The organism is Nostoc sp. FACHB-152, assembly GCF_014697475.1.
Taxonomy (GTDB): Bacteria; Cyanobacteriota; Cyanobacteriia; order Cyanobacteriales; family Nostocaceae; genus Nostoc_B.
Genome location: NZ_JACJRV010000003.1, coordinates 57,672 through 115,342 on the forward strand (window position 1 = coordinate 57,672; position 57,671 = coordinate 115,342).

At 40.5% G+C, this 57,671-nt stretch carries 52 protein-coding genes, 2 tRNA genes and 2 pseudogenes (1 of these 56 only partly in view); 17 read left to right on the forward strand and 39 right to left on the reverse strand.

The genetic code is table 11. The features are described 5' to 3' along the window. Positions 1 to 402: 402 nt before the first annotated feature. From H6G76_RS04060 to gcvT, 12 genes and pseudogenes are all read right to left on the reverse strand, one after another. Complete coding sequence (locus H6G76_RS04060) at positions 403 to 3,207, reverse strand: CHAT domain-containing protein (RefSeq protein WP_190695712.1); 2,805 nt, start codon at positions 3,205 to 3,207, stop codon at positions 403 to 405. Between the two features lie 181 nt (positions 3,208 to 3,388). Further along, complete coding sequence (locus H6G76_RS04065) at positions 3,389 to 5,182, reverse strand: ShlB/FhaC/HecB family hemolysin secretion/activation protein (RefSeq protein WP_242056307.1); 1,794 nt, start codon at positions 5,180 to 5,182, stop codon at positions 3,389 to 3,391. Continuing rightward, complete coding sequence (locus tag H6G76_RS04070; RefSeq protein ID WP_190695717.1) at positions 5,109 to 5,417, reverse strand: hypothetical protein; 309 nt, start codon at positions 5,415 to 5,417, stop codon at positions 5,109 to 5,111. Before H6G76_RS04070 ends, H6G76_RS04065 begins: the two co-directional genes overlap by 74 nt. 330 nt (positions 5,418 to 5,747) lie before the next feature. Beyond that, positions 5,748 to 6,452, reverse strand: coding sequence for a tetratricopeptide repeat protein (locus tag H6G76_RS04075; protein WP_190695720.1), 705 nt, complete (start codon positions 6,450 to 6,452; stop codon positions 5,748 to 5,750). A 402-nt stretch (positions 6,453 to 6,854) separates the two neighbouring features. Further along, on the reverse strand, positions 6,855 to 8,975 hold the full coding sequence (locus H6G76_RS04080; RefSeq protein ID WP_190695722.1) for a CHASE2 domain-containing serine/threonine-protein kinase: 2,121 nt from the start codon (positions 8,973 to 8,975) through the stop codon (positions 6,855 to 6,857). Between the two features lie 213 nt (positions 8,976 to 9,188). Beyond that, complete coding sequence (locus tag H6G76_RS04085; RefSeq protein ID WP_190695725.1) at positions 9,189 to 10,148, reverse strand: DUF928 domain-containing protein; 960 nt, start codon at positions 10,146 to 10,148, stop codon at positions 9,189 to 9,191. A 401-nt stretch (positions 10,149 to 10,549) separates the two neighbouring features. Further along, on the reverse strand, positions 10,550 to 11,281 hold the full coding sequence (locus H6G76_RS04090; RefSeq protein WP_190695727.1) for a DUF928 domain-containing protein: 732 nt from the start codon (positions 11,279 to 11,281) through the stop codon (positions 10,550 to 10,552). A 6-nt stretch (positions 11,282 to 11,287) separates the two neighbouring features. Then, a pseudogene (locus H6G76_RS04095) lies at positions 11,288 to 11,824 on the reverse strand (DUF928 domain-containing protein); the annotation flags it as partial. Between the two features lie 312 nt (positions 11,825 to 12,136). After that, positions 12,137 to 12,616: a DM13 domain-containing protein gene (locus H6G76_RS04105; protein WP_190695740.1), complete on the reverse strand. Its 480-nt coding sequence runs from the start codon at positions 12,614 to 12,616 to the stop codon at positions 12,137 to 12,139. A 283-nt stretch (positions 12,617 to 12,899) separates the two neighbouring features. Beyond that, the gene (gcvP, locus tag H6G76_RS04110; protein ID WP_190695742.1) at positions 12,900 to 15,797 is read right to left on the reverse strand and encodes an aminomethyl-transferring glycine dehydrogenase; all 2,898 of its coding nucleotides are present in this window, start codon (positions 15,795 to 15,797) and stop codon (positions 12,900 to 12,902) included. A gap of 145 nt (positions 15,798 to 15,942) precedes the next feature. Further along, the gene (gene gcvH / locus H6G76_RS04115; RefSeq protein WP_190695744.1) at positions 15,943 to 16,329 is read right to left on the reverse strand and encodes a glycine cleavage system protein GcvH; all 387 of its coding nucleotides are present in this window, start codon (positions 16,327 to 16,329) and stop codon (positions 15,943 to 15,945) included. A 279-nt stretch (positions 16,330 to 16,608) separates the two neighbouring features. Continuing rightward, entirely contained in the window at positions 16,609 to 17,739 is a 1,131-nt protein-coding gene (gene gcvT, locus H6G76_RS04120) for a glycine cleavage system aminomethyltransferase GcvT (protein WP_190695747.1), read from the reverse strand. Between the two features lie 281 nt (positions 17,740 to 18,020). Between gcvT and H6G76_RS04125 the strand changes: the two genes are divergently transcribed. After that, positions 18,021 to 18,515, forward strand: coding sequence for a pentapeptide repeat-containing protein (locus tag H6G76_RS04125; RefSeq protein ID WP_190695749.1), 495 nt, complete (start codon positions 18,021 to 18,023; stop codon positions 18,513 to 18,515). A gap of 102 nt (positions 18,516 to 18,617) precedes the next feature. Here the strand turns inward: H6G76_RS04125 and H6G76_RS04130 are convergent, their stop codons facing one another. The 3 genes from H6G76_RS04130 to H6G76_RS04140 form a co-directional block, all read right to left on the reverse strand. Then, on the reverse strand, positions 18,618 to 18,968 hold the full coding sequence (locus H6G76_RS04130) for a DUF760 domain-containing protein (RefSeq protein ID WP_190695751.1): 351 nt from the start codon (positions 18,966 to 18,968) through the stop codon (positions 18,618 to 18,620). A 24-nt stretch (positions 18,969 to 18,992) separates the two neighbouring features. Next, positions 18,993 to 19,148 (reverse strand): hypothetical protein, encoded by a 156-nt coding sequence (locus H6G76_RS04135; protein ID WP_190695753.1) that lies wholly within the window; start codon positions 19,146 to 19,148, stop codon positions 18,993 to 18,995. A gap of 136 nt (positions 19,149 to 19,284) precedes the next feature. Beyond that, entirely contained in the window at positions 19,285 to 20,184 is a 900-nt protein-coding gene (locus H6G76_RS04140; protein WP_190695756.1) for a DUF3365 domain-containing protein, read from the reverse strand. Between the two features lie 102 nt (positions 20,185 to 20,286). Between H6G76_RS04140 and H6G76_RS04145 the strand changes: the two genes are divergently transcribed. From H6G76_RS04145 to ahcY, 4 genes are all read left to right on the forward strand, one after another. Next, a complete protein-coding gene (locus H6G76_RS04145; protein ID WP_190695759.1) occupies positions 20,287 to 21,153 on the forward strand; it encodes a phosphate/phosphite/phosphonate ABC transporter substrate-binding protein in 867 nt (288 codons plus the stop codon). A 221-nt stretch (positions 21,154 to 21,374) separates the two neighbouring features. Continuing rightward, entirely contained in the window at positions 21,375 to 21,947 is a 573-nt protein-coding gene (locus H6G76_RS04150) for an HMA2 domain-containing protein (RefSeq protein WP_190695762.1), read from the forward strand. Between the two features lie 205 nt (positions 21,948 to 22,152). Further along, positions 22,153 to 22,335, forward strand: coding sequence for a hypothetical protein (locus H6G76_RS04155; protein ID WP_190695764.1), 183 nt, complete (start codon positions 22,153 to 22,155; stop codon positions 22,333 to 22,335). A gap of 525 nt (positions 22,336 to 22,860) precedes the next feature. Then, entirely contained in the window at positions 22,861 to 24,138 is a 1,278-nt protein-coding gene (gene ahcY, locus H6G76_RS04160) for an adenosylhomocysteinase (protein WP_190695767.1), read from the forward strand. Positions 24,139 to 24,215: 77 nt separating this feature from the next. Here ahcY and H6G76_RS04165 read toward each other — a convergent pair whose 3' ends face one another. Continuing rightward, the gene (locus tag H6G76_RS04165) at positions 24,216 to 24,587 is read right to left on the reverse strand and encodes a Crp/Fnr family transcriptional regulator (RefSeq protein WP_190695771.1); all 372 of its coding nucleotides are present in this window, start codon (positions 24,585 to 24,587) and stop codon (positions 24,216 to 24,218) included. Positions 24,588 to 24,987: 400 nt separating this feature from the next. On the opposite strand from H6G76_RS04165, the gene H6G76_RS04170 reads away from it, so the two are divergent. Then, a complete protein-coding gene (locus tag H6G76_RS04170; protein WP_190695774.1) occupies positions 24,988 to 25,251 on the forward strand; it encodes a hypothetical protein in 264 nt (87 codons plus the stop codon). A gap of 117 nt (positions 25,252 to 25,368) precedes the next feature. Here the strand turns inward: H6G76_RS04170 and H6G76_RS37620 are convergent, their stop codons facing one another. Next, positions 25,369 to 25,500: a hypothetical protein gene (locus H6G76_RS37620; protein ID WP_277883073.1), complete on the reverse strand. Its 132-nt coding sequence runs from the start codon at positions 25,498 to 25,500 to the stop codon at positions 25,369 to 25,371. A gap of 87 nt (positions 25,501 to 25,587) precedes the next feature. Here H6G76_RS37620 and H6G76_RS04175 point away from each other — a divergent pair, with 87 nt between their 5' ends. Beyond that, a complete protein-coding gene (locus H6G76_RS04175; RefSeq protein ID WP_190695777.1) occupies positions 25,588 to 26,181 on the forward strand; it encodes a restriction endonuclease in 594 nt (197 codons plus the stop codon). A 3-nt stretch (positions 26,182 to 26,184) separates the two neighbouring features. Here H6G76_RS04175 and H6G76_RS04180 read toward each other — a convergent pair whose 3' ends face one another. Further along, positions 26,185 to 27,171 (reverse strand): site-specific DNA-methyltransferase, encoded by a 987-nt coding sequence (locus H6G76_RS04180; protein ID WP_190695781.1) that lies wholly within the window; start codon positions 27,169 to 27,171, stop codon positions 26,185 to 26,187. A 278-nt stretch (positions 27,172 to 27,449) separates the two neighbouring features. Between H6G76_RS04180 and H6G76_RS04185 the strand changes: the two genes are divergently transcribed. Beyond that, entirely contained in the window at positions 27,450 to 30,137 is a 2,688-nt protein-coding gene (locus H6G76_RS04185) for an AAA family ATPase (RefSeq protein WP_190695784.1), read from the forward strand. A gap of 122 nt (positions 30,138 to 30,259) precedes the next feature. Here the strand turns inward: H6G76_RS04185 and H6G76_RS04190 are convergent, their stop codons facing one another. Further along, positions 30,260 to 30,550: a 2Fe-2S iron-sulfur cluster-binding protein gene (locus H6G76_RS04190; protein WP_190695788.1), complete on the reverse strand. Its 291-nt coding sequence runs from the start codon at positions 30,548 to 30,550 to the stop codon at positions 30,260 to 30,262. A gap of 5 nt (positions 30,551 to 30,555) precedes the next feature. Continuing rightward, positions 30,556 to 31,776 carry a P-aminobenzoate N-oxygenase AurF gene (locus tag H6G76_RS04195; protein ID WP_190695793.1) on the reverse strand — a complete coding sequence of 407 codons (1,221 nt, stop codon included), beginning with the start codon at positions 31,774 to 31,776 and terminating at the stop codon, positions 30,556 to 30,558. Positions 31,777 to 31,858: 82 nt separating this feature from the next. On the opposite strand from H6G76_RS04195, the gene H6G76_RS04200 reads away from it, so the two are divergent. Continuing rightward, positions 31,859 to 32,599, forward strand: coding sequence for an alpha/beta fold hydrolase (locus H6G76_RS04200; RefSeq protein ID WP_190695796.1), 741 nt, complete (start codon positions 31,859 to 31,861; stop codon positions 32,597 to 32,599). On the opposite strand, the gene H6G76_RS04205 is transcribed toward H6G76_RS04200, so the two are convergent. Further along, entirely contained in the window at positions 32,596 to 33,510 is a 915-nt protein-coding gene (locus H6G76_RS04205) for a ferritin-like domain-containing protein (RefSeq protein WP_190695799.1), read from the reverse strand. The two genes, H6G76_RS04200 and H6G76_RS04205, sit on opposite strands and share 4 nt — an antisense overlap. A gap of 80 nt (positions 33,511 to 33,590) precedes the next feature. Here H6G76_RS04205 and H6G76_RS04210 point away from each other — a divergent pair, with 80 nt between their 5' ends. Further along, positions 33,591 to 34,061, forward strand: coding sequence for a GNAT family N-acetyltransferase (locus H6G76_RS04210; RefSeq protein ID WP_190695804.1), 471 nt, complete (start codon positions 33,591 to 33,593; stop codon positions 34,059 to 34,061). 98 nt (positions 34,062 to 34,159) lie between these two features. Here H6G76_RS04210 and H6G76_RS04215 read toward each other — a convergent pair whose 3' ends face one another. From H6G76_RS04215 to H6G76_RS04235, 5 genes are all read right to left on the reverse strand, one after another. Further along, positions 34,160 to 35,200: an aromatic ring-hydroxylating dioxygenase subunit alpha gene (locus tag H6G76_RS04215; protein ID WP_190695807.1), complete on the reverse strand. Its 1,041-nt coding sequence runs from the start codon at positions 35,198 to 35,200 to the stop codon at positions 34,160 to 34,162. A 5-nt stretch (positions 35,201 to 35,205) separates the two neighbouring features. Beyond that, on the reverse strand, positions 35,206 to 35,946 hold the full coding sequence (locus H6G76_RS04220; RefSeq protein WP_190695810.1) for a hypothetical protein: 741 nt from the start codon (positions 35,944 to 35,946) through the stop codon (positions 35,206 to 35,208). A 182-nt stretch (positions 35,947 to 36,128) separates the two neighbouring features. Continuing rightward, complete coding sequence (locus tag H6G76_RS04225) at positions 36,129 to 37,142, reverse strand: aromatic ring-hydroxylating dioxygenase subunit alpha (protein ID WP_190695814.1); 1,014 nt, start codon at positions 37,140 to 37,142, stop codon at positions 36,129 to 36,131. Next, the gene (locus tag H6G76_RS04230; RefSeq protein ID WP_190695818.1) at positions 37,129 to 37,536 is read right to left on the reverse strand and encodes an Mpo1-like protein; all 408 of its coding nucleotides are present in this window, start codon (positions 37,534 to 37,536) and stop codon (positions 37,129 to 37,131) included. The genes H6G76_RS04225 and H6G76_RS04230 overlap by 14 nt, the downstream gene beginning before the upstream one ends. Further along, complete coding sequence (locus H6G76_RS04235; protein ID WP_199337251.1) at positions 37,533 to 38,162, reverse strand: HNH endonuclease; 630 nt, start codon at positions 38,160 to 38,162, stop codon at positions 37,533 to 37,535. Before H6G76_RS04235 ends, H6G76_RS04230 begins: the two co-directional genes overlap by 4 nt. Before the next feature lie 220 nt (positions 38,163 to 38,382). Between H6G76_RS04235 and H6G76_RS04240 the strand changes: the two are divergent. Beyond that, positions 38,383 to 38,607: pseudogene (locus H6G76_RS04240) on the forward strand (addiction module protein); the annotation flags it as partial. Between the two features lie 388 nt (positions 38,608 to 38,995). Here the strand turns inward: H6G76_RS04240 and H6G76_RS04245 are convergent. The 7 genes from H6G76_RS04245 to murA all read right to left on the reverse strand — a co-directional run bounded on the left by H6G76_RS04245 (position 38,996) and on the right by murA (position 45,929). Then, positions 38,996 to 39,079 (reverse strand) — tRNA-Leu (locus H6G76_RS04245). Between the two features lie 107 nt (positions 39,080 to 39,186). Continuing rightward, positions 39,187 to 40,287 (reverse strand): alpha-hydroxy acid oxidase, encoded by a 1,101-nt coding sequence (locus H6G76_RS04250; protein WP_190695828.1) that lies wholly within the window; start codon positions 40,285 to 40,287, stop codon positions 39,187 to 39,189. 65 nt (positions 40,288 to 40,352) lie between these two features. Continuing rightward, positions 40,353 to 41,054: a DJ-1/PfpI family protein gene (locus H6G76_RS04255; protein ID WP_190695831.1), complete on the reverse strand. Its 702-nt coding sequence runs from the start codon at positions 41,052 to 41,054 to the stop codon at positions 40,353 to 40,355. 216 nt (positions 41,055 to 41,270) lie between these two features. After that, complete coding sequence (locus H6G76_RS37995) at positions 41,271 to 42,137, reverse strand: helix-turn-helix transcriptional regulator (protein WP_190695834.1); 867 nt, start codon at positions 42,135 to 42,137, stop codon at positions 41,271 to 41,273. Positions 42,138 to 42,210: 73 nt separating this feature from the next. Beyond that, positions 42,211 to 43,119, reverse strand: a complete 909-nt coding sequence (locus H6G76_RS04265; protein ID WP_190695837.1) for a hypothetical protein — start codon at positions 43,117 to 43,119, stop codon at positions 42,211 to 42,213. Positions 43,120 to 43,315: 196 nt separating this feature from the next. Continuing rightward, complete coding sequence (locus H6G76_RS04270) at positions 43,316 to 44,191, reverse strand: M48 family metallopeptidase (RefSeq protein WP_190695839.1); 876 nt, start codon at positions 44,189 to 44,191, stop codon at positions 43,316 to 43,318. A 364-nt stretch (positions 44,192 to 44,555) separates the two neighbouring features. After that, positions 44,556 to 45,929, reverse strand: coding sequence for a UDP-N-acetylglucosamine 1-carboxyvinyltransferase (murA, locus tag H6G76_RS04275; RefSeq protein ID WP_190696428.1), 1,374 nt, complete (start codon positions 45,927 to 45,929; stop codon positions 44,556 to 44,558). 351 nt (positions 45,930 to 46,280) lie between these two features. On the opposite strand from murA, the gene H6G76_RS04280 reads away from it, so the two are divergent. Then, positions 46,281 to 46,362, forward strand: a tRNA-Leu gene (locus H6G76_RS04280). 77 nt (positions 46,363 to 46,439) lie between these two features. Further along, entirely contained in the window at positions 46,440 to 47,222 is a 783-nt protein-coding gene (locus tag H6G76_RS04285; RefSeq protein WP_190696431.1) for an RNA methyltransferase, read from the forward strand. Positions 47,223 to 47,229: 7 nt separating this feature from the next. Here the strand turns inward: H6G76_RS04285 and H6G76_RS04290 are convergent, their stop codons facing one another. Then, positions 47,230 to 47,457, reverse strand: coding sequence for a hypothetical protein (locus tag H6G76_RS04290; protein ID WP_190696434.1), 228 nt, complete (start codon positions 47,455 to 47,457; stop codon positions 47,230 to 47,232). Between the two features lie 327 nt (positions 47,458 to 47,784). On the opposite strand from H6G76_RS04290, the gene H6G76_RS04295 reads away from it, so the two are divergent. From H6G76_RS04295 to H6G76_RS04310, 4 genes are all read left to right on the forward strand, one after another. After that, a complete protein-coding gene (locus H6G76_RS04295; RefSeq protein ID WP_190695852.1) occupies positions 47,785 to 48,954 on the forward strand; it encodes an alpha/beta hydrolase in 1,170 nt (389 codons plus the stop codon). A gap of 154 nt (positions 48,955 to 49,108) precedes the next feature. Beyond that, the gene (locus tag H6G76_RS04300; RefSeq protein WP_190695854.1) at positions 49,109 to 50,557 is read left to right on the forward strand and encodes a caspase family protein; all 1,449 of its coding nucleotides are present in this window, start codon (positions 49,109 to 49,111) and stop codon (positions 50,555 to 50,557) included. After that, entirely contained in the window at positions 50,551 to 52,098 is a 1,548-nt protein-coding gene (locus H6G76_RS04305; RefSeq protein WP_190695856.1) for a tetratricopeptide repeat protein, read from the forward strand. Before H6G76_RS04300 ends, H6G76_RS04305 begins: the two co-directional genes overlap by 7 nt. A 63-nt stretch (positions 52,099 to 52,161) precedes the next feature. After that, positions 52,162 to 52,452, forward strand: coding sequence for a hypothetical protein (locus H6G76_RS04310; protein WP_190695858.1), 291 nt, complete (start codon positions 52,162 to 52,164; stop codon positions 52,450 to 52,452). A 193-nt stretch (positions 52,453 to 52,645) separates the two neighbouring features. Here the strand turns inward: H6G76_RS04310 and H6G76_RS04315 are convergent, their stop codons facing one another. The 5 genes from H6G76_RS04315 to H6G76_RS04335 form a co-directional block, all read right to left on the reverse strand. After that, positions 52,646 to 53,839, reverse strand: a complete 1,194-nt coding sequence (locus H6G76_RS04315) for a 4-hydroxy-3-methylbut-2-enyl diphosphate reductase (RefSeq protein WP_190695860.1) — start codon at positions 53,837 to 53,839, stop codon at positions 52,646 to 52,648. 138 nt (positions 53,840 to 53,977) lie between these two features. Continuing rightward, positions 53,978 to 54,790, reverse strand: a complete 813-nt coding sequence (locus tag H6G76_RS04320) for a GDSL-type esterase/lipase family protein (RefSeq protein ID WP_190695861.1) — start codon at positions 54,788 to 54,790, stop codon at positions 53,978 to 53,980. A gap of 220 nt (positions 54,791 to 55,010) precedes the next feature. Beyond that, complete coding sequence (locus H6G76_RS04325; protein ID WP_190695863.1) at positions 55,011 to 56,447, reverse strand: ammonium transporter; 1,437 nt, start codon at positions 56,445 to 56,447, stop codon at positions 55,011 to 55,013. 309 nt (positions 56,448 to 56,756) lie between these two features. Further along, positions 56,757 to 57,080 carry a YnfA family protein gene (locus H6G76_RS04330; protein WP_190695865.1) on the reverse strand — a complete coding sequence of 108 codons (324 nt, stop codon included), beginning with the start codon at positions 57,078 to 57,080 and terminating at the stop codon, positions 56,757 to 56,759. 139 nt (positions 57,081 to 57,219) lie between these two features. Next, positions 57,220 to 57,671, reverse strand: the 3' end of a protein-coding gene (locus H6G76_RS04335; RefSeq protein WP_190695867.1) for an ammonium transporter. It continues 1,141 nt past the right edge of the window; only the last 452 of its 1,593 coding nucleotides appear in the window; the start codon falls outside the window, past its right edge; the stop codon is at positions 57,220 to 57,222.

Genomic DNA, 57,671 nt, shown 5'->3' on the forward strand with positions numbered 1-57,671 from the left:
GAGTAGGGAGGCAGGGGAGGAATTATTTGGTGAAATGGTATAAGCACAAAAGCAAATGAGTTCGCCGAAATAACAAATGCGTTCGCCGAAATAACAAATGCGTTCGCTGAAATAACAAATGCGTTCGCTGAAATAACAAATGCGTTCGCTGAAATAACAAATGCGTTCGCCGAAATAACAAATGCGTTCGCCGAAATAACAAATGCGTTCGCCGAAATAACAAATGCGTTCGCTGAAATAACAAATGCGTTCGCTGAAATAACAAATGCGTTCGCCGAAATAACAAATGCGTTCGCTGAAATAACAATTGCGTTGAGGGGAGCGAAATGAAAAATCTAGTTATACCATTTCACCAAATAATTCCTCCCCTGCCCCTCTGTTCCCCTGCCCCCTAAACTTGTATTACAACCAGTTACCTACCAAAACATAAGGCGCCCAATAGTAAGGATGCTTGTACAAGTCCTTATATGCAGGGTCTTTCAATAGCAGAAGTTGAGCTTGCTTCAAGGCTTCAGCTTTACTAACTTTAGAATTGGCAAACTGTTTATAAAATTCACCCATAACGGTGGCGGTTGCTTCGTCGTCTACGTTCCATAATGTTGCTAGGGTACTGCGCGCCCCAGAACGCAGAGCAAATCCGGCAATCCCTAAGCCAGCGCGTTTATCACCAGCAGCAGTTTGACAAGCACTCAAAACTAGTAGCTCGATGGCACCTCTTTGGTTTGTTTCTCTGGTTTGTAACAAGGAACTCAATTCGTTGACGTTGACGCGATCGCTATCTAAGGATGACTTATTTTCTCCAGGTGCTTTCCAAGTCAAAATAAATGTGTCTTCGGCTTTGGAAGCAAACTGGCCGTGAGTTGCTAAGTGAACTACTGGTGCAGCAAATGACTCTACTGTTTCTTCTAAGGCTGCTTTGGTAAATTGAGCGTTTAGCAGTACTTTTGCTGGCAGTTCTGCTTTAATTTTGTAGAGTTCCTCTTTAACGCTGGGTAATTCCTCAAAGTTTCCTAGTGCTTCTGTAATTCCTGCCGCAATGGTGCGCGGTCTGCTTTTGGCTAAAGAACGGGGAGGTAGTAGGTGTAACCCTGGTGTCAGGGCAATGTTATAGCCTTTCTCAATTAAATATTGTTTGCGATCGCTATCATAGAGTGCTGCCATTGGCACACTTCGTAAAGCACCGTCTAAAACAAAAACTAAATTTTTGATTTTGTATTCTTCTAACTTAGGTTCAATATCTCTAATTAGCCAGTTATAAACTTCTTCCGCAATTGGCAAAAATTCCCGTGTTGAGCGTGTTACTAGTTTTGCCCGTAGTTGCTCGATGGTATTCTCTACTTTCTCTTGGCTTAACTTAATGGGTTTTGGCCGCAGTAACAAGTTCTTTTGTTCGCCACTCGATTTATTAGGTAGAGAAACAATGACTTCTAAGCGATCGCTTAGAATGATCGGATAAATAACTGCGGCGGTACGATCAATTTGATCAATTTGCACAGGTTTGGCATCTAAACAAGCTTTGCGGAAAAAGTTGTCTAACTCAGCTAATTGGAGTGATTCAATCACATCTCTAGCAGTTTTGAGTTTTTCTTGTTCTTGAGCGGTGGGAGAATTTTGGGGATTGGGTGGTTCTTGTAGCAGTAGACTTACCAGTTCTCGATAGACAGGCTCAACTCCTTCTTGAAAGGAAAACTGGACTTCGCGGTTAATAGCCACCAAATCACTTCGCAAAGATTTGAGGTTATTTACAGCTTTGGTGTAAGATGCGATCGCCGCTTGTTGGTTGCGTTGCGGATTGTTGTCAGCTTTGAGAATTCGGCCTAATTGCCATTGCCAACGATATGCAATATCACCAGCATTAAGACCTTCAGCTAGTTTGATGGCTTGTTCGGTAAGTTGCTGGGCTTCTGGCCATTGTTGAGTTTGTTCATACAAGCCGCCCAATGTTCCTAAAGCATAAGCTTCTGCACGCGTGTCTTTGAGGGCTTTAGCTTGATTAACAGCAGTGGCAATATTTTGGGCGATCGCTTTCCATTCTGGATTAGCTGCGGCTAATTGAGCAGTTGCCAAATTTTTGACCTCGGCACTGCGAGCATCGCTCACAATCTCATCTCTGGAACAATTAATATTCGTAGTGCTGCTGAATGTCTCAGTTAGCTGTTTGAAGCAAATGAGATTTTGGGCAAAGTTAATTTGGGCATAGATGGTTTTGCGGCTGGCTGGTGCGGCATTGAGTTGTTGCTGAATCTCTGGCCACAGACTTTGTGCTTGGCTCAATTGTTGCTTATCCATTAACAGGCGCATCTGATTAAGTTGTGCCTGAATTTTGGTTAATGGTGATTTGGAGATCGCCGCTTTTTTGTAATAATCTAAGGCTGTGTCTTTGTTGTTCTGCGCTTGGGCAGTATTACCTAAACTCAAGTAGATTTCCGGAACTAATTGCGGGTATACTTGCTCGGCGATCGCTAAACTTTGCTTTAATATCTGCTCAGAACCAAGTTGGTCTATTTCTTTAACGTCGCTAACTTCTTGATTTAAATCGCCCACCACTCGCAAGGTATTGCCTAGGGTGAGCAGTCCTGTGGCTTTGAGAGGAGACGCTGGTTGTTTTTGTAGTGCTTGATTTACTTGAATTAAGGTGATTCTGGCGCGGCGATAAAGTCCTAGTGCTTGTAATGCCTGAGTTTGATTTAATTGGCTACCAATCTTACCAGCATGATCGCCAATTTTGTTGTAGGTAGCTGTTGCTTGCTCCCAACTTGCCAGTGCTTCTTGAGAATGCCCTGATGCTAATTGTATTTGTCCTTGAGCGTTGAAAGCTTGAGCAAGTATCGATAAATACTCTTGAGAATTACTTTGACCAGCGATTTTCAACAGTGCCAAACTATCAGTGATCGCTTGCTGTGCCTTTGGTAATTGCCCAATTTGCTGCTCTGCCAAGGCTAAGTAGTTCAGTGCTAACGCTTGATTGAAGCGATCGCCTTGAGTCTGAAAGCTTCCAGCCGCCTGTTGAAATAGCTTTGCCGCATCTACGAACTTTTGAGATTGGTAAAGTTGAATACCTTGTTCTAAAATTTGTTGCGGGTTTGCCGATAGCTGAGTAGCTGCTACAGGTGCGGTGTTTTGAATTGCAACTTGATAAGAGTTAGGTGTTAAGGCAACTGGATGAGAAATTTGAGATAGTGTCGCTAAAAAAATAAGTGCAGACATAATATTAACAGTTCCCACTGGCAAAGGCTGATGGATTTATCATGCAAGCCCTAATTAGGGCTAAAAAAAATAGGTTTGATAAAAGCTATATAAGATACGTTGTTTTATGTGGTGATTTCAGAAATCCTGTTTATTATTCTGAATTCTGAAAACAGACTTCAGACTGCAAACTTCAGACTTCTTAAAACGGTTGGCTATAAACTACAGAAAAATACAAACCCTCTTCTTGTAAAGTGTTATCGCGGGAATTCACATCAATTAAAGGTATACCCCAATCTAATCGGGCATTGATTCTGTTACTTTGCCATAGTAAGCCCAAACCAACAGAGGCGAGACTATTAGGGTCAGGATCAGCGCGGTTGGAACTGTTATACGCAGTCCCAAAGTCAACAAATGGTGTGATTTGTAATATTCCTCCGCCCAATTGGGGAGCGCGGAGGATAGGATAGCGCAACTCAGCAGAGGCAAAAAAGGCATTATCTGTCAAGAGCAAATCTTGGCGATAACCCCGCACGGTTTGTTGCCCACCTAAACCAAACTGTTCTAAGGGTACTAGCGCCCTGTCTGCTAACTGAGCATCGGCACGTACTAGAAATAATGTATCTGGAGCTAACAGGCGTACCCATTGCGCTTGTCCACGCCAAGAGAAAAATGTGCTATCTGGTGGCCCGACGGTGTCGCTGTGAGTTGCATTAAAGGCATCTATGCCAAAACTAAACTGCGATCGCGCAGCTATTACCTGCCTACTATTGCGTTGTGTCCAATCTTGAAAAAATCGCAGTACCGACAAACGTGTTTCCCCATTCTCAGATCCCGGTGAAGGAAAAGGCTCACGTCTACCAACCAAAGGTTCTAAATAGCCAATATCACTTTCTCGACGGTTAGCAGTAATCCCAACAGCAAATTCTGTAGTTGGAGTTTGGACTATTGGTTGGCGAAATGTCAGGGCAAAATCTTGAGATCTACCTTCAATATCTAAAATATCGAAGGGTTTTTCAATCACATTGCTAGTGGTGTAGTTATATTGAAACTGCAATGTCCCATTGTAGGGATTCACTGGCAATGTATAGCTGACATCAAAATCATTGCTGCCATCGGTATTGGCATAACCAATAGAAATTCCATCACCTAGTCCTAATAAGTTGGCTTGGGTAAGTTGAATTTGCCGTTGAAAGCTGCCAATACTAGGAACTCGGTTGTTGTTTAAGCTAACTTGGAGATTAAAAGTTTTGGCTTCTGCTGCCCTAACATCAATCACGCTAGTTCCAGGGCGAGAACCAGCCGCCAACTCCGCTGAGATATTTTGAATTAAAGGATCAAGCTGGAGTAGTTGCAGTGCTTGGAGTAATTTATTAACGTTCAGGGGTTTGCCTGTGGCGACAGCGATGCGGCTGCGAACATAATCTGGGTTAAGTCGTTTGAGTCCCCTAACTTCTATACTTTCGACACTACCTTCAATTACTTGAACTTGAACAATACTACCCCGTGCTTTAAAGGTTTGATTGGCGGGAATAAATGCCCCAGAAGAAATGTAACCTTTGTCTGTGTAGAGTTTTGTGACTGCATCACTCACTCTTAATAGTTCTGCAAAGGTAATTGGTTTTCCTGTAAATTCCTTGGTAACAGCTGCTAATTGTTCACGGCTGAATACAGTGCTACCAACTACGTCAAAGCGATCAACTCGGATTGTCTCTGGCACAGCACTAGGGCTAGTTTCAGGGCTGGGAGTAGTTTCGCTGGGAGTTTGGAATAGGTCTTCTGGTGGAGGTAGAGTAGGGGTTTCTTGTTCTGGTAGAGGTGGTTGCGGCGTTTGTGGCCGAGGTAATCTCTCTGGCGGTGGGAGGGGACTAGTTTGAGCCTGAGTTGGCATCCCTGTATTCCCTGTCTGGGCTGTGACTGGGCTAGGAGATAAACTGCTGAAAAACAAGGGTGTGAGAATTAACAGCAGCGATCGCCTGTGCAATTTCAGACTCAAAAAGTTTGCAGGGGACATGGCAGGTAGATTTAAACCAGGATGTGTTATTGTTTGCAGTGGCAACATAGGCTGTCAATGTAACTTCGCCCTTGTTGTATATCCAGCCAATAGCAGGAACCTTGAATATAGTACCAGCAGCCTTGGGTAATTGTGTAAAGCCTGTGCTGAATGGACGCTGTTGTACTGTCGTGTTGGGTGTACTTACAGCAGGAAACAGGCAATAGGCAATAGGCAATAGGGGTGAAAGCCTGTTGGTATATGGCTTTGTTCTTAAAATCTGTATCTCATTTACCTGCAATGTGCTGTATATCTAGCCAAAGTCCTTCACTAGTTAATGAATCATTTGGACTATCGGATTCATATTTGATTTCTGAAAAAAACTCAGTATCCTTTTATTCCTTCTTTCCTGTTCCCTATTGCCTATTGCCTATTGCCTAGACTAGAAGAATGTACCTCATAGGGATGAAAACTGCTATATTTATTGACTATATAAAAATAAAATTTAAGTTTTAGAATAATTGCTAATTTATGCAGTTAAATGATCCAGATTATTTAAAATATTTAATTATTCTCTAGAGTTCACAGCCCCATGAAAATAGTGATACACAGTATTTTCAGGTGCTAGGCGAACAGCTGTATTATAGTCCTCTATAGCTTTTTTTTGTTCACCAAGTTCATTGTAGGCTTGGCTGCGCCAAAGGTAAAAAAGCGCGTTTTGCGGGTGAATACAAATTGCTTTGCTATAGTCTTCTATTGCTCCCTCTTTATCGCCCAATTTTTTGCACCGAAAATTTGCTCTTTCGCCGTAAAGATAGGCACTCTGGGGATTAAAGCCAATAGCTTTATTAAATTCCTCGATCGCTTGTTGAGTATCGCCTTGTCTAAAATGACTATAAGCGCGTTTAATGTATGTGGAAATATCTGTTGTTTCTGTTTGGGAATTAGACTGTGCTTTAATAGATTGAGCAGTCGAGGGCGATCGCTCTTTCGGTATACTCTGTTTTAAATTGTTTTGATGAAACTGTTGTTGAACAACAACTTTTTTACTATTTTTCATGGCCAACCAGCCAATAACTCCTGCACCAGCAATTAACAGTAGACCAGACAATTGCTGCTCTACATCATTAGAACTAGAACTAGAACTCATCTCAACTACTTGATTGAAACTATCTCTGTAGCTTTGACTAGCAGGTGCGGGTTGAATTTCGCCCACAGGCGTGAACCATGTTATTGTGATTAAGGCTGTGGTGCTAAGGAATCTTGGTTTCATAATTTGCTGAATGAGACTATGGTGGGTGTACAGCCAAACTTGGATGCAAGTTATGAAAAGAGTGAAAATTGATCAATCTTGTTATAAACATTGCCCAGTCAGATTAATTTTTTGATCTTGCCCAGGTTTCCAAATCAGGAAGTTTTTCTTGCTTATAATTCTCCCAAAGTTATTCATACTTGACTTCTGTGTATATACTTACTAAGTATAGTGATATTAATAGTCCCTAAAAACATCTATTTTGCAGCCGATATGCCATTTATGACTACAATCTTTTGATCAGTAATTTCATGAAATTGTGCTTAAATTTCACAACTTAAGTTATAGATACTAGAGCGATCGCTTATGCCTAAAGTAGCAATGGGTGGAGTAGACACAAGCGATCGTATTTTTCATCTTGTACTAGAGTTTTTTCAAATCATCTAAAACTTCCTGAGCCGATTGATATCTTCGGAGATAGTCGTAAGCAGTCATCCGTTCTAAAATCTTCGCTAACCCATCTGAAGTTTTTGCCATATTTTGCCAAATTGGCACAGTTGTTTGCGGGTCACGTTGAATTTCTTTGGCACTTTTCCCAGTTAAAGCTTGAATTCCAATCATCCCCAAAGCATGAATATCACTGTTTAGCCTTGGCTGACCCATGAGTTGTTCTGGTGATGCATAACCAAGAGTACCCACTGCTACCGTTAAGTTTTCTTCTTCTGGCTGAGGTTGGATTTGTTTGACTGCACCAAAGTCAATTAAAACTATCTTGCTGTCAGCTTCTCGCCGGATCAAATTGCTGGGTTTGAGATCTCGATGGATAACGTTATGAGCGTGGACAAATATTAACACTTCCAAAACTTCTTTCAGGAGCTTGATAACTTCAGCTTCTCCAAGACAGTTACCAACACTAAGTTCCTCTTGCAAACAAGTCCCTTGAATGAATTCCTGCACCAGATAAAATTGCTGATTTTCTTCAAAATAAGCAAATAATTGCGGAATTTGATGATGCTCTCCCAATATCTCTAGTATTTCTGCTTCTGTTTTAAATAAGCGTCTAGCAACTTCTAGAAACCTTGGGTCACTTTGCGCTGGTTGCAGATGCTTAACAACACATTTAGGGAAACCAGGGCGTTTGATATCTTCAGCTAAGTAAGTATAACTAAAACCTCCTGCACCTAGTATTTGCGTCACTTTATAGCGATTATTGAGCAATTCGCCACTTTGGGGCATAGTATTCAACAGATGCTGATCATCAAAAGTCGTAGCCCCACCTTCTCTTAATAAAGACTGCAACAAAGAAATAGTTTTTTCTTGTTCTTGAATTTTAGAAGCGATTTCATCTCCCTGTTTTTTGTTCCGGTAGGCACTGTAGATTATTACACTACCACTCGCGGCAATTATTCCTAATGCAGGTGGTACCAGTGGTACCCATCCAGACAGGGTAAAGATGAAAAAACTGCTCCCTAGCAAAATTGCTAAAGACGCTCCACCTGCTAACCCTAGACGTAGTGGATGCTGAACTTGCGATGCAACTGACGCACCTAGTAAAGTCCAAACCCAAATCCAGATAATTTCACCCCATTCCGGCAAATACCAAAATATCGGTCGTTTGTCGAGAACTACGCTCAGAATTTCACTAATTATTTGGGCATGGATAACAATCCCTGGCATTTTGCCCACGTTATCTTTTCTGCCAGTACTGTATGGAGTATTGCGAATGTCCTGTTTACTCGGTGCAGTCGCTCCAATTAAAATAATTTTACCTTTGACCCAATCAGGATTAACTTTATTGTTGAGTACATCTATAAAACTTACCTGTCTAGCAACATTGTTTAGAGAACGGTAGTTGAGCAAGATTTGGAACCCACCATTATCTGCTTCGATGTAACCGCCAGAATTTCGTTGCAAGCGGGGAAATACAGTCTTACCTAATGTTAATGTGTCGCCTGTTTGGGTGATTTGCGGTTTGATATTGGCAGTTTCTTTTAAATATCGTAATGCGGCTAATACTGCGATTGAATACTGGCTTTTGCAGGGCGATTTAGATTCTGGGTTGGCAAACAACAGGGCGCGACGAATTACACTGTCGGGATCTTCTGGGAGATCAGCAAATCCGATATTATTTGGCTGCAATCCTTGGGGAGGAGGAGCGGTAGCACTACAAATAGCAAGAGTTTTATCGCTAGTTTGCAGGTAGGTTAATAGTTTGGCATGACCAGGTTCTACAGGTACATCCCGAAAGAAATCCAAAGCAATGACACGGGCTTGGTTGCTTTCTAATTTACTCAAGACCTTGCTTAATACTTCGCCAGATGGTGATGATTGTTTGAGTTTTTGAATATCCTGCTCAGTGAATCCGACAATCAACAGGCGGGGGTCGGGAGGTAGAACTGGGCGTTTCTGCACCATCTGGTCAAAAATTGTCAGTTCAAAAGATTCTAATAGCCCTAGCTTTTGGATTCCAGCCAAAACGAGTGTGACTATTACACTCGAAACAATCACTGGCTGTGTAAAGAACTTTTTCACCCCTGCAAGCATAGTGTTAAAAAGGTTTGATTTTGATGGTGTGTCCACTGCGTGGAAGCACACAACTTCCCCGTTGGGTTGAATCTCTATATTAAAAGCAATTGTAGGTAGATGGCTTCAACTGTCGATGCTATGTGTAGCTGGTTTTCATCGCTGAGTTGCTTTTAAGGAGGGAGCAGGGATATTCAACGCCAAGTTCTGCGAGGAAAGTTCAATTCTTTTCATTTACTTGAGTGTGCAACAAGGTACTAAAGGTTCTTTAACAATTGTTTCTAATCCAGCAGATCGTAACAAGTCTTCCCAGTCATTCTTAATTGCCAGATCATTGGGGCTTGATTGGCGTAATTGAGTCAAAATAGTTAATGGATTTTCCCAAATTCCTGATAACGCATAGATAGCTGCTTGCTCTTCGGGCTTGGCTTTTGCTAACTGAGTTTGGAGTGTTTGATCAGGTGCAATGCGTTCGATAGAACCATGAACTACATAGTCTGAACTTCGTTCTTTGCGATCGCAAATTAGCGAGAAGTACCATTGGTAGGACTTACCAACTTTCAATTTTGGTACATTGGCATCAACAGGCAAACTTAAACTTACAATTCCGGGTTGGCTAGGTACTGGTAAGGTTTTTTTATAAATTACCTCTTCTTGGTCATCTTGTAAAACCAATTCCATGACTGGTGCAGATGTCTGCGGTAAGTAGAAAAAGAAGGATGGGTTCGCTTTGGTTGTTCTTTGGGTGTCAAATTCCGGGGTAAGTGCTGTTAAGCGTTGTTTACCTTGAATGCAAGCTTCTCCTGCTTCATTGAGATGTATATAGCCAGAACGGGTAGCTCCTGGTATGCGCCTTTTAGCTACACCAAGATTTGTGGGGATGTAAGTGACGTAGGCTTTTGCGTTATTACTAGCCCGGCGATCGCGCGAGACATAAATTTCGAGATTACGTATGGCTATAGTTGCATTGCGATCGCCTGGCCTTTCATAAAGTGCTTGTTTAAAATAATCTATAGCTTCTGCGTAATTACGCTGGCGGGTCGCAGTGTAACCCAGTTGCATATATTTTTTGTAATCAATCCGGGCTTGCACAGTGCCAGGAAGTTTTGCTAGTGCTTTATTTAAGCTAACAGGTAATATAGAAGCAAGTATCAAGGCAACACAGAAGCATCTAATCAGAAAAACGGATTTCATAGTCAATCCCCCTACGTCCTGGGAATTTACGGTCTTGGGCTTTACTTATGTTGATACATTACATCTATGTTGCATTCCGTAGATGTATACAAAATTTCATTTTGATTTTCTGACATTAGTAGTGAATATTATACTTACCCAATACCTTTCGGTTAAGGGGGAAAGGGTAAAAAGTAGAATAAAGCCTTTAACCCTTACCTTTAACCTTTTCCCAAAACCAGATTACAAGTTAAAAATGCTTAACCGAACAGTATTGTATACTTACCTACAAACTTAGTTGATTAATTAAATAATCAGCTCCCCGGCTTTTTAAATAAGTCGTGGAGCTGAAACCCCATAATTTTACTAAATCTTATTTGATGCTTATTCTACCCGATCATATAGATCACAAATCCTAGAGTTTAATTAATTTGTTGCATCACATTTTCTTGCTTGGCTAAAGGTGCTTGAGCCAATTGTTTATCAAATTCTATGCCTTGGCTCATTAACAAGCTTTCCCAATCAGCTTTGAGTGCTGTATCGTAAGGACGGGAATAGCGCAATTGGGCTAAAGTATCAAGTAGATCTTGCCAAATACCTGCTTCTGCATAGATACTTAAACGTTCTTGAAGGTTAGCTTTTTTTACCTTACTTAAAACACTAGAATTGTTAACGCGTTTGATTGCTCCGTTAACTAATTTATCTAAAGAACGGTCTTCAGTATTGCAAATTATGGAGAAGCTCCATTTATAAGTTTGGCTTTTTTTTAGTGTATTAACGGGTAGAGGGATACCAACCACGCCAGGATTACCAATAGATTTATAGTTTTGCTTGTAAATTAGTTGGTCTTCTTCATCTGTGATCACTAATTCTAATTGTCGTGCTTGATTCTGAGGAATATAAAAATAGAGTGCGGGGTTGGATACAGTTGTTAAAGAAATATTTGATTTCGGAATCAAAGCAGTTAAATGTTGATGTCTAGCAACACAATTTTGACCGCGAGAGCCACCAGGAACTCTGCGTCCAGGTGCGCCTAGATTTGGTGGTAATTTAACTTTGACTTGTGCTTTTACTGGAGCTATGGAACAGACAAGCGCAAGTATTGTAATTCCAGAAATTACTTTAGTTGAAAGTTTTGGTAAAAAATTGTTCATATTAATCTACTCCTGCGTTCGGTTATTAAAATTTGAGGCTGTTTTCGGTTTCAATACTAATGACTCAGGAATTAGTGGCGGCTGCGCTATTTGCTTATTTAAGCTAACATCTCTGCTTGTGCTTAGTCCTTTCCATTCAAATGCAAGTTCTTGATTATTAGCCTCCAAATAGTGCCTTTGAGCTAGAGTGGTGATTGTATCTGACTCAATACCAGCTTCTGCATATAAAACTGCACGCTCTCGTTTAGTTACTTGTTTTAGTTTTCTTGCTAGTTGCGAATTTGGTAGTAGGCGTTGTCTTAAACCTGCTACACATTTATTTTGAGACTTATCGGCCAGTTGACAAACCACTGATAATTTTCATTTGGATTTTTTGTTTAATACTAAATAATTAACAGTTAGATTTAAAACAATTATTCCAGTTTTATTACTAAATTTGGCTTTTTGTTTGTAAACGTATTGCTTATCTTCATTTTGAACAATCAGTTTTAATACTAGCGTAGAAGTTCGAGGAACATAGAAACGCCATGTGGAGTCGGCTACAGTAGTTAATCCTGATTAAGATTCGAGAATCAAAGATATTACAGGAATTCCTCTCTGTAAACACTGATTATTAGCAGCAGACACAGGTGATCTCCCTCTAACTGGTTGTCTTCCTCTTGGGGATGCTCGTTGTGTTTCGAGAGAAGAGCTTCTTTTAAAGGCTCGAATTAGTTTTAGTGGCTGTAGCTGTGCTTAAGGATTTCTACTTGTATCTTCTGGCGACGATGATTCATAAACCCGTGTTCCCGCTAATATTAATTCATTACTTTTCCCACTATCTATGACCATTAATTTTAGGGATACTCACTAAAATTATTTGCTGAATGCGGCATAGCCAAAGGTAGCATTAAATAGGCGACACCAAATAGCTGCACTGGCGAAGTCTGCAATCTTCACACTGTCAGGAATAGCATAACGTTGCGCTCCAGACACTTTTTGTAGTGTCCCCAAAGTGACGTAATCTTGTTTTTTAAGACCAGAAATGGGTAATTTTTCTTGGCGGTGGAGAATTACAAACAAGTCTGGCCCATTGTCTGTTTTAAAGTTCTGGTCTAGTTCCAAAAAATTATTACCGTTTTCAGTGATAATGCGAGCCATCCCTGTGGTCTTGTGTTCTGCTTTCACAAAACTACCTGATTTCACAACTGTACCTGCGCGAGATGCAGTTTTCGGCGGTTGAATACTTTGAACACCTTGGCTACTAGCGTTTTGTGCAGGTTGTGTCGCTACCTCTTTGTTACAACCAAATATCGCCAAAGCAGCCAAACCCAAAACTAGGAATTTTCCTTGCATGGCTTAAACAGCCTCCAATTAAGCTACTTATGTAAATTTTTGCTCTTGTTGCTAACAAGCAGTGTATTATTATTTGCCTTATCTTTAATCTCAGGATAACTACTAACTGCGATCGCAACATAGCATAAAGCTACAGTAAAATACACAAGTAGTATGGAAAATTGCTGATAATTTTAGCAAGAATTTATAATTATTATCAAAAAAATTATATGGTGATCTCAAACTTGAGTGTTGAGTGTTGACCGTCAACACTCAACACTAGTTTTCCTAATCTTCTGCTTTCCTAAGAAGCATACGCTTCCATTGGTAGACAAGAACAAACAAAATTCCGGTCACCAAAAGCTGCATCGATACGACCAACACTCGGCCAGAATTTAGCTTCACGCGTCCAAGGTGCGGGGTAGGCGGCTTGTTCGCGGGAATAGGGATGAGTCCATTCGCCAGCAATGAGACTTTCGGCGGTGTGGGGTGCGTTCTTCAACAGATTATCTTCAATATCCATCTTGCCTGATTCAATTTCGGCGATTTCTTGGCGAATAGCAATCAAGGCATCACAAAAACGGTCTAATTCTTCCTTAGATTCGCTTTCTGTGGGTTCCACCATGATTGTACCTGCCACCGGCCAGGAGACAGTCGGTGCATGGAAACCGTAATCTATTAACCGTTTAGCAATATCATCAATGTCGATGTTGGCGGATTTTTTGAGCGATCGCAAATCTAAAATACACTCATGGGCAACTAAACCATTTTTGCCCTTATACAACACTGGATAGTAAGTTTCTAGCCGCTTCGCAATATAGTTAGCATTGAGAATTGCCACCTTGGTTGCTTGGGTCAAACCCGTCGCCCCCATCATGGCAATGTACATCCAAGAAATGACCAAAATACTGGCACTACCCCAAGGTGCAGCAGCAACAGCCCCTGTTGACTGTTGATTTGATTTAGTGATAGGAACTACAGCGTGTCCAGGTAGAAAAGGAATGAGATGGGCGGCTACCCCAATTGGCCCCATCCCTGGGCCGCCACCACCGTGAGGGATACAGAAGGTTTTGTGTAAATTCAAGTGACAAACATCTGCACCCACATCTCCCGGACGGCACAAACCGACTTGGGCGTTCATGTTTGCCCCATCCATATATACTTGTCCACCGTGGCGATGCACAATATCACAAATTTCTTGAATTGCTTCCTCAAATACCCCGTGAGTTGAGGGATATGTCACCATCAAAGCCGCAAGTTCACTACTATGCTTTTCTGCCTTGGCTTTGAGGTCATTCACATCAATATTACCGTCAGCATCGCAGGCAACGGCTACCACTTTCATACCACACATAACCGCACTAGCAGGGTTTGTCCCATGTGCAGAAGTCGGAATTAAACAGACGTTGCGGTGTGCTTCGCCGCGACTGGCGTGATATTCGTGAATTACTAAAAGTCCAGCATATTCGCCTTGAGAACCGGCATTGGGTTGCAGCGAAATTCCGGCAAACCCAGTAATTTCAGCTAACCACGCCTCAAGTTGCTGGAACAGAATTTGATAACCCCAAGTTTGCGATGATGGTGCAAAAGGATGTATCTTGCCAAATTCCGCCCAACTCACTGGGATCATCTCGGCTGTTGCATTCAACTTCATTGTGCAGGAACCTAAAGGAATCATCGATGTAGTTAGCGATAAATCTTTGGTTTCTAACTTGTGCAGATAACGCAACAACTCAGTTTCGGAGTGATAACGGTTAAATACTGGATGAGTTAAGTAGCGGCTTTGGCGAGGTAGAATAATATGACAAGTTGAGTCAGTTAATTCTTCTATAGTGAAGGGTAATTCATCTTTAAGCGCGAAAATTTGCCACAGGTCAATTAAATCTTCCGATGTAGTTGTCTCATCAAGAGAGATACCAACAGCAGTATCATCAAAAATTCGTAAGTTAATATTTCTAGCTTGGCAAGCTTCAAGAATAGCTTTGAGGCTGTGTGTGCCTAATTCTAAGCGTAGCGTATCGAAGTAATTTTCTGAACTAATCCTATAACCTAGACGCTTTAAGCCTACTGCCAAGATTGAAGTTAGCTGGTGAATATTCTCCGCAATATTCTTCAGTCCCTCTGGCCCGTGATAGACAGCGTACATACCTGCCATAACTGCCAGTAGTACCTGTGCGGTACAGATGTTACTTGTTGCTTTTTCCCTACGGATGTGCTGTTCGCGGGTTTGTAATGCTAGACGTAATGCTGGCTTACCGTTGACATCCTTTGATACCCCCACAATGCGCCCTGGTACTTGGCGTTTATATTCTTCTTTGGTAGCTAAGTATGCTGCATGAGGCCCGCCAAACCCTAAGGGAATACCAAAGCGTTGCGTACTACCCACGGCAATATCAGCACCAAATTCGCCGGGTGGTGTGAGTAAAGTTAAGCTGAGAGGATCGGCGGCGACAGTAACTAACGCCCCTAATTCATGGGCTTTGTCAATAAAGGCGCGATAGTCGTAAATAGTGCCGTCGGTGGCAGGATATTGTAAAACTGCCCCAAAAATTGGTTGAGTAAAGTCAAATGTCTGATGGTCGCCAACTATAATGTGAATTCCCAGAGGTTTCGCCCTTGTTTGCAACACATCGATAGTTTGGGGATGACAGTCACGGGAGACAAAGTAGCTATTAGCTTTATTTTTGCTGATGCCGTAACTCATACTCATCGCTTCGGCGGCGGCTGTTGCTTCATCTAGTAATGAAGCGTTGGCAATTTCCAAACCTGTTAAGTCAATAATCATGGTTTGGAAATTCAGCAGTGCTTCCAGTCGTCCTTGGGCAATTTCTGGCTGATAGGGAGTGTAAGCAGTATACCAACCGGGATTTTCTAAGATATTACGTCCAATTACAGGTGGTGTAATGCAGTCGTAATATCCCATACCAATGTATGAACGACAAACTTGATTTTTAGCAGCAATGTTTTTTAACTTGGCTAATGCTGCGTACTCACTTTGTGCGTCGGGTAATTGTAGCGTTTGCTGCAACCGGATTGCTTGTGGTACTGTGCGATCGATGAGGTCGTCTAAGCTGGAAAAATCCAGCAGTTCCAGCATTTGCTGAATCTCATGGGAGTTAGGGCCTATATGTCGTTCTAAAAAATTAGAGGACGATGAATTTACTGGGTGGGTGGACTTGGGGTGAGGGGCATGAAATACCACAAATTGAACTCCGGACGCAACTATTTAATATTTTGCAATAAAAAATTCTTTTCACAAGCCGACACTAAAAGAAAAGTACGAAGTATGAAATTACTCTGCGGGAAGCTCCCCAAAGGGCGTATACATACTTCATACTTCATACTTCTTAATGGCCTTCAACCAAGGCACTATACTCATCCGCAGTCAAGGCTTCGTCAAGTTCACTAGGATCACTAATACGTACTTTCAAAAACCATCCATCGTTGTAGGGATCATCTGACAGTACTTCAGGATCATCAATCACCGCATCATTACGTTCTACTACTGTACCTGTTACTGGTGAAATTAATGATTCAACGGCTTTTACTGATTCAACTGTGCCAAAATTGTCGCCCTTGTCAAGAGGAGTACCAAGGTCAGGCAATTCTACAAACACAATTTCACCTAATTCCTTGATAGCAAATTGAGTAATACCAATGGTAGCCATGTCACCATCTAGGCGCACGTATTCATGACTATCCAGGTATTTCAAATCTTCAGGATATTCAGACATATAAATTACTCTCCGATATCACAACAATTATTGTCCCAACAGTAATGCTAATCATCTTTGATCAGGAGCTTTACTCTAGATTAGACTTCATGCAGAAGTCGGGAAAAGGGTAAGGGGGAAAGGGTAAAGGGATAAGAAAAAACCCTTTCCCTTTTACCTTTTCCCTTTGCCCTCTCTTGCAAAAAGAGTTTTGCAAGAGGTCTATTGAGTAGTTCACAACACATTATTCCTTAAAAACTGCAAAGTATGAAGTAAGTAGACGCGTAGCAACTTGTAAGTTCAGGCTTTAGTTTTTGAGCGATAAAAGGGGCGTTTGACTACCACGGCTGGGTATGTTTTACTGCGAATTTCTACTTCTAGTTGCTGGCCGACGCTTGCTAGTTTGGTAGGAACGTAGGCTAAAGCAATGGGGTAACCAAGTGTAGGAGAGATAGTACCACTGGTAACTTCTCCGATGACTTGACCTGCGGATAAAACTTGGTAGCCGTGACGGGCTATGTTACGTCCTGGCATTTTTAAACCTACGAGTCGGCGTTGCAGTCCGTTGGCTTTTTGTTGTTCTAAGACTGACCGACCAATAAAATCGCCTTTGGTATCGAGGTGAACTAACCACCCTAAACCAGCTTCTAGGGGTGTGGTTGTATCGTCGATGTCTTGACCGTAAAGTGCCATTGCGGCTTCGAGACGCAGGGTATCCCTTGCACCTAGCCCACAGGGAACGACACCAGCGTTGTAAAGACTAAGCCATAGTTCTATGCCTACTTCTGGGTCTACCATAATTTCAAAGCCATCTTCCCCGGTGTAACCTGTACGGGCGATGAAGGCGGGTTGACCTAGTAGGGTTGCTTGTAAATGACCAAATGCTTTGATTGGTTGGAGGTTTTCTGCGACAAATGGCTGGAGATATTTAACTGCTTGTGGCCCTTGCAGGGCAATTAAAACTTTTTCTGGTGAGATGTCTTGAAATTTTACTTGATCTAAATTGAGGTTTTGCAATAGCCATGTTTTATCTTTGGTAGTGGTCGCTGCATTGACAACGATCGCCACTTTCTCTACACCTGTACTATCTTCACCTTGATAATAGACAATAATATCGTCAATTATTCCCCCTTGGGGATTTAACAATACTGTATATTGTGCTTGACCAGGTTGTAATCGATTCAAGTCCGAAGGTACTAAACCCTGGAGTTGGTCAATGACTTTTTTCCCTTCTAGCGTGAATTTGCCCATGTGGGAAATGTCAAACATCCCCGCAGCAGTTCTCACGGCTTCGTGTTCGCTGGTGATACCACCATATTGTACGGGCATTTCCCAACCACCAAAGCTGGTCAGGCGGGCTTTGAGTTCTACACCCAGTTGATATAAAGGAGTTCGCGCCAAGGATGTGGCGATGTTTTCTTGATTAGACACGTAGTTATGCTTTGCGATCGCACTTCAACTATATATCCTACGGGATTACCTTTAATTTAGCTGGCAAGGTATAGGAGGTGATAGGTAACAGATGACAGGTGATAGGTTACAGGTTTCAGGGTTAAAAGTCTTTTGCTGTCTCTGCTTTATTATTAGTTAATGCCCTAAATATATTGGTTGTTACTATCAAGCATCAAATACATACCCTACTGCTTACTCTCTACTCCCCATTCCCTAGTAATCTTATTGTTAGGAATGTTGAGATTTGTTAAGAAGACATTATGAAGTATTGGCGCATACTAGCTAGTTTTGCCTTAGCTATGATTCTATTGTTATTTCCTTTGTCAGCGCAGGCTGCTAGTTCTTCGAGTATTACTCGTTCTGCTGGCGATGAAGTTAAGGGAAAAGATTTTTCAGGACAAAGTTTAATTGGTAGTGAGTTTACCAATCTTGATTTAGAGAATGCTAACTTCAGCAATGCTGACTTACGTGGAGGTGTGTTTAACGGTACCGTCCTCGAAGGAGTCAATTTTCAGGGTGTAGATTTTAGTAATGGCATAGCTTATCTAGCCAAATTCAAAAACACTAACTTAAGCGATGCGATTTTGACAGATGCGATGATGCTGCGATCGACCTTTGATAATGTTGAGATTACAGGTGCAGATTTTACGAATGCAGTGTTAGATGGCCCACAGGTAAAAAAACTCTGTGCTAAGGCTAGTGGTGTCAATTCTAAAACTGGTGTGGATACACGTGAATCTTTAGGATGTAAGTAAATTAATAGAAACACCCTCCCGATATTTGGGAGGGTTATTGATTGCAAATGCCAAAACGCAGAGAAGCCCAATCATATAGTAAAATGTAGTGATGTAGTGGCACTAGAATTGCTGAATATTTTTAGCTTGGTCATCTGTTAATCGCAAAGCTTTTTCTATTTGAAATCTTTGTTCAGCATTGCGTAAAAAATAGCCATCCACCATAGCCGAACCTAATAACCTACCCAATTCTTCGCGGCTAGTAGTAATTAGAGTATTAAATCTATCATTGGGTAAATTTCCCAACATAGCTACAATAGCTTGATTAATTAACTGTAATACTTCTGGTGAATCTGGTTTAGATAGCTGAACAACCGTTTCTCGATTTAGAGATTGCACATATTCCCAAAACTGATTTTTGCTAACTTCTTCAGGTGTAATATTCTCTGGTTGGCGAGGAGAAAGATTACTCATAGTATATTTTCCGGTTGCGCTTCACTATATAGAATTTATCAAGTTTTTATTGTCTATATAGTCTGATAAACCGAACATCCACAATCTGGTTTTTTCGACATGAGGCAAATCTTGTATACTCATATCGCTTAATTTTAAATCTTCAACTTGTCGCAAATGTTCAATCAGAGACGCACCCATAATTTTTCCCCTCAGCACTGGCAATTTTACCTGTTGTAGAGGGTGATAAGATGATTTGTGTGTACACCGTAGCCTTAAGTAAGAGGCGCTAGGGTAGGCTAATTCTATGCAGCCTCATAAACAATTGGTGGTATAACTAGTTCTGCTTATCTAACATATCCATAGCTATGTTTAAACTATATTTCATCCGATTAAATGCTGCTGATAAACTACCAATCTCATCATGAGTATTTTCTTCAAATTCAGCAGTCATATCTCCAGTACTAACTTTTTGAGCGATTCTTTCAATTTTTTGAATTCGCTTAATTATGGTCTTTTTAATTAAGAAGTTAATTAAAAGCACTATTATGGCAAAGATAAACACTAAAAATGCCATAATTAATAACCAAGCTCTTTGCGCGCTATCAAATACTTCTTCAGAAGGAACAGAGACTATCTGAGCCGCCACTATCTCATTAAAGTTCCAACCAAAACCATTTTCTGAACCGTAAGTTCTTAACTGACTTTTAGGAGCTTTGTCTGGGGTAGAATGGCATTGCAGACAGCTTTGTTCTGTAACAGCTAGGGGACGAGCAATATAAAATACTGTGCCTTCTGGTAAACTACGAAAGTCAGCAATTTCTTTGAGTGCGGGATTCTTGCGAAAGCGATTGACAATTTGTGCTTCATAACTATCGGCTTTGTCTCGTAAATTAGTTGGATTTAAGGTAGCTTCTTTATAAAAGAAATTTTGATACTCTTCATTTTTGCGTAGATTTGCAAATACTTCTGTTGCTGAGTAAGCTGGTACTGTTTCTGGTATAAATAATGGGTCTGTTTCTAGTCTAGATAACAGTAAATTTCTCACTTGATTTTGGGTGTATTTTCTCACAGAAGTCATTGTTTTAATCAGAATTGAGGCTTTACTAGTTACTTCAACTTGCGCTCTATGCTGGAGTACACTAGATAAGACAGTTCCACTTATTACAATGCTGATGAGAAAAACTATGGTTAAAAGCAGGGTAAACTTAGTACCAATTTTTAAGTTTTTTAACATAATTTTTAGTTTTAAATGTTTTATTATACACGGTGATATGAAAGTTACTCTAGCTAAGTTTACTGATAAAAGCAAGTATAGTTGCTGTAACTAAAATTTAGAATGTTTAAAAAATTAACACGTCGTTTTTTTCTTGGTCAGTTGCTATTCTTAATAGTTCATGGCTGTAAGTCACAAAAAACACTTGAAGGCGGATTAACTATTGGTGTAATTGACTATGATGGGGGAACAGAAATAATTAATCAGTATGCTAAATTTAATCGTTATTTAGCTGAAGCGACAAAAACAAGAATTATTTTAGAACCAACTTTTAACGAAAATAAAGCTATTGAACGTTTGGAATCTCGCGCTTGGTCATTGGTATTTGCACCACCTGGTATAGCTGCTGTGGCGATCGCTCATTATCAATATATTCCGCTTTTTCCTTTAGTTGGGGTGAATAATGTACGCTCTGTATTGGTAAGTCGTGAGGATAGACCTATCCGTGATTTAAAGAATTTACAAGGTAAAACAGTAGCGTTAGGAGAATTAGGTTCAGCTACGGGTTATTATTTTCCACTGTTTAATCTTTATGGCTTAACCTTGGCTGAAGTCTTATTTGCTCCTACACCTACAACCGTTCTGGAATGGGTAGCACAAGGCAAAGCTGATGCTGGTGCTGTTTCCATCGAGGAGTATAATCGCTACAAGTCAACTCTACAAGATACTAAACTTCGCATCCTTTACACAGATCCACACTATGTTCCACCTGGTGTGGTTTTAATTGGTTCGACTGTAGAACGCAACCGCCAAGAGTATATTCGCAAAGTTATGAGTGAGTTCCCCTCAAAGTTAGCTCAAGAAGTTGGATATATACCCAACGCACCTGTCCCAAATTACAAATATATAATTAGTGTAGTTGAGAGGGTGCAATTATTAGCAGATAACCTGCAAAGCAAACCTGTTGATTTATTTGAGAAAAGGCAATAGGCAATAGGCAATAGCAAAGAAGGCAGGTAAAAATGTACTGATTTTTTCAAAAATTAAATATGAGTCCTATACAGATGAAGCTGTTAGTTCATATCTTCATCCCATTGATAGAAATGTAAACTATTCTTTTGATAGATTGTCAATTAAATTCAACTACTTAATATGAATAAATAGTTAAATAACTATTATAAAAAAATATTTTATATTACATTAAATTGAACATGATTGAGCGAAATTCATTTAAATCCAACAAAAATCGTCCTATTAGGAAAAGTGGGCAACCTCAAACAGCACCAGTACAAAAGATATCTTATAGCGTTGCCCATGCAATGCCAGGAAGAATTCGCTTTCGGATTCCTCGGCTATCTAAAGATACGGAATATGCTAAAAAACTTCAGTTAGTAATAGAATCTCAAACTAAGAATGCAACAGTCCGGATTAATCCTACAGCTGCATCGATTATTGTTCATTATTCAACCCAATTAATGCCAGTTGAACAAATGCGATCGCATTTAGTCAATCTTATTCAAACTGCACCAAATATAGCTTTGCCAACCAAAGTAGGCACAAAAACAATTGTCGGGACAATGTTTGATGCTTTAATTAGCTTATTTGAAAGTTTACGTAACGTTAATAAAGCAAGTACCGCTATTAAGCATCATCAAATTAAGAAAAACTTCTGGGAGCGATTACTCTCTAGTGGGGAAAACATAATTAAAGGTCTGAAATCTGCTATAATGTTTGTCTTGCCTAATCAAAAATTGCAATCACAGTCAGCACTAAACTCTGCTTGATTCTAGCATTGTGACGTTACGGTGGAATTATAAGTGCAGGAAATAAAGCTACTATCTCAAAGTAGAAAATAATTTTGATTTAGGTTCGTCAAGCACGTAATTTTGTGGTCGGTTTTTACTCTACCAGTCTTATTATTTTTAGCCAGAATGTAATTTAGTCGTGCAATATATTGCACTTTTATTTAGCTAAAACCAGAGGCAAAATATGTTTCCTTTTTGGGGTAACTTCTGTTATGGTAGCGAACCTATTTCGCACAAAGCTCATTTAGAACGTAAACTAAAGTTCTTAACTTGGATGCGAGATGATTTAGAATCAAGGCTATCGGGTATTAATGCGGCAATTGATACTACTCGACAACAGATAGAACGCGAAAATACAACCGTTTAACAGTTATCAGTTATCAGTTATAAGTAAAGAATGAGGTGTTTATCTTTGGCGAAACATCACACCAATTGGTAGTAGGTGTTAGTGGCGGGTTTAAATCCCCCACTATACGCCGTGATCACTGTTTACTGTTCACTGTTTTAAAAGTTCATTCTAAATCAAGGAGTCTAGGGTTTACCTAGACTTTTTTATTATTCGTATTTTAAAGAAAAAGAATTTATAGACAAAAATTTAACGTTAATACTGTTGGTAGTGAAATCTGTATCTATTTTATTTCTTTCGATAGATGACAAAATACTAAATTGACAAATTTATTTAAATAAAAATCTAATTATATTTCTAATAAAAATAAATTAAATAGAAAAAAGCTGGACATGACGTTGACATTAGGCTAATCAAACGTCAAGCTAGTCCAAAGGACTATCGACTAGCTTCTTGGCAATCACAGCCAAAAATTCATAGTCCTGAAATAAACTAGTACAGTACGTAATCAACATTTACGTGCGTTTTTTTCGTTTTGAGGAACTTATGACCGCAACTTCTCCCCGATTAAAGCACGAGGTTAAAGACCTCGCCCTCGCTCCCTTGGGAAGACAGCGCATTGAATGGGCTGGACGAGAAATGCCGGTTTTGCGGCAAATTCGCGATCGCTTTGCCCAAGAAAAGCCCTTTGCAGGTATTCGCCTTGTGGCTTGTTGTCACGTCACCACGGAAACAGCACATCTAGCTATTGCGCTCAAAGCTGGTGGTGCAGATGCGCTTTTAATTGCGAGTAATCCCCTATCTACCCAAGATGACGTAGCTGCTAGCCTCGTTGTCGATCATGAAATTCCTGTCTTTGCCATCAAAGGCGAAGATAGTGCAACTTATAACCGCCACGTTCAAATCGCTTTAGATCATCGCCCCAACATTATTATTGATGATGGTAGTGATGTAGTTGCCACTCTGATTCAAGAACGGCAAGAGCAAATTGCTGATTTAATTGGCACAACTGAAGAAACCACAACCGGAATTGTGCGTCTGCGCGCCATGTATAAAGATGGCGTTCTCACCTTCCCGGCGATGAACGTCAACGATGCAGATACTAAGCACTTCTTTGATAATCGCTACGGTACAGGACAATCAACCTTAGATGGGATTATCCGCGCTACAAATATTCTTTTAGCTGGCAAAAGTATTGTCGTTGCTGGTTATGGCTGGTGCGGTAAAGGTACAGCACTACGCGCGCGCGGTTTGGGTGCTAACGTGATTGTGACCGAAATCGACCCCATCAAAGCAATTGAAGCTGTGATGGATGGTTTTCGAGTCCTACCAATGGCTGAGGCTGCACCTCAAGGTGATTTGTTTATCACTGTCACCGGGAACAAGCACGTCATTCGCGGTGAGCATTTTGAAGCCATGAAAGACGGTGCGATCGTATGTAACTCTGGTCACTTCGACATTGAACTTGACCTGAAATACTTAGCTAGCCAAGCTAAAGAAATCAAGCAAGTACGCCCCTTTACACAACAGTATCAACTGAACAATGGTAAATCAGTGATTGTTTTGGGTGAAGGACGCTTAGTAAACCTTGCTGCTGCGGAAGGACATCCCAGCGCAGTGATGGATATGAGTTTTGCGAATCAGGCGATGGCTTGTGAATACTTGGTGAAGAATAAAGGCAAGTTGCAACCTGGTTTACATTCCATTCCCACCGAGGTAGATCAAGAAATTGCTCGGTTGAAGTTGCAAGCTATTGGTATTAATATCGATACCTTGACACCAGATCAAGTTGAGTACATCAACTCTTGGACTAGTGGAACTTAAACTCTAACTAGAATTCTTGAATAGATAAATCTGTAGAGACGTTGCAATGCAGCGTCTCTACAATTATTTTGGTTAGATTAAACTATCAGGTGTTGCAAGCGAGACAGACGCTCTGAATACTTTTTGATGACATTCAATGCAAACATAGGTGTTTCTTGCACAGCGAAGAGAAACCTTTTTTCATCAAGGTAAGCAAGTTTGCACTCTGTTTTGGCGATCGCAGTATATGTGCGATTTTTGATGCCTATAAGCACTCCTGTACCAAAAATATCACCAGATGTAATTGTCTCTACGACTTTACCATTAACTAATATGTCTACTTCCCCCTCGACAATGCCAAACATAACATCGCCAGGCTGTCCTTCCTCAAAGATGACCTGTCCTGCTGAATATGCTTGAGGGTCGGGTTGTTTTTGGAAGATACTGACTGTAACTACCGGACTTAACATTAGAGTAATACCAAATTCCTTTGCTTTAAAAATATTTGGCTAAGTAATACAATTACTGAGTCAAGTATACTACCTTCTGTTGATTAACCTGCAATCGTAGTTGACAGCTAGCTATGATTAGCAAAAATTGATTTTTATTAATTATCTAGATATATCGCTTCTTTTATAGATAAAATTCAGATTAAATAATATTCATCTCAAAGGTTTGTTTAGTTTTGTATCTTATTTAATTAAGATTTTTATATTTTTTTTGGATGCTTTTGTCTGATGTACATTTGTCATAATTCATGAGTTATTAATTATTTATATTCACCAAAATCAGATGATTAATGACGGATGAAATCATCACCACAATATAGCTAAAATCTATGTGTAGTTATGATAGGAGATAGAGGTTGTTATGCGACGCATTATTGAAGTTATATTATTAGTTTTTTGCGCCATGACTTTGATTCTGCTGGGAACACTATCAGCGATCGCATCACTTTTTACAAAATTTGGAAAACAGCAACAAAGACGTAAACATAAAAATTATCTGGCAGAAATTGACAGTTTATTTAAGGTGCGATCGCCTGATTTTCAAGATGCAGTAAATTTAAGTGAAGATGAGGATAAATATATTTATATTTTTGGATATAGAGAATGGTATAATTATAATATGTAATTAAAAATGCAATAAATTTTCTACCAAGATTACATCTGAAAAATTAGGGATGAGTAGATAAAATAAATTTCAAACGTAAGACTTAGATATAAGCTACAGAAGTTTCAAAGCTAAATACTAGCGATCGCCTTCGCATTCAAACGCTCTGTATCTAGGAAGAATTCTACTGCTCATTGCCCAAAACACCATTAGACCTGTTCGCAAAGCATTTCGTTGGCGTTGTAATATAGCCTCAGATGTAGTGTACATTTCATAATCTGGAAACTAAGCTTAACTCTCAAAAATATTACACAGAACTGTACTACTCTTGCATAGCCAAGTCATTGAGTAGTTAATATGAAAATTGTTCAAGAGGTTTCTTTGATCAGTGTTGGTAGTTTTGAAGAATCAAATGATTGGTCTATAATTCGGGCTGAAATTCGAGATGCTATTTCTTTAATCGTTCATCCTCCCGGTGCATCCAGCTTTACAATTAATCCATCAAAACACGGTAATGGTGTTAAGCCTATTAAAGAAGCTTGCATGATTGCATTGAGAGATAGATTTGCATGGAAATTGGAAACTCAGATTAACTATGCAACTAGATCACCAGGAAAGGTTGATGCAACGAAAGTCATTGATAACTATCTTTTTGCTCTTGAGTGGGAAACAGGCAATATCTCCTCAAGTCATCGCGCAATCAATAAAATGATTCTTGGGTTGCTACGTGGTGTTTTTCTAGGTGCTGCCTTGGTACTTCCAAGTAGGAAACTTTACCCTTATCTAACCGATCGCATTGGTAATTATGAAGAGCTAGAACCTTATTTTGATGTTTGGCGAGCAGTTAGAATTGAAGAGGGTTTTTTCGCAATTTTCGTAATTGAACACGACCAACTAGATAGCAGTGTACCAAAGATTACTAAAGGAACAGATGGTCGTGCGTTAATCTGAACGCTATGTAGAAAAAGGAATTGACAGTTGTGACGCATTGTTTTTTTGTTGCTTCGGTTTTTTGCTTCCCCTTGCTGATTCCCATTGCTCAATAACTCCATTAGCTAGATTAATCAATCTTTCTACTGCTGGTTCTGTGTCCCCAATTTCTGAACCAATCCAGTAACGGTGTAGTTTTTCGGCTGCATAGAATGTAGTCCCAGAACCCCCAAATGGATCGACCACAATTTGACCTGGATTCGATGCCATTGCAATAATCCGTTCTAACATAATGGGAGCAAGTTCATTTGGCACGCGTTTTTTGTGCCGACGATGCCGAACTGGTGGGATATCAGTCCACATTTCTTCTGCTAATGTCCATAAAACTTCAGTAGAATCAGCTTTGGTTGTATCTTCCCAAACATCTTCTGGTGCGTCCCAGACATCCATTAAATTAATACCTTTTTCATTCAGCTTCTTTCGATGTCCACCATAGTCACGAATTTCTCCACCACAGTGCCGACAAACTTGAATAGGTGTATAAACTTTGTTAAAAACTGCTGGCTCCCCTTTTGTGTAATAAATTAGACCATAGTGAGCAGGAGACATCCTTTTACCTCTAGGAAAAGCCTTCGGCATTCTACAAGCAATCCAATGGCGAAACCACATCCCCCGACGATTGAGGTAAGCACCATACTCCATGCACCATCTAGGCAGGTTGAAGACAAACAAACTTCCACCAGGTTTCAGCACGCGAACACACTCATTTAGCCACTGTTGCGACCAGTCTAAATACTTATCTACCTCCATGCGATCGCTCACACCTTCACCATATTCTTTACCAAGATTAAAGGGTGGATCAGCAAATACAAGCTCTACAGACTCATCAGGCAAAGCTGACAGCAGTTTCAGACAGTCTCCTTGATAGAGTATGCCATGCTGACTCATGTAAACCTGTTGCAGTCCTTGTTGAGTAGCAACATCAGGTGTGATTACTTGAAACGGAAGCATTCATTTTGCCTTGAGTACATAGGTTTCCACATTGCACCCTTAAAGGTAACTCAAATTCTGTAGAGAGGTAAACTGCGATCGTGCAACGTTACAGGCTGTCCATCCTCGCTTGTATGATATCGAGGGTAGAGGGCGTATATATAATTATGGCAAAGTGTGAACTAAAGAAAGTTTAGCTGATCTATTCAATATTGATTACGTGATGACGTGTCTTACAAACTACTGATATAACTAAGTAAGCTTGGAAGTAAGCACAAGTGTACTATCAGTTTTAACCTATGTATCTTAAAACAGTCTTCATTCGCTTTTATAAATCATTCAACGATGACTTCCTCAGAAAAAATGATCACAGGGTCAAACCTAAACCTTGGGAAAAAATAGATGATGCTTTTTACCCATATATTGAAGTTCCAATTCATCCAAAAATCACAACAATTGTTGGTGCAAATGAATCTGGAAAATCTCACTTATTAAGTGCTATCGAAAAAGCTATATCAGGGAAAAATATAGAACGCAGTGATTTTTGTCGCTATTCTCATTTTTTTACAGTTAAACAAAATGAATTAAAATACCCCAATTTTGGAACTGAATGGGCTGGACTCACTCAGACCGAAGAGGTTAGCTTAAGAAAAATTCTTGAAATTCCTGATAACATAATTTTTGAGAGATTTTTTGTATTCCGCAACAATATCAATAGTTTAACAGTATATCTACCGGAAAAAGGAGATTACAGACCATACAAGATAGGAACAAAACAAGCGAGCGAGTTGCAGGGCTTACTTCCAGAAATACTCAGAATTGAATCTGAGGTTGCGCTTCCATCTAGTGTTCCTATAAAAAAACTAGTTCACTTAGGTGAAGAGAAGTACATCGATAGCAGAAAATTTGAACTTCTGGATCGGGAACAACGAAGTAGAATCGTAGACGCACTTGATAACTTTAGTGATAACCCAGAATTAGTTACTAGAATTCGTCTGCTCTGGGGTGAAGACAAGGCCGTAGTTGATCCAGTAGCTATTGAAACAATCAAGTCAATTATTTCGGCACTGGATGAAGTAGGTTTTAGTTCTAAGGAAAAAGAAAGAAGAGAGAAACAATTTAATTTAGCTTATAAATTAATTTGCAAGATAGCCCAAGTGGATACTAATGCGTTGCTAGATTTAGCTAAGGCAATTAAAAATGGGATGCAAGGGTACGCAAATGGAATCATCGATAATATTAATAGACAATTATCTATTAATTTAAACTTCCCAAACTATTGGGTTCAAGACCGCAACTTCTCCTTAAAAGTTATGGCAAGAGACTATGATTTAGTTTTTACCATAACTGATAGAACTGGAACTGAATATTCATTTAATGAGAGAAGCCAAGGATTACGATACTTTCTCAGCTATTACATTCAATACCGCTCTCATGAACCTCATACAAGTAAAACAGAAATATTGTTAATGGATGAACCAGATGCTTACTTATCCAGTCAAGCACAACAAGACTTACTTAAAGTTTTTGATCTGTTTGCCAGTCCCGAACCAGGTTCGCATTTAATTTATCCAATCCAAGTAGTTTATGTAACACACTCTCCTTTTTTAATTGATAAAAATCATGGTGAGCGTATTCGAGTATTACAGAAGGGCAATGAGGATGAAGGAACAAGAGTAGTTAAAGATGCAGCTAAAAATCATTATGAACCTCTGCGGTCTTCGATTGGTGCTTATGTTGGCGAAACCGCCTTCATCGGCAATTGTAACTTAATGGTTGAAGGCATTTCTGACCAAATTCTTATTGCAGGAGCTACAACATATCTCAGATCAAATAACACTCCTAATTTAGAAACTTTAGATCTCAATCAAATCACTATTGTTCCCTCTGGTTCAGCATCACATATTCCATATTTAGTCTATCTAGCTCGTGGACGGGATATTGAGCAACCAGCTGTAATCGTTTTATTGGATAGTGATAATAGTGGTAATGATGCTAAAAGGCAATTATTAGGGAAAGGTGGCCAGCATAGAAGACCCTTACTTAAAGAGCAATTTATACTTCAGCTTGATGCTTTGAAAGAAGAATTCTGTTTAGTTGCTAATAATATTACACCGAAAATTGAGATAGAAGATATTATTCCATTACAAATATGCATACAAGCCACAAAGTTGTATTTGCAAGAGTTTCTCCAAGTAGAGCAAACAGAAATTGATTTTTTAAATGAAGACTTAGTTTTAAGAAATATCGATAACAAAACTATACTTGATGCTATACAAGCAAGTCTGTTAGAGTTTCCCGACAAAAATTTACAAATTAATAAGGTTGGTTTTGCTCGGAATGTTATTCAAGTAGTTAATAACTGGACACGACAAAGAAATTCTTTGGATGAGCATCAATATAAAGCACTTCAAAGTTTTGAAAATAACTTTAAAGTTCTGTTTAAAAAATTGAATCTTATGCAGCGCCGTGCCCAGCAGAGGTTAACAGATGAAAGACTATCTCAAAAAATAGAGCGTTTAAAGAAAAATTTCTTTGCACTTCATTCTATTGCTGCAAGACGTGAAGATGGTGTCATTCTTCTTGATGATATTGAAGGGATTTTGGATATCAATACAGACAATGAAGCGATTAAAGAAATTGAAGCCATTAAGAGCGCAATTCAAAACTTGCGTCGTGATTACAAGTTGGATATTGACATGAGTAAGATGATTCATGACTACACTGGATTTCAGTTAGGCTTAGAGAGAATTAAATACGCAGGACTTTTAGCTAGCCAAGAAGAAATTGATGATGAGATTCAAGCAGATAATTTAACTAGTTCCGAAAAAGTTTCTGAAGATACACAGGTAGATAAGTTGGGTGTCAATAGGCAAACACAAGTTAATAATGAGCAAGTATCAATTACCTCTGAGTTAGACACTGCTGAAATTGCTGATATCGCTACAAATTCTGATAAGAAAAGAAAGCCCAACCGACGGCAATAATTAAGAGTTATTGCCAGTAATCATAGCGATTAGATTAAATTGACGATAAAAAAAACCAATATTTCACAGAACTAATCAGGAGTGATCGCCTGGAAGCATTTTGGCGATAAGGTTAACCAAATTCATTGTTCAAGTCTGCCAATTTCGATATTGGTTGTAAGGTCAAGCTGACAGGCTAACCGTGCATTGAAAATGTTGGGTGCTAATGTATTCAGCATTTCCAACTCGTCTAACTCAGGCGGAGGAATTTCACCAATAACCTCAACTAAACAAGTTCCACAAATACCAGTCCGACAACCAAACAATACAGGCGAATTCTGAATTGTCAGATGCTCAGATAAATTTTCATGGGCTGGTAAAGTAATAGATGGGTAATCACTTCCCGGAAAAGAAACAGTACATAAATTAGACATAATATTTAAACCAAACTCTTCCATTCCTCTCCGCGCCTCTGCGTCTCTGCGTGAGACATATCCTGTTCAAATCGTCGAAAAGCATTTCTCTGAGTCTCCAAATACCGAGAAATCGAATTACCACCCATCACTGACATCTCTCGATTTTGCTGCCAAAGGTAATCAAGTTTTTCCACATACACTTTATAAGATTGCATTGCTTCCTGATGAGTTGCAAAACTGCGATGTAAGCCTTCAGACTCTTCTGTAAAACAGCGACGCATCATTTCTTTAGCATCAGTATCGCTCATATTGAAGATAGGCGATCGCAGCACATAATAAATCTTCCTATACAACGCTGGCTCATACCAAAAAATCCCATTAATCGCCGCCGAAAAATGAAAATGATCGCGCTGACATCCCACTAATCCTAAATTAGCAACTAATCGCTCAAATCCAGTTGGTTGTGGTAAACAAGTAACAACGTCATGAGATATAATTGTTGAACTATTAAAGTGAAAACTTTCATCTAAAAAGTGATAATAAGATATCTTAGCCGGAATCGGAGCAGCTTCAGGATGAGAATGTTTCTGATAATAATTACTGAGTTTATGCTGTACTAATTTACCATTTAGTGTCCTAACTCCTCGGACAGTAAAATACTGACAAGCCAAAAAAGTATTATTCGCAGAAATCAACCCAAAATATTGTAATTGAATCTTTTTCCACCAAGTTTTTAAAGCATTGGTATCTGCATAAACCATCGTTTCGGTAAACGGGCCGCGCATGGGGTAAGTAAATATAGGCTCCCCAAACAATGCTTGTTCAACTTGTTTCGCAATTGTACGGAAGGCGTTAATATGCGCCCTTTCTTGAGAAGATTCTAAATCTAAGGTATCGCAGATTAAGCGAAAATCTTCTTGAGCATAAAGTCCGGCTGCACTAGTTTGATTGAAATATATAGTTGCAATCTCTGCGGAAACGATTTGAGAATAGTATGCAACCCAGTAAAGCTGATTCAAAATTATCCTTTGGTGTTGGCTAGACTGTTCCCATAAAGGTGTTCCGTAGAGTAGGGAAAATTCTTCTGGATTCCAGTATTCATTTTGGCAATATTCATAGCGAAAGTTTGCAGTTGCTTCATCCATTAAAGCAGTATGGTCTTGCTGTTTATTGCGTGTGTGATTAATTTGTAATTTGCGATAAGTTGTTGGACTATCTGAGAGTTGTTGAATAGTATTTTGCATAAAAAATCTCTATATTTTTGTCAATGATGCAAGATGTAAACTAGAAAATAAGCAAAAGTCAGAAAACTTAATTAAAATCGCTATGAGTCTTTTTTGTTTAGTTCACGGTGCATTCCAAGGTGCTTGGTGTTGGGATTTATTAATTCCTCACTTAGAAGCGCAAGGTCATAAAACAGTCGCAATGGATTTGCCAATTGCAGATGCATCGGCAAGTTTATCGCAATTTGCTGATGTCGTCCTTCAAGCGTTGCCAAAAACTGATGATGATATTGTGCTGGTTGGTCATTCAATGGCTGGTACTGTTATTCCTCTGGTTGCAGAAGCTCATAAAGTACGCCAATTGGTATTCTTGACTGCGCTGATTCCATACCCAGGAATTAGTACAATTAATCAATTTTCTCATAATCTTGATGCTGATAGTCTTGCCTCATTAAATTACGAACCCAAAGAGTTAAATCAACTGCAACAATTTCATGATGAACCTGATATGTTTAATCCTGTTTCTGTTGGTAGAGACTTTTCAGATGAAGCAGTATTAATTGAACTGTTTTATCATGATTGTCAACCGGATGTAATGCGCTGGGCGTTGTCAAAAAGTCGATCGCAACAAGCAATGGCATATATTTATGAGACAAATCCTTTAAAATCTTTACCAAATTTAGACTATAAATATATTCTTTGTAATGATGACCGAATAATTTCTCCTGCATGGTCACGCTATACCGCACGTAAACGCTTGGGAGTTGATGCGATTGAATTGCCTGGAGGACATTGCCCACACTTGTCTCGTCCTGCTCAACTTGCCTCCGTATTAACTAATTAAAACACACATTGATAAGCAGGAAGTGGTTCAAAAGCACCTCGTTCATCTAAGGCTTGAACGATCGCATCCGCAGACGCACCACGCATGAGCGATCGCAATATTTGTAATCGGGTTCCACTGTGGATTTGGGTATCTAATTCTTCGAGGATTTGGATTTTTTGCGATCGCGTCAAATCTCCTTTCACTTTTTCAATGGCGGCTAACACGTTTTGCGGCCCCACCTGTACCATAAATAGAAACTGTGCCAATACATCCATGATTATTGCTTGACTATCAGCTGAAACTGACATTTGGTTAAATAATGTAGTTCCCGTACCATGATGACGAGATTCTGCTTGCAAAAAACTAGTGAAAAGTTCTGCCAAAATTGGATGATGACACTCTTTCGCCAAGCGGCGGTAATGGCTTAAACCCCATCCTTCTAAAACAACCTGAAGCACAAATAACAGTACTGTTTTGTCTGCACTTTCAACTACTTCTGCTAATAAATTCAAAAATGGATCGTTGCTGTTAGTTGATTCGATTTCTGGTAAAAAATGAATAATTTGGCTGAGGTGAGTGGCTTCATCAGCCGTAAATAGTCCGTAAAGCATTCGCTCTTCTACAGTTTCGGCTAACAATACCATTTTTGCCATATAACCAACACCTGCTTTTTCAATGAAATAGGATTCTGCTAACAGGCTGCGATTTGTCAACCCAAGTATGGCAGATTGTTCGGCTAAACTTGCTTGTTGAAAAATTTGGACTCTATGCAGATTAAAAAATTCAGCATCCCAATAATCTAATTGTTGTGAAGATTTATCACCTTGATTTGGCAATGCAGCTTTAAGTATGCGTTGCAATCGGTCGTTAGGATTTAGATGTGGTAAGTCGATTCCGGCAATTTTATATGACAAATCAATGTTTTTCATGTTCAAATAAAGATGTTGTTAAAACAACTTTTCAAGTTAGTAACTCATTACTCTATCTTGAAATTAAGGAGATGAGTTGATTGCAAATTCGTGAAGATGATCTGACAAGTAAAAAGATCGCTGACCTTCTGCGGGAACATCTCGAAAATATGTATGAGATTACCCCGCCGGAAAGCGTTCATGCTCTTGATATAGAAGCATTGCGATCGCCTAATATTACTTTCTTTTCAGCTTGGGAGGGCGAAGAATTACTCGGATGTGGTGCATTAAAAGAACTAGATGCGAGAACTGGTGAAGTCAAATCAATGCGTACCGCCAAGGCTTACCGTCGTAAAGGTGTCGCCTCCAAGATTTTAGAACACATCATCAAAGAAGCCCAACAGCGTGTTTACTATTACCTGAATTTGGAAACAGGAGCTTCCCCGGAGTTCGCGCCAGCACGAGCCTTATATATACGGTATGGGTTCGAGTATCGTGGCCCCTTTGGAGACTACAATGATGACCCAAACAGTGTATTTATGACGAAAAAGCTCGCTGGAAAAGATTTATGAACTCTGTTGTTTCCATGTTTCCCATAACAGATGCACATCATCCGGTTGTCCATCGTAGTTGAGCATCTCGTCTGAAATCGTTTATTAGTTTATATGACTCAGGTTATCCTAGAAGGGCTTTGTGAAACCGAAGAATCAACAGCTTCCCAAGTTCCCCAAGTTAAGGCTTTCTGATGATTAACGTGCTGGATAAATTGCAAAATTGACTGGTCTGCTTTAGTGGGAGTCTTTAAATCAAACTGAATTGTCTGAAATACCTGTGTATCGCCTTTGGCGAAGTAATTACCAACCTGTTGTGTTAACCAAAGCAACCCACGATTGATACTCCATCCCAAACATCCAAGACGTTTGCGAGTTATAAGAATAGTTTGTCCCTCAGTTTTACCACCTTCGGTCATCCGCAACGCAAATATGATGTAGAAGTGGAGGAAGTCTGGCCCTAGTGTGACAGTACCAGTACTGCCATACCAATAGCACATACTATAAGTAACTTCATTGCGGTATAGAGGACTAATCAAGCGGATTAACCAGGAATCATCGCCGCCTCTGGTAGTGTTGTTAAATGCGATCGCATTAGAATTCAAATCTTGGCAATCAAATACAATCTCCAAAGGTAGATTATGTACAGTATTGAAATGATGAGCATCAATGGCATTAATCAGCAATACATTGGGATGGCAGTTTTTCACAAACCGAGTCCCCAACATATAATCGCAGTCTACCTGTTCCAGTTCCGGGACGAAGGGCAGTAAACTAGGTGTTTCCTCTCCCGCCCAAACCCAAATCATGCCATATTTTTCTGATGTCTGCCAAGTTTTGATGCACACAGGTAAAGGCTTTCCTTGGGAAGGAACATCAATACAGATTCCGCGCTGGTCATATTTCCAGTTATGAAAAAAGCAGCGAATAGCATCACCTTCTACCTTACCTTCTGCCAAATGTGCGCCCATATGGGGACAATAAGCATCCACCGCCATCACCTGACCACTAACTCCACGATAAATTGCCAGGTTTCTTCCTAATAGCGTTACAGCTTTCACCTTACCAACTTTTAATTCTCTAGATGGCAAAGCCCAGTACCATCCTTCTACAAATTGTGTCGGATGGTTAAAGTTTGCAAGTGGATTGGTAGGATGCATAACAGTTAAATTAAAACCGAATCTTGAACAAATTTTAATAATGATTCTGACTGCCACATCCGTTGTCCAGCGCGGGTCAGATTTTCATAACTAATTTCAGTTAAACAAACTAATTCATCGCCTAGACGATAGCTAGGATTTTTTTCCTCAAAAAATTTGATATGCGGATTAGTTTGTCGTCCTGTGGGAATTTCAATTAACCCTTCGCGCAGAATTTGGGGATTCTGGAAGCGAACAATACCAGTTGTTTCTTGATAAGAATCGCCATAATATTCTTGTGCCAAATTCCCCATAAGATTTGCAAAATCGACAGGTGTGGCTGCATCGTAGCGAGGATAAAACTCTTGCCAAAAGGTAGGAAGAAAGCGATAGGTGCGAAAGCCAGAACAAATTAGCAACCAATATAATTTATTTCCCGCATAATATTCACGCAGAAAATTAACTGCGGCAATCCAACTACGCGGTAGAGTTGTACTTGACCAAGCACTCGGATCAACAATTGTATCGCCTGAATACACCACATTAATTTGCTCTCCAGCAAAGGTCGTTTGGCGCAACATCAGAGTTGAGAATCCTTTAAGAGTATTGGTGATGTCATCTCTCAACAACAATGTCCAGCTTTTACACTCTAAATCAGCCTGAAATACTTCCCAGGTTACGCCTTTAAAGTGATTATTTAGTAGTGTATACATAGCGATGCGATCGCTTGGTTGCAGCTTTTGAACAGGAACCAGCCAACTTTTCATTATTCAGAATTTACCTATACTCGTTTAGGAGAAGTCTTAAATTAACACTCTAATAAGCAAAATGGTGAAATTACTGAGTAATGTGACAGATTCGAGAATGGTTATTTACACTACTTATTAATAATTACTATAAATTGCTCATGGTGCAGTAATCTCGTCGATAACCCTACCATTAAATTTAATTAACTTAACTTTGAATCTTTTGCCAGATTTGACCATCTAGATGGTTCTAGCTGATTAACATACTGCATATATTGAACCAAAGGCTGATCAATACTCAGTAGCAACTGCGGATTAAAGCAAATATTATCGTAAATTTTGCCATCTTCATCTCTGAGCATATAGTAAGCCAATCGAGTACAAAACAGCAAAAACTTACTCATAAGATATCCGATGATTCCTTGACGTTTTTGGGTTACATAAATAGGTTGAATTCTTGTTCTCCCAGGCGCAATTGGAGTATAAGCATATATCATGTGCAATGGAGGAAAAAGCCGCACATTCTTCATCATGGTTAACAAACCGATGCAACCATCAGCATAACGCATTGAATACTCATAGGTAGATCCAAGAAATCTTTGCCCTAAGCGTTCTCTAAAAGTTGTTTGTGGAAATTTACCCCGCATCGTAAAGTCAATTTGTGTACCTAACTGATTACGATGTAGCGACAAATCCATTTTGATATCTAAATGATGAATTGTTTTTAAATGTTGAGCATCAATGCCATTCATCATACAAATATGATGATGGCAACTTCTTTCAAAGGCAGTATCAGCTTGTGCAGTAACTTCCTTACCCTGCAATTCATCAAAATCAGCCACACTTTCTGGTGCTACAGCATCAGGATAAATCCAAATAAAACCATACTTTTCTTCTGTTGCATAAGCTTGCACTTTTGCTTTAGCTGGAATCTCTGATTGACAGGGAATATTTTGACAAATTCCTGTTTCATCAAATGCCCAATGATGAAATGCACAACGAATCCAATTACCGTCAACCTGGCCAATTCCTAAATCTGTACCCAAATGAGGACAGTAAGTATCCAACGCGCGCACTTGCCCATCTTCACCGCGAAATATAGTAATTCTGCGATCGCAAATATCTACTGATTTGGCTTTTCTGATAGCTAATTCCTTACTAGGGCAGGCAATGTACCAACCTTTAGCAATAATATTCCAATTATTAAATATCTGCATATCTAGTTTTTTGGTAACTATATAATATTTCTTTTCTTTGGCGAATATCATCTTGATATTTACCAATTAAAACCCTGAATAGCATTCTACCTAAACAATAAGAAGCTCGCCAAGAAAACACAGCATCTTGCAAATCAATGTGGCTACGCTCAAATAAAAAATGTCCTGTTAATCCAATTAACTGAGTTAAGGGTAATCCTAAGAGTAACCATAGATTTTGCAACTTCCAAGCAGAAAATAGCAAACTGTAAAAAAAGACTATCCCTAAAATATGGAGAGCAACATTAACAGGATGCTGATGTTTAAGAACAAAAATATCCCAATAATCTGTAAAAGGATGCTCCAGAATTTGGTTATTAATCCGATTTCTTAACTGTTTTTGAAAGTTATTCATTTATGTCTCGTCCACTTGCACTGTATATAGTGTTCTTCTATTGCCTTTTTATCAGGTCTATCAGCCTCGCTTTCAGGAAGTGAGATTTTTCTCTGAAAAAATGCCCGACATTGTGTTTTCATTAATTTAGGTGCAATTAAAACTTTCATAGTCTCTGGCTCGATAGTAATTAGCTTGAGATCGAATAAAGTGTGAAGATCGGCTCTCAACAATAATCCGTTACAAGTATTATTAGTTTGTATCCCACGATAAGGAATAATGTGTGCTGCCTCTAAAGCCTGCTCTACGTCGCAGCCAGAAATAGCACATCTATCTTTGTAGGCTGTAAGAAGTTGCTGGCGAAATTGAGATTGTCCTCGACGACGAACTATTGACGTTAAAACTCGCTCTCTTGCATCTTCTAAAGTTATAGTGTTAAAAAAATTTCGATCCAGTTCTTGCTGAATGCTACTCAGCTTTGTAATTTCTAAATTCCGATACTGTGAGATTAATTGTTCTACTTTTTCGAGAATGTCTACAGTAGTTTTGTGTTCCCTTTGGGCATACCAAACGTTTGCCTGCCCCACCGCAGTAATTCCTTGATAATGTTTCATCCAACCGATATTGAAAAAAATTATTTTTTCCATATTTATAAAATTACTGGTATATTTCTGCATAATATCAATTAGTAAAAGACAGGAATTTAATGCTAAACTCGCAAAATTATCTTTGCGTCACTGCGTGAGATAGCCTACCTAAGAGTGAGACAAAACTGTTCCCAATTTTTCACGTCTCAAATAACTTTAGTGCTGCCTCAAGCCGCAATTTTGTAAAATTAGACCAAAGTTAAACCATAGCTCTTTACTCATGAGTTCCCATCATCTCTTAAAAGTTGACATTTCTGAACTCAGCGTTGCAGAACGTATTCAACTTGCTGAAGATTTATGGAACAGCATCTTAGCGCAACAAGAAGAACTTCCATTAAGTGAAGCGCAACAACAGGAACTAGAGCGACGGTTAGAGAATTACCAGAAAAACCCTGCAAGTGGTTCTAGTTGGGAACAGGTTAAAAAACGCTTAGGCTTCTCCCAATTCTCCTCATACAGTTCATTCTCAATCAGCACCAAATTTTTTCAAAGGGTCTGTGCCTACCAACTCCTTAGCTGGCTAGGTTTAGAGGTGATTGTCGCCCCTTGAAGACAATCACTCTTCTAGCACAGGATAGGTTAAAAGATTGACTTGTAATTGAGAGATTGCCGATTTAAATCGAGGGTTGAAAGATAGGAGTTCGATTCTCTTACTATATATTTTTTTGCAAAATTAAGTTTACAAAGCTTATTTGAGCAGTTACTTTAAGAAGTACGCTAATAAAAAGCATATTAAGGCTGACAATAATTTGTCACTAGTTCCCTACAAACGGGATTGAGCCTAAGAAGGCAAGAATTTGTCACTGTACATTACAAGTTCAAAGCTTTATTTATGGGCAGGAGGAGAATCGAACTCCTATGACCGCAAGGTCGCCACATTTTGAGTGTGGTGCGTCTACCAGTTTCGCCACCCGCCCTTGGGTGCAACTTTCCTAATATAACCTATTTAATCAATCTGTGGCAAGTAATTTTGCTAAATAATTGTATTTTTACCGGACTTAGCTAGAATTTGATACCAAGACTTCTAGGGTTTTACTGCCACTAAACTAGAGTCAATGTCTTTGATGCTTGTACAACCACTCAGAGCCATTGCCACACTTAACTCATCTTCTAACAGTGAGATGATATGAGATACACCAATTTGTCCTGCTACAGCTAATCCCCAAAGTATCGGACGGCCGATAAGTACGGCTTTTGCACCAAGAGCTAAGGCTTTAAGGATGTCTGTGCCTCGGCGGATACCACCATCTATCAAGATTTCTGCTTGACCATCGACAGCTATCACTATCTCAGCAAGGGCATCGAAAGATGCGATCGCCCCATCCAGTTGTCTGCCACCATGATTAGAAACTACAATTGCTTTGGCTCCATGCTCAACAGCACGGACAGCATCATCACCGCGTAAAATCCCTTTAATTACCAAAGGTAATGGCGATAAAGACTGTAACCATTCCAAATCAGCCCAAGTTACCGCAGGGTTTAATTGCTGGGCAAAATAGGTAAATAATCCAGATTCTCCCGATTCTTGGGGAATATCTAATCCTGAGATATTTGTGATATTCGCTAAATGTAATCCTGGTGGTAAGGTAAATTCGTTACGTAAATCTCGCTCTCGTCTTCCTAAGATAGGCGCATCTACTGTCAAACAAAGAGCCTGATAACCGGCGGCGTAAGCCCTTTCTACAAGATTCCGCGTCAAGCCTCGATCTTTGTGGATGTAAAGCTGGAACCATTGCAAAGCATTATGTTTGTAACCTACCGCAGCGACTTCTTCCAGGCTCTTTGTTGCCATTGTACTCAACACCATACCCGCACCTGCGGTAGCAGCTGCTAAGGCTGTGGCCAGTTCTCCCTGTGAATGGGCTAGACACTGGAAAGCCATTGGTGCGATTAATAAGGGTAGTTGTAGTGGCTGTCCTAAAATAGTAGTGCTTAAGTTGCGATCGCTTACATCTACCAGCATCCTGGGGCGCAATTTAATCTTTTCAAATGCAGCGCGGTTATCTCGTAATGTAATTTCATCCCAAGCACCACTACAGTAGTAATCAAAGGCCATCTGTGATAGATGCTGCTTTGCTAACTGTTCGTACTCCCACAGGTTAATTGGCTGAGATATATCTGTCATGGTATGGAATGAAATTGCCAATATAGCTCAAGTTCTTGACTATTTTATTGCTAAATGAGTAACTATTACGGCTGGATTCCTAAGCGAATTGCTACTTGCTTAGATTCTGCCAACGTTGCTGCTAAAATTTCTGCCCCTGCAAGTTTTACCAGTTTTGTGACTTTACCTGCTGTTTCCGGAGAACCAGCATTAAATGGTGGTTCAGGATTATACTCCAAAATCAGCTGGATAAACTTTGCTGTATTTTCATCACAGAGTTTCGCTACTACTACGAGTCCAAAATCAATACCTGCGGTAACACCGCCGCCTGTAATTCGGTTTCCATCAATGACAACACGTTCATGACTGACTGTAATTCCCATCTCAGCAAGACAATCTCGAAACATCCAGTGACAGCTTGCTTTGTAACCTGTAAGTAATCCAGCCGCCGCTAAAATTAGCGATCCCGTACAAACTGAAGTTATGTATTGGGCATTTTTTGCCTGTTGGTTGAGAAGTGTCAGCACTTCCACATCACGCATGATTTCAATCGTTCCCATTCCCCCACCGGGAACACAAATCACATCTAGTTGTGGACAATTAGCAAATGTCGTTGTGGGATGAAGAACTAAACCGCCTGCATCTTGTACTGGTTCTAAATTTTTCCAAATTAAATGCACATGGGCAGCAGGCAACATGGAAAATACTTGATAAGGGCCAGTCACATCTAATTGAGTAAAGTCTGGGTAGATCAATAACCCGATGTTGTATGGAGTTGAGTTAGTCATAGTTACTTGGTTGCTACTAGGTTTACTTTAGGCAAACATCAAAGTCAACAAGAAGGGTGTGGGGTAATTGGTGGGGGCTTTGACTCGAAAGTGGTTTCTCTTCGGTGTGTACAAAAATACAATTTTCTCTTCCCCCTACACCCCACACCCTGCACCCTACACCCTAGTTTTGGTAACTATCTTGTATGTTGTTGAGATTTTTTTGGTAGTTTATTGCTATTGCGATCGCATCGCTTTTGGAGTCAACCCAACTAGACGTTTGAAATGTTTAGTCAAATGACTTTGGTCTATAAAACCGCATTCTAAAGCAACTTCAGCAATGCTTAATTCTCGGTTTTTTAATAGAAGTTTGGCTTTTTCTATTCGCTTTTGAATCAAATATTGATGAGGAGTTATGCCAACTGATTGTTTGAATAAATGGCAGAAATAGTAATGACTAATTCCTAAAAGTTCGGCAATATCTGTTAATTTGATATCTTGATCAAGATTTGCATTGATATAGTCAATTGCTAGTTGCAACTTGTTCTTAGCCAGACCATCGCCGTAATGTTTAATTACTGGCTTACAGGTAGCATAAGCTTGTAGTAGATGAACGGCAAGCATTGTTGCAGCTGATTCACCAAACAGTGCATTAGGTGAGGATTCGGTTTCAATCGCTGCTTTTAGTGCTGCTGCTGTGTACTGTATAACTGGGTCAATAATAGAAAATTGTGGAATCAGTTCAAATGCATTTCCTTTGACTGATTCATAAACTACTTTCTCCATGAACTGAGGACAAAGGGTAACTATCAAAAATTCTCCCTCTCTGTCCCAGTGTAACCACTGACTAACGTTAGCAGGTGTTAATTGAATTACACCATTGTCTACTAGCTGAGTTCTTGATTTACTATCTTTTCGGACTTCTAATTGAAATTGATTGTAAGCGATCGCTAGGACATGATGAGTCAAATAGTGTTCAGTTGTTGAATGAGCAGGATGACGATAGTAAAATAACCCAACATTTGGCCATCCGGTGTTTTGGCTTGAGAGGATGGGAGGAGTTGGCAAAATTTGCAGTGACTCTTCCTGCTTGATAAAATTCACTACAAGCCTTTTGCTATCATTCATCTAGTAAATTAGGCGATCGCACTAAGTTTCTCAAATTTTAAAACATCTTCTATAGAAACCTATCCAACAGTTCTTCGCGTGATAATTGCAGTAATAAAGGAGTAAATTCTTCTGGGGCTAATGCCAATAAAGGTTGGATAATCCCTGCTAATTCCGTATCTACAGTTCCAAATCGAAATTGCAACAAATTATTTATAACCTTACGGCGTTCTGCTTGAAGACCTTCTTGAATACCTTCTTGAATACCTTCTTGTTTAGCTTCTGCTAATTTTTGCTCGTAAATAGGTGATAAGCGCATAATTAAATCCCTATCCTCTTGGTCTATATTTTGATTTACTTCCAAGGTCGTCTTCAAACTCAATAATAAATCAATTGCTTTGGCACGCAAGGGATTATCTTGGGGCAGCGCTTCTAGTTCATCTATGGCTTGTTGCTGAACTCTGCCTTTACCTAAAAGTCTTAGCCACAGTGTTTCTTCAATACGCGGTAGTTGATGAATTGCAACGATCGCGGTTCTAAAATACTCACCAAAGAAGTGTACACCCACTTCCCAGTTTTCTAGGTCTTGGCTAGTTCTAAAACCCTCTAATATAGATTCCGAAGCTGTCGGTGATAAAATCCATAATCGCGGTAATTCTGATTCTGCAACTCGGTTGTGATCAACTTTAGTCTGACGCTTGATTTGGGCAAATATATCAAATAATTTGTTCAGACAACTGCGAATTTCTGTAATTGTAGCCGCGTTTCTAAAGGGTTCAATTAATGCTGGTGCAGATGCAATTTTTCCTAATAATCCCAATTCTAGTTTATCGCTTGTTGATGGAGATGTAGGTGCGAAATAAACGTCAATTTCTCGGATTTCCGCAGAAACTTTGCGGCTAGTTTCGATTGTTCCTAATGGTTGTAATAATTCTTGAAGATAATCTTTGGCAAATTGGTCGTAGGGAAACCTGGTCATTAGCTAACTTGGACACTAGACTTCTTGCAGAAGTCGGGAAAAGGGGAAGGGGAAAGCGGGGAAAGGTTTTGTATTTTCCCCTTCCCCTTTAACCTTTTCCCTTTTCCCACCTCTTGCAAAAGCACTTTTGCAAGAGGTCTACTGTACCCATATCTTACATGAAGGCGATCGCCTACGACCTAACGGAGATTGCAGTTTACCAGTTACGCCAACCGCCTTTGTTTGCTACTTCATCCGAACTTTTCAACCCATGAGTTTGCAGTAAAGTTTGATATTCTTGACTACTAGCCCAACGGTCAATTTCTCTGGCGCGTAGCACTGGGACGGGATGGCTTAATTGGGCTGTGCGAGCTGCTTTTACCATTTCCCCCACTTCTGTCTTACTAATATCATCGTAAGCACGGGCTTGGGCAACAAAAGCATCAAGGTTAAGTTGCGGTGCGAGGGTTGGTGAACCACCTGCGAGTTTCATCAATACGGACATGACAACTTTGGGATTTTGGGTGGCTAACAAAGCGGCGCGATCGCAGGTAAACTCAGCACAGCGTACCCATTCTAAAAGTTGTGTTTGGATGGCTTGAGCAAGCAAATTACCCACATTCGGCACAATTGCCGCAGCTAAGATTAATAAGTTTACAGGCGTTAAATAAACGCTGTGGTCGCATTTGAGATGCCCTAACTCATGGGCAATTACCGCCTGAATTTCTTCTGGTGTCAGAATGTCTATCAAAGATGTGTGCAGCACCACAAAAGGCTGCTTACCCCGCATGGCAAAAGTATAGGCATTGGGAGCCGGATGTTGGCGAACATATAATTGGGGTGGCTCAATATCTAAAACTTTGCAAGCTTCTAGTAATAATTTATGTAAATCTGGCAGTTGATTTTCGCTGACTAAAACACTAGATGCAATATTTTCTACATAAAAAATTTGCTCTGCCATTGGCCCAAGCCAATTTCGCACCATCAAATCAATACCTGGTATTTGTTTGAGAGCTTTAGTAGATTCCAAGTCTAGGGGATGACGAAAGGAGTCAGCTTTTAAACCAGTTAGTGGGGTTTTAATAAATGACATGATGTAGGCAGCTTGAACACAAAGACTGTAGGAATTAGGCTGTTAAATTAACAGCCATTCACAGCTAGTATAACGATTAAGTAGGGTAAGCAATCTCCATCTAACTGAGCAGGAATTATGTAACAAGAGTGGGAGGGTGTAAGAGAAGAAGGGAAAAGGTAAAAGGTGAGCCAGCGCGGTCTTGGGGGTTTCCCCCATGAGCGACTGGCGTTAGCGCAGCGTTAGCGAGCTTGCGAGCGTCACCCCGAAGGGGTGAAAGGGAAAAGGGTAAAAAACAACCTTTCCCCCTTACCCTTTTCCCCTTTCCCAAGGCGAAGCCTTTCACCTACACCCCTACACCCTTATACCCCTTCATCCCTAACTCCTAAGTCGAAATCGTGATTGGCGGAGTATTGCCATTAGAAGCCACCCCTGGTGTTGAGACTTCTTTCACGCGCTTGATTTTAGCTCCCAATTGTTGCAACTTAAGATCAAGGCGATCGTAGCCGCGATCAAGGTGATGCAATCCTTGAAAGATAGTTTGTCCTTGTGCTGCTAGTCCAGCTAAGACTAGGGCTGCGGATGCTCGCAAGTCTGTGCCGATGACGGGCGCACCGGATAATGTCGGTACTCCACGGACAAAGGCGGCATTACCTTTGACGCGAATATCTGCGCCTAAGCGGTTTAGCTCGGAAGCATGACGCAAGCGATTTTCAAACACAGATTCGTTGATGATGCTGTCACCCTCAGCTAAGGTGAGCAACGCCATAAACGGTGCTTGCATATCTGTGGGGAAACCAGGATGGGGCATGGTTTCAATATATGTCGCTTTGAGCGTTTCCGCAGGTAGCAGTCGTAAGCAGTCTGGGGCTTCCTCAATGATTGGTACGCCAATTTCTCGGAGTTTGGCAATCACAGGAATTAAATGGTCTGGTACGACTGGGGATAATAAGATTTCAGAACGGGTAATCGCACCAGCCACCAAAAAGGTTCCGGTTTCAATGCGATCGGGGATAATGCTGTAGTCAACAGAATGCAATTGAGGGACACCCACAATTGTAATTATGCTAGTGCCAGCACCTTGAATTTTGGCTCCCATTGCGTTACAGAAATTCGCCAAGTCGGCAACTTCTGGTTCACGGGCGGCATTTTCGATGATGGTTTCACCATCAGCGAGAGTTGCAGCCATCATCAACGTTTCCGTTGCTCCTACACTGGGAGTGTCAAGATAAATTTTGGCTCCTTTTAATCTGCCACCACCTGGAACAAAAGCATTACAGATGCCATGTTCAATCTGCACTTCGGCTCCCATTGCTTGCAGTCCCCGGACGTGCAAGTCAACTGGTCTTGCACCAATTGCACAGCCACCAGGTAATGGCATTTGCGCCACACCTAGCCTTGCCAATATGGAACCAATGGCAAAGAAACTTGCTCGTAGTTGAGTGACGAGTTCGTAGGGAGCTTTGGATGTAGTAATATCGCGGGCATTAATGTCTAAGATGTCACCTTGGTGTGTGACGCTGACACCCAACGCTGATAAAACTTGTCCCATTTTTTCCACATCCGCCAACAAGGGAACATTGCGGATGTGACAATCTCCAGAACAAAGCAATGCTCCAGCCATGATTACCAGTGCTGAATTTTTTGCTCCGCTAATTTTTACATGACCGTGCAAAGGATGCCCACCCAAAATTTGCAAGACTGAGGAGTCTGCTTGAGGTGCAAGCTTGGCATCTGGTAAGCTGGTAGAAGAATTAATAAGCCTACCTCCAAAAGTAATACTTAATTTTCAAGGGTTTAAGTTTGGTTTTGATTCTACAGTAAAGATTTAATTTGTCTACATATTGTATAAAGCAATATATTATTTGGGCGGGAATCGGGGCTGAAAATAACCATGATTTGACCTGAGGTGTATGAGTAAGGCTCAATACTCCGTAGAAGCTTGGCTATGTTTCTTTGATACTTGACATTAAACTGTAGAAAACCCAACCACCTATCATAGTTCCCAATCTTCGATCTGCAATATCTATGACACAGATATTTGTGTATTACTTGACGAAAATAAATAATTAAGTAACAATTGGAAATTGTCGATATAAAAACGATGCCAGCGGAACTGGCGGAATTGGCAGACGCGCTAGATTCAGGTTCTAGTGCCGCAAGGCTTCCGGGTTCAAGTCCCGGGTTCCGCATTTAAAGGTAAAAAGTAAAAGGCAAAAGTACGAATATTTTACTTTTTACTTTTTATTTTTTACTTTTGCCTGAAATTGTGTTAACTAGTTTACAAAATCCTCTAGTCAAGCAAATCCGCAAGCTGCACTCTACTAAGGAGCGTCACAAGCAGGAACTTTTTTTGCTGGAAGGGACGCATTTATTAGAGGAAGCTTGTGCTGTCAATTATCCGTTAGTAACGGTTTGTTGTACACCACAATGGCAAGCTGCTCATACTTTATTGTGGGAAGAAGTGTGTAGTAGTTGCGATCGCGTCGAAATTGTCAGTGAGGAAGTTTTAGGTGCGATCGCCACTACAATACAACCAGATGGAGTAGTCGCCACAGCCAGACGCAGCGAATCTTTAAATCAAGTCCCATTCACTGGTATTGTTTTAGCCTTAGAAACCATCCAAGACCCCGGTAATTTAGGAACAATTATTCGCACGGCGGCGGCAGCAGGAGCATCGGGATTGTGGTTGAGTGGGGATAGTGTAGATTTAGATAATCCCAAAGTGCTGCGTGCTACGGCTGGACAGTGGTTTCGCTTAAATATGGCGGTGAGCGAAGATTTATTAACGACAGTCCAACAAAGTCAGCAAGCAGGAATGCAAGTTATAGCAACGTTACCAACAGCGAAATTAACTTATTGGGAAATAGACTGGCGCAAACCTAGTTTGATTGTGTTGGGGAATGAAGGTGCGGGTTTATCAGCAGACTTAGCAACAATGGCGGATAAACAAGTCAAAATTCCCCTAAGTCCAGGAGTGGAGTCGTTGAATGTGGCGATCGCAGCTGCTTTAATGTTGTATGAAGCTCGGCGACAAATGACGATAGCCTAGAGAAGCATCACTTTGTCTTTTCTTCTAGATATTGTTCAATATCAGCAACCGCATCCTCAAAAGCCGCTAAATCAATATCTGTCAACTGATTAAATAATTCGTCGTCATTTATCTCCTCAGTCTGTGTTTCTTCATCCTCAGTCAGACTGTCGTTTAAAATATTTTCCAATTGGTCGAGAGAGTGCTGAAATTCTTGGTTAGCGGCACTACGCTGTTGATGCTGATTTTGCTCCATCATACTGACTAAAAATATTGATTTACTAACTTAGTTTTAAATTGCTGTTCCTACAAACTTCTATTTTGCATATCTAAAAGCCTCATGGCTATGTGCTGTATCAACTTTACACACTCAATGGCTGAACAGCAAAATTACAGCAGGGAACAGAGTTGAAAGTATTTTAATATCTTACTTTTTTAGGAAAATTTGTACCTCATTCTCCTACAATCTGCTGTATTAAAACCCTTACACCCAATCTCAACAACTAAACTTGCATCTTCACGGGTGGTTGTGAATAATACAAAGGAAAGCTTTGCGCTTCAATCCTTATAATTACAGCTAACTATGACTACCGTAATCTTTGTACATGGCACAGGGATAAGAAAACGGGAATACGAGGAAAATTTTAAGATTATTGAGCAAAAAATCCATGCCCAAAGACCTGATATTAAAGTTGCACCATGTCTTTGGGGTGATGTGTGTGGGACAAAGTTAAATGCTAAGGGTGCATCTGTGCCTTTGTATGATGCAACACTGGCTTTAACTGAGGCAGAAACAGAAGACCCAGATATTTTACTGTGGGGGGAGTTATACCGCGACCCTTTGTATGAGTTGCGCTTGCTGTCGTTGAAATCGATTGAGGAAGGTAGCGTAAATCCTTTTGGGGAACAACCCGCAGATATTTTACAGGCGCGGGTGGAGAATTTTACGCCTACGGCTGAATTGGAAGCGGAATTATCCAAAGCGGGAATTGCTGGGGTGTTTGATGAAGCGCGAGAGGCGGTTATTCACTCTCAGCCGTATGAGGAAATTTTGCCGAGAGTTACCGAGTCTGATTTAAATGGGTATTTGGCTGCTGTGGCTAGGGCAATTGTCGCGCAAGCAATGTTTATTTGTGAACAACAAGAAAGATTTCCAACCATACTCACGGATGCTCAATTGCGCGATAGAGTTGTGGAATTGCTGATTTTGGCTTTAGCTGAGGCGGAGTTAGGTTTGGGTGGTTGGTTATTCAAACCATTGGCGCACCTGGGAACAAATTATGTTAAGGGAAAACGCGGTGCTATCACTGATAAATTTTCGCCTTTCCCTTGCGATATTGTGCTTTATCAGGCGCGAGGGGAGAAAATTCGGGCTTTTATTCAGGAACAAATTGAACAGGTAGAACCGCCAGTGGTTTTAATTGCTCATAGTTTAGGGGGTATTGCTTGTGTAGATTTGTTAGTACAGCAACAAATATCTCAGGTGGAATTATTAGTTACTGTTGGTTCTCAAGCACCATTTTTATATGAGCTTAATGCCCTGTACAGTCTAGAATATGGTCAACCTCTGCCAGAACATTTCCCCCAATGGTTGAATATTTATGATTTGTGGGATTTTTTGAGCTATGTGGGTAGTAGAATTTTTCCTAAAGTACAGGATGTAGAGGTAGATAGTAAACAGCCATTCCCCCGTTCTCATGGTGCTTATTGGACTAATGCGAAAACTTGGGAGGCGATTTTTGCGAGGTTGTGATGATGTCCGAATGTTTACGGGAAAGAAAAAACCCCTCTCCAAACCTCTCCCCGAAGCGGAGAGAGGCTTTAACATTTCCCCCTTCCCTACTAGGGAAGGGGGTTAGGGGGTTAGGTCAATGATTTATCCACATAACCAGAGAAACTAAGTCATCATGCAGTTGAGGGCTGAACCGAAACGCACTTATGGGCTGGTTGTGGGTATCGAAAGATATCACGAAGCTGGCTGGAATGTACCGGGAGGGGGACAAGCTGAGGATGCGCTGAGGTTTGCGCGGTGGTTGCGTGCGTGTGGTGTACCCAAGGAAAATATTCGGTTGTGTTTGTCGTCGTTGGCTGAAAATGAACACTTGGTTGGGGAATGCGTGTTAACAGTAGAGTCGGCGACGGAACAAAATCTCTACGATATTGTGACTAACTTTTTGTCTCTACAGTCTGGTGATTTACTTTACATTTTTTGGGCTGGACATGGTTTGATTTCTGCGGAACGAGAACGCAGGTTGATTTGTGCTGATGCGACGAAGCAAAGTTGGCTAAATCTAGATTTAAATTCGTTGCTGCTGTTATTGGGTTCAGATAGGTTTGGCATTCGTCATCATGTTTGTATTATTGATGCTTGTGCTAATTATTTCTTAGAAACTCAGGGAAGACCGACTAATTTAGGTGGAAGAATATTTTCGAGTGGGAAGCCGAGAACAGATAGTCAACAGTTTGTGTTACTGGCGACGCGGGAAGGAGAAACAGCTAAGGTAAATGCGGCAGAGAAAACGGGATATTTTTCGCAAGCGGTACATGAAGCTTTAGCACAAGTGACTGAAAGCTTTCCGCCGGATATGGTGGCTGTTGCGGAACAAGTTAAGCAGCGTTTTCAAAGTTTAGATAAAAGACAACTACCAACTTATTTTTATTACCGCAGTTGGGATGGAGATCAAGAGAAATATCATTACAATCCTTTTGATATTCGCCACAATATTCAACAGAGTAATGCGATTAAGTTTGTCGGTAGAGATGAGAAGTTAGCCCAACTACATCAGCTATTAAAGGAAAATGATGTAGTTGTAATTAGCGATGTCACTGGGCTAGGTGGGGTAGGTAAAACTGAGTTGGCTATTCAATACTCATGGCAGTATTTAGAAGATTATCCTGGCGGGTGTTGCTGGTTGAATCCCCAAGGGACTGAATTAGGAACACAGTTAGTAGAGTTTGGTATGGTAAATTTTCCTAACTTTTATCCGCCCCAGGAATTAAGTATGAATGGTAAGGTTGGTTATTGCTGGCGGAATTGGCAAGCAGGCAAGGTTTTATTAGTGTTTGATGATGTGAAAGACTGGAAGCAAATTAAAGATTATCTGCCAGCTAAAGGTTCGCGGTTTAAAGTGTTAATTACGACTCGTCAAAATACAGGCTTGACATATCCTTCGCTGCCGTTGGGTGAATTGTCAGCAGATGCCGCCTTAGAATTATTAACACAGCTATTGGGACGCGACAGAGTTGAAGGAGAATTAGAATTTGCCCAAAAACTTTGCCAGTTTGTGGGTTATATCCCAATTGGATTGTACCAAGTGGCAGCATACAGCCGAGAACCAGGGAGAGTGTTATGTTAAAAGACATCCTTGCAAGGCTACAGCAAAAGCAAGCAGCAACAGGTGAGTCTGGTGTAGCAGCTGCGTTTGATTTGAATTGGGAGTGCTTAGAACCAGAGGCGCAAAAGTTAGCTTATTTGTTGAGTTTGTTTGCTTTAGCTCCTATTCCCTGGTCTTTGGTAGAATCGGCAGCAAGTGCTAGTAATTTAGAATTTGACCTGAAAGCTAACTGCAATATTTTAGTTGAGCGTTATTTATTGCAAGAGTTGGCGGAGGAAACTTACCAAATTCATGAACGTATTCAGGAATTACTACGGCAGAAGTTAGAAGAGTTAGCGGAAGTTGACGAACTCAAGCGCGGGTTTTGTCAGGCAATGGTAGCAATAGCGTGTAATATTCCTAAGACACCAACATTGAGTGACATTGCTCAAGCAACCCTTGCTATCCCCCATCTTGAGGAAGTTGCCACAGTTGATCAAGCTTGGTTAAGTGATGATGATTTAATTTGGCCTTTTGTGGGTTTGGGTAGATTTTACGAAGGGCAAGCAGCTTATGAGCAAGCTTTGCCTTGGTGGAAAAAATGTTTATCAGTAACTAGAGAACACTTTGGGGATAAACACCCGTATGTGGCACTCAGTCTAAACAATTTGGCAGAACTCTACTTTTCTCAGGGAAGGTACAGCGAAGCCGAACCTTTGTTATTGAAAGCTTTGGAGATGAGAAAAAGCCTGCTGGGGGATGAACACCCGTATGTGGGACAGAGTCTGAACAATTTAGCAACACTTTACCGTTCTCAGGGAAGGTACAGCGAAGCTGAACCCTTGTACGTCGAAGCTTTAGCGATTTATAAACGTCTGTTGGGGGATAAACACCGAAATATTGCACAAAGCCTGAACAATTTGGCAGCACTCTACGATTCTCAAGGCAGGTACAGCGAGGCAGAACTCTTGGTTATCGAAGCTTTAGCGATTCACAAACACTTACTGGGGGATGAACACCCGGATGTCGCACAAAGCCTGAACAATTTAGCAGAACTCTACAATTCTCAGGGCAAGTATAGCGAAGCAGAACTCTTGGTTATCGAAGCTTTAGCAATGAGAAAACGCCTGCTAGGGGATGAACACCCGGATGTCGCACAAAGCCTGAACAACTTGGCTCTTCTCTACCATTCTCAGGAAAGATACAGCGAAGCAGAACCTTTGTTCATCGAAGCTTTGGCAATGAGAAAACGCTTACTAGGAAATGAACACCCATTTGTTGCACTCAGCCTAAACAATTTGGCAGCATTCTACCGTTTTCAGGGAAGACACAGCGAAGCAGAACCTTTGTTCATTGAAGCTTTGGCGATGTATAAACGCCTGTTGGGAGATGAACACCCGGATGTGGCATCTAGCCTGAACAATTTGGCAGCACTCTACCGTTCCCAAGGCAGGTACAGCGAAGCGGAACCTTTGTTCATCCAAGCTTTGGCGATTTGTGAACAGCGTTTAGGGGCAAATCATCCTAATACGATCGCTGTGCGAAATAATTTGGAAGATTTGCGCCGGAATAATAATTCGTAATTCGATAGCACAAACAACGGAAAATCGCACCACAGAGGACGCAGAGGACACGGAGGAATAAGAGTGGCAGAAGATTTTTGCGTCAGTCTTATTCGTAATTGCGTTGACGATGACGAGTGTTTTATTGTCGTAAATGAGGCTTATTTCTCCTTTAATGAGGCTTTGGACTTCTTTAATGAGGCTTATTTCTCCTTTAATGAGGCTTTGAGCTTCTTTAATGAGGCTCGGAACTCCTTTAATGAATCTTTGAGCTTCTTTAATGAGGCTTTTAGCTCCTTTAATGAAGCTCGGAACTCCTTTAATGAGTCTTTGATACTCATTAATGAGGCTCGGAACTCCTTTAAAGAGGTTTAGAACTCCTAATGTACTACCAGTTCTGGAATTACCCCACCCTAACCCTCCCCTTGGAAAGGGGAGGGAACTAGATTTCTCGGTTTCCCCCCTTTATAAGGGGGGATTAAGGGGGGTAATGGGGCTTGTGTGTACACCGTAGCTTGGAAGGGGGACTGGGTGATTTTGATACAGTCTGGTATTTGACAAACATCCTCTAGGCTTTGAGGGTAAAAATCTTTTCAATTATGTCTTCAACGACTTTATCTGGGGTGGATGCACCGGAAGTGACGCCGACGACGATTTTACCTGCTGGTAGCCAATTTTGCGCGATCGCTAATTCCCCATTTAGCTGTCGATGTTCTATAGCACTACCAGATTTAATTCGTTCTACGCAATCAATATGATAAGAAGGAATACCCCTTTCAAAGGCAATTTGCTGTAGTTGCGTGGTATTCGATGAGTTAAATCCACCAATCACGACCATTAAATCTAAATCATGTTGTACTAATTCCAACATGGCATCTTGCCGTTCTTGGGTAGCATCACAGATGGTATTAAAGCTTTGAAAATGCTCATTTAACTCAGCCGGGCCGTACTTCTGCATCATAGTACGCTCGAAAAGCTTGCCAATTTGCTCGGTTTCACCTTTCAGCATGGTGGTTTGGTTAGCAATACCCACCCGTGCTAAATCTTGATCTGGGTCAAATCCTGCGGAACAAGCTTTGGCAAATTTTTGTAAAAATTCTTCTCGATTACCACCTTTGAGAATGTAGTCGGCAACATATTGTGCTTCTTTTAAATTCAAAACAATTAAATATTTACCTGCAAAGGAACTAGTAGCAACAGTTTCTTCGTGTTTATATTTACCGTGAATAATTGAGGTGTAATCGATTTTTTTGTGCTTTTCAACGGTATTCCAAACTTTAGACACCCAAGGACAAGTTGTATCAACTATTTTGCAGCCTTTATCGTGTAATATCTGCATTTCTTGAACGCTGGCTCCAAATGCAGGTAGGATGACTACATCATTTGTCTCCACAACCGAAAAGTCTTTTTTACCTGTTTCTACAGGAATGAATTTAACTGCCATCTCCTGCATTCGCTGATTTACAGAAGGATTGTGGATAATTTCGTTAGTAATCCAAATTTGTTCTGTCGGGAAGTGCTGACGAGTTTCATAGGCCATTGCCACAGCACGTTCTACACCCCAGCAAAAACCAAAGGCTTGGGCTAGTCGGATGGTAACATTACCACTTTCGAGGACGTAATTGCGATCGCGGATTTCTTGAATCAAACTGCTTTGATATTCAGATTGCAACTGGGTTGTGACTTCTGCTTGATGACCAAACCCTTTGCGATTGTAATTTTCTGAATGTTGGAGTGTACGTTTAAAAGCTTTTGTATCCATGTTTAATTTTGTGGTGTCTCCTCTATCTGATTTTCGCGCGTGGAGACACAATTTAGAAGGGTGTCAATAGTCAATAGTCATTTGTCATTGCTTATTCTCCCCTATACCCATACATTCCTGTCCCCTGTAACCTATTGCCTATTCCCTATTCCCTGATTGAGTATAAATCTGCAATGCAGTGCGCCAAACTAGATAGCCGGCTGGGCTGAGGTGTAAACCATCAGTAGAAAGTTCGGGACGGAGATTGCCTTGTTGATTAGCAAACAAAGGATACAAGTCCAAATATTTTACGCCGCGTTTGGTAGCTATTAGTTGGATTTGTTGATTTAATTGGCGAATGCGATTGTTGGGAACAGCTAAAAGTTTATCTCGTCCTACCCAAGTTGCTTCTTCTGCACCATGTGGCAAAATCGACTGCACTACAACTTGGGCTGTGGGATGCGTTTTACGGAGGTATCGCATAATTTGCCGTTGATTCTCTAAAATGACTTCATCGCTTTCTCCACGAATCAGGTCATTAATCCCAATCATGACAAAAATCACTTCTGGTTTGGTGCGATCAAATATATCTAATCTTTTTAATAGTCCAGTGCTGGTTTCGCCGGAAATTCCTTGATTGAGCCAATATCTATTTTCTGGTAATAATTCTACAGGGAACCACAGACTGATAGAATCTCCTACTAGGATGCTTAAATTCTGAGGATTTTGCTCAGTGGCGGCTTGAGCTTCTTGTTTGAGAATATCCAACCACTGCTGGTAATTGAGTTGATGACGGCGGCCTAATTCAGGTGCAGCTTGGGATGTGATTGTTGATTGCTGCGGCAAACTACCAAAAACGGCGATCAATCTCTGACGTTGCAAAATTAGCAGGATGACCGCCAACATGAGTATGCCGTTGGTTGCCAATGAGATGAATGCCCAAATAGGGAAGGTTTTTAAAGAAGTGGTCACGGCTAGTGAATGCCATTAATTTGACTCAAATTTTATACGTTAGTTTTGAAAAGTTACACTATTTTTTGTAATTGCTTTTACACAGAAGTGCGATCGCATTCCTAAAATCATTCGTGAACAACAAGATCCCCGACTTCTATAAGAAGTCGGGGATCTGAGCAAGCGCGATTTTTGCAAATTAAATAGGACTGCTATATCAAGCTTTTAGTTTTGTCACTTGTTAGTTATCCCCTGACATGATTGGCCGATCGCCGCCAAATTCAGAGTTGTAACCTTCTTCGCCGTGTTCGTTAATATCTAAACCTTGTACCTCGGCTTCTTCTTTGACTCGCAGACCAACTGTAGCATCGATAACTTTGAGAATAATAAAAGTACCAATTGCGGCGATCGCGTAGGCGACTAAAATTGCTGCTAGTTCTACTCCTAGTTCGCCAAAGTTACCACGCAATACCCCATCTTTACCACCGCCGTTAACTTGGGTAGTAGCAAAGACGGCGGTTAAAATTGCCCCAACTGTACCACCAACACCATGCACGGGATAGGTATCTAAAGCATCGTCAATTTGCAGTTTATGCTTGTAACTCACAGCATAGAAGCAGACGAAGGAGGTGATAAAACCAATTAAAATCGCGGCTAAAGGTGTAACAAATCCTGCGGCTGGTGTAATCCCTACTAAACCTGCAACTGCACCTGTAGCTGCACCTACGGCAGTTGGTTTACCCCGTAGCGTTGCTTCTAAAATTAACCACATTAAAGCAGCAGCAGCAGCAGCAGTATTGGTGGCAACAAAGGCGGTGGTAGCTATATTAGTTACTAAATCACCAGAAGTTCCACTAGAAACAGATAAAGCACTACCAGCGTTGAAGCCAAACCAACCAAACCACAGCAAACCAGCACCTAACAAGATGAAAGGAACGTTGTGCGGAGGGCTGAGGCGGTCGGGGTGAGTTCTGCGTGGGCCAAGAACTATTGCTGCAACTAATGCAGAAACACCAGAACTAATATGAACGACTGTACCACCAGCAAAGTCGAGCGCGCCTAAACCACCATACAAGCCCAGAAATCCACCTTTTGCCCAGACCATATGAGCTAGGGGACTATAAACAAAGGTTGACCACAGCAAGACAAATAGACTGTAGGCACGGAAACTCATGCGTTCTGCGAGCGCTCCGGAAATCAATGCTGGGGTGATAATGGCAAACATGGCTTGATAAATCATGTATGCCTGATGAGGAATTGTTGCGGCATAAGAAACTACCTCTTTGGGTTCTGAACCCTGAAGATAATTAGTAGTTTCTAGCCCTACGCCGCTTAACCCTAACCACTGTAAGCCGCCGATAATCGCATTCCCTGGTGCAAAGGCCAGGCTGTATCCCCACAAAATCCAGGTAACGCCAACAATTGCCATCAACACAAAGCTCATCATCAAGGTGTTGAGGACGTTGCGCGATCGCACAAATCCACCGTAAAAGAATGCTAATCCTGGTGTCATCAGCAAAACTAATGCTGATGAAATTAGCATAAATGCTGTATCTCCTGTATCAGCAGCAGGTGGAGCGGTGGCTGCTGCTGGTGATTGAGCAAAAGCATTGCCCGTGAGTGGCCAAGCTAAAAGTAATAGAGTAATAGCAGCGATCGTGAAAACTTTCTTCAACACTTCTTTCCCCTTCTCCCACAAGTCAAGATTTTTTGTATACTAAAATACATTTCATACTTTTTTGCAACTCCTTTTTGTCTTGAAAGTTACTCAACCGAATTTTTTTCAAAGAATTAACAAAAATATAATTCTTATGACAGTTGCCAAGACATTAGTGAATTTGTATTGATGCAATTCTCGCATTTTTTGTTCTACTAATAGCATTTTGTTTGGACAGAAAATAATTTTTCTAACTAAGTTATTGTGCTAACTTCTGTAAAGAATTTATTTTTAATTCAAAGCAGCAAAAAATAACAACAGAAATTGTATTTAATTTCGGGGTGCAAACATGATAACTAAAACACTAAGCAATGCTAAGAAAGTACCAAATAAGTCGTAATTATCTGGAGTGACTTTATCTATTTGCCAACCCCAAAGCATAGCCATTGCAATAAATACACCGCCATAAGCTGCATAGACTCTACCAAAATTTGCCTCTTGAAGAGTAGAAATTACGCCATAAAGCGTTAAAGTAATTCCACCCAAAATTCCTAACCAGATTGACTGACCTTGCCGCAACCACAACCAAATTAGATAACAGCCTCCCAGTTCAAATAAACCAGTCCAGACAAAATAAACTAGAGACTTGATCATACAAAAAAACTATAGTTGTAAATTTAAACTTTTTATTTTTAAATAAAAATTTTAAATATTAAGAAAACCGCCCTCTACATGAAAGGCAAAAGTTGTAGAGGCGGATATAGGTCAGCAATAAAACTGGATATTTATAAACTTACAGGGTACTTGGTAAATCACTACTTGGGGAAATTTCTCCTGAATTTGTGCCTTCAGAAAATCCACTAGGACTAGCTTCTTTGAGGAACCCATTGTAGGCTTCCATACCATGTTCACCGATATCTAAACCTTCTAACTCTTCGTCTCTGGTGACTCGAATACCTAAAGTAGCTTTCAGCACTAGCCAAAAAATACTACTTAGAAGCACTGTCATACCACCTACGGCGGCAGCACCTAAGAATTGAGTAATAAACTGGCCTAAACCACCACCTGCAAATAAACCTTTAGCAGGGCCAAGTCCTTCACCATACCAAGAGTAAACACCAGGGCCGACTGCAAATAGACCAACAGCTAAAGTACCCCAAACACCGCAAACTAGGTGAACTGAGGTAGCACCTACTGGGTCATCAATACCGATTTTGTCAAAAAACGGTACAGCAAAAACAACTA

Excerpts from the sequence above, each read along its gene's own strand:
- H6G76_RS04060 (WP_190695712.1), bottom strand. The coding sequence starts at position 3,207 with ATGTCTGCACTTATTTTTTTAGCGACACTATCTCAAATTTCTCATCCA.
- H6G76_RS04075 (WP_190695720.1), bottom strand. The coding sequence starts at position 6,452 with ATGAAACCAAGATTCCTTAGCACCACAGCCTTAATCACAATAACATGG.
- H6G76_RS04080 (WP_190695722.1), bottom strand. The coding sequence starts at position 8,975 with ATGCTTGCAGGGGTGAAAAAGTTCTTTACACAGCCAGTGATTGTTTCG.
- H6G76_RS04085 (WP_190695725.1), bottom strand. The coding sequence starts at position 10,148 with ATGAAATCCGTTTTTCTGATTAGATGCTTCTGTGTTGCCTTGATACTT.
- H6G76_RS04090 (WP_190695727.1), bottom strand. The coding sequence starts at position 11,281 with ATGAACAATTTTTTACCAAAACTTTCAACTAAAGTAATTTCTGGAATT.
- H6G76_RS04105 (WP_190695740.1), bottom strand. The coding sequence starts at position 12,616 with ATGCAAGGAAAATTCCTAGTTTTGGGTTTGGCTGCTTTGGCGATATTT.
- gcvH (WP_190695744.1), bottom strand. The coding sequence starts at position 16,329 with ATGTCTGAATATCCTGAAGATTTGAAATACCTGGATAGTCATGAATAC.
- H6G76_RS04125 (WP_190695749.1), top strand. The coding sequence starts at position 18,021 with ATGAAGTATTGGCGCATACTAGCTAGTTTTGCCTTAGCTATGATTCTA.
- H6G76_RS04130 (WP_190695751.1), bottom strand. The coding sequence starts at position 18,968 with ATGAGTAATCTTTCTCCTCGCCAACCAGAGAATATTACACCTGAAGAA.
- H6G76_RS04135 (WP_190695753.1), bottom strand. The coding sequence starts at position 19,148 with ATGGGTGCGTCTCTGATTGAACATTTGCGACAAGTTGAAGATTTAAAA.
- H6G76_RS04140 (WP_190695756.1), bottom strand. The coding sequence starts at position 20,184 with ATGTTAAAAAACTTAAAAATTGGTACTAAGTTTACCCTGCTTTTAACC.
- H6G76_RS04145 (WP_190695759.1), top strand. The coding sequence starts at position 20,287 with ATGTTTAAAAAATTAACACGTCGTTTTTTTCTTGGTCAGTTGCTATTC.
- H6G76_RS04150 (WP_190695762.1), top strand. The coding sequence starts at position 21,375 with ATGATTGAGCGAAATTCATTTAAATCCAACAAAAATCGTCCTATTAGG.
- H6G76_RS04155 (WP_190695764.1), top strand. The coding sequence starts at position 22,153 with ATGTTTCCTTTTTGGGGTAACTTCTGTTATGGTAGCGAACCTATTTCG.
- ahcY (WP_190695767.1), top strand. The coding sequence starts at position 22,861 with ATGACCGCAACTTCTCCCCGATTAAAGCACGAGGTTAAAGACCTCGCC.
- H6G76_RS04165 (WP_190695771.1), bottom strand. The coding sequence starts at position 24,587 with ATGTTAAGTCCGGTAGTTACAGTCAGTATCTTCCAAAAACAACCCGAC.
- H6G76_RS04170 (WP_190695774.1), top strand. The coding sequence starts at position 24,988 with ATGCGACGCATTATTGAAGTTATATTATTAGTTTTTTGCGCCATGACT.
- H6G76_RS37620 (WP_277883073.1), bottom strand. The coding sequence starts at position 25,500 with ATGTACACTACATCTGAGGCTATATTACAACGCCAACGAAATGCTTTG.
- H6G76_RS04175 (WP_190695777.1), top strand. The coding sequence starts at position 25,588 with ATGAAAATTGTTCAAGAGGTTTCTTTGATCAGTGTTGGTAGTTTTGAA.
- H6G76_RS04180 (WP_190695781.1), bottom strand. The coding sequence starts at position 27,171 with ATGCTTCCGTTTCAAGTAATCACACCTGATGTTGCTACTCAACAAGGA.
- H6G76_RS04185 (WP_190695784.1), top strand. The coding sequence starts at position 27,450 with ATGTATCTTAAAACAGTCTTCATTCGCTTTTATAAATCATTCAACGAT.
- H6G76_RS04190 (WP_190695788.1), bottom strand. The coding sequence starts at position 30,550 with ATGTCTAATTTATGTACTGTTTCTTTTCCGGGAAGTGATTACCCATCT.
- H6G76_RS04195 (WP_190695793.1), bottom strand. The coding sequence starts at position 31,776 with ATGCAAAATACTATTCAACAACTCTCAGATAGTCCAACAACTTATCGC.
- H6G76_RS04200 (WP_190695796.1), top strand. The coding sequence starts at position 31,859 with ATGAGTCTTTTTTGTTTAGTTCACGGTGCATTCCAAGGTGCTTGGTGT.
- H6G76_RS04205 (WP_190695799.1), bottom strand. The coding sequence starts at position 33,510 with ATGAAAAACATTGATTTGTCATATAAAATTGCCGGAATCGACTTACCA.
- H6G76_RS04215 (WP_190695807.1), bottom strand. The coding sequence starts at position 35,200 with ATGCATCCTACCAATCCACTTGCAAACTTTAACCATCCGACACAATTT.
- H6G76_RS04220 (WP_190695810.1), bottom strand. The coding sequence starts at position 35,946 with ATGAAAAGTTGGCTGGTTCCTGTTCAAAAGCTGCAACCAAGCGATCGC.
- H6G76_RS04225 (WP_190695814.1), bottom strand. The coding sequence starts at position 37,142 with ATGCAGATATTTAATAATTGGAATATTATTGCTAAAGGTTGGTACATT.
- H6G76_RS04230 (WP_190695818.1), bottom strand. The coding sequence starts at position 37,536 with ATGAATAACTTTCAAAAACAGTTAAGAAATCGGATTAATAACCAAATT.
- H6G76_RS04235 (WP_199337251.1), bottom strand. The coding sequence starts at position 38,162 with ATGGAAAAAATAATTTTTTTCAATATCGGTTGGATGAAACATTATCAA.
- H6G76_RS04250 (WP_190695828.1), bottom strand. The coding sequence starts at position 40,287 with ATGACAGATATATCTCAGCCAATTAACCTGTGGGAGTACGAACAGTTA.
- H6G76_RS04255 (WP_190695831.1), bottom strand. The coding sequence starts at position 41,054 with ATGACTAACTCAACTCCATACAACATCGGGTTATTGATCTACCCAGAC.
- H6G76_RS04265 (WP_190695837.1), bottom strand. The coding sequence starts at position 43,119 with ATGACCAGGTTTCCCTACGACCAATTTGCCAAAGATTATCTTCAAGAA.
- H6G76_RS04270 (WP_190695839.1), bottom strand. The coding sequence starts at position 44,191 with ATGTCATTTATTAAAACCCCACTAACTGGTTTAAAAGCTGACTCCTTT.
- H6G76_RS04290 (WP_190696434.1), bottom strand. The coding sequence starts at position 47,457 with ATGGAGCAAAATCAGCATCAACAGCGTAGTGCCGCTAACCAAGAATTT.
- H6G76_RS04295 (WP_190695852.1), top strand. The coding sequence starts at position 47,785 with ATGACTACCGTAATCTTTGTACATGGCACAGGGATAAGAAAACGGGAA.
- H6G76_RS04300 (WP_190695854.1), top strand. The coding sequence starts at position 49,109 with ATGCAGTTGAGGGCTGAACCGAAACGCACTTATGGGCTGGTTGTGGGT.
- H6G76_RS04305 (WP_190695856.1), top strand. The coding sequence starts at position 50,551 with ATGTTAAAAGACATCCTTGCAAGGCTACAGCAAAAGCAAGCAGCAACA.
- H6G76_RS04315 (WP_190695860.1), bottom strand. The coding sequence starts at position 53,839 with ATGGATACAAAAGCTTTTAAACGTACACTCCAACATTCAGAAAATTAC.
- H6G76_RS04330 (WP_190695865.1), bottom strand. The coding sequence starts at position 57,080 with ATGATCAAGTCTCTAGTTTATTTTGTCTGGACTGGTTTATTTGAACTG.